This is a genomic window from Allorhizobium borbori, assembly GCF_014196535.1.
Taxonomy (GTDB): Bacteria; Pseudomonadota; Alphaproteobacteria; order Rhizobiales; family Rhizobiaceae; genus Ectorhizobium; species Ectorhizobium borbori.
This window is the reverse complement of the sequence record NZ_JACIDU010000012.1, coordinates 115,344-164,845: the sequence shown is the minus strand read 5'-3', so window position 1 is coordinate 164,845 and position 49,502 is coordinate 115,344. Positions and strand designations below refer to the sequence as shown.

Annotated in this window: 44 protein-coding genes (1 of these 44 only partly in view); 19 read left to right on the top strand and 25 right to left on the bottom strand. The window is 61.2% G+C overall.

Annotated features, from left to right (window positions below):
• The first annotated feature begins 328 nt into the window (after positions 1-328).
• Positions 329-1,624, top strand: coding sequence for an O-acetylhomoserine aminocarboxypropyltransferase/cysteine synthase family protein (locus GGQ66_RS15415; RefSeq protein WP_183793627.1), 1,296 nt, complete (start codon positions 329-331; stop codon positions 1,622-1,624).
• A gap of 56 nt (positions 1,625-1,680) precedes the next feature.
• Here the strand turns inward: GGQ66_RS15415 and mgrA are convergent, their stop codons facing one another.
• The 5 genes from mgrA to ssuD form a co-directional block, all read right to left on the bottom strand.
• The gene (gene mgrA / locus GGQ66_RS15410; protein ID WP_183793614.1) at positions 1,681-2,724 is read right to left on the bottom strand and encodes an L-glyceraldehyde 3-phosphate reductase; all 1,044 of its coding nucleotides are present in this window, start codon (positions 2,722-2,724) and stop codon (positions 1,681-1,683) included.
• A 72-nt stretch (positions 2,725-2,796) separates the two neighbouring features.
• Positions 2,797-4,059, bottom strand: a complete 1,263-nt coding sequence (locus GGQ66_RS15405) for an SfnB family sulfur acquisition oxidoreductase (RefSeq protein WP_183793613.1) — start codon at positions 4,057-4,059, stop codon at positions 2,797-2,799.
• 10 nt (positions 4,060-4,069) lie between these two features.
• Positions 4,070-5,338 carry an SfnB family sulfur acquisition oxidoreductase gene (locus tag GGQ66_RS15400; RefSeq protein ID WP_183793612.1) on the bottom strand — a complete coding sequence of 423 codons (1,269 nt, stop codon included), beginning with the start codon at positions 5,336-5,338 and terminating at the stop codon, positions 4,070-4,072.
• A 181-nt stretch (positions 5,339-5,519) separates the two neighbouring features.
• Positions 5,520-6,950, bottom strand: a complete 1,431-nt coding sequence (locus GGQ66_RS15395; protein WP_183793611.1) for an FAD/NAD(P)-binding protein — start codon at positions 6,948-6,950, stop codon at positions 5,520-5,522.
• Positions 6,951-7,028: 78 nt separating this feature from the next.
• Positions 7,029-8,198 carry an FMNH2-dependent alkanesulfonate monooxygenase gene (ssuD, locus tag GGQ66_RS15390; protein WP_183793610.1) on the bottom strand — a complete coding sequence of 390 codons (1,170 nt, stop codon included), beginning with the start codon at positions 8,196-8,198 and terminating at the stop codon, positions 7,029-7,031.
• A 387-nt stretch (positions 8,199-8,585) separates the two neighbouring features.
• Between ssuD and GGQ66_RS15385 the strand changes: the two genes are divergently transcribed.
• Both GGQ66_RS15385 and GGQ66_RS15380 read left to right on the top strand, forming a co-directional pair.
• Positions 8,586-9,191 carry an RBBP9/YdeN family alpha/beta hydrolase gene (locus tag GGQ66_RS15385; protein ID WP_183793609.1) on the top strand — a complete coding sequence of 202 codons (606 nt, stop codon included), beginning with the start codon at positions 8,586-8,588 and terminating at the stop codon, positions 9,189-9,191.
• Between the two features lie 64 nt (positions 9,192-9,255).
• On the top strand, positions 9,256-10,425 hold the full coding sequence (locus GGQ66_RS15380; RefSeq protein WP_370686360.1) for a trans-sulfuration enzyme family protein: 1,170 nt from the start codon (positions 9,256-9,258) through the stop codon (positions 10,423-10,425).
• A gap of 90 nt (positions 10,426-10,515) precedes the next feature.
• On the opposite strand, the gene GGQ66_RS15375 is transcribed toward GGQ66_RS15380, so the two are convergent.
• The 12 genes from GGQ66_RS15375 to GGQ66_RS15320 all read right to left on the bottom strand — a co-directional run bounded on the left by GGQ66_RS15375 (position 10,516) and on the right by GGQ66_RS15320 (position 23,379).
• On the bottom strand, positions 10,516-11,172 hold the full coding sequence (locus GGQ66_RS15375; RefSeq protein ID WP_183793608.1) for a peroxiredoxin: 657 nt from the start codon (positions 11,170-11,172) through the stop codon (positions 10,516-10,518).
• 238 nt (positions 11,173-11,410) lie between these two features.
• Positions 11,411-12,469: an isopenicillin N synthase family dioxygenase gene (locus GGQ66_RS15370; RefSeq protein ID WP_183793607.1), complete on the bottom strand. Its 1,059-nt coding sequence runs from the start codon at positions 12,467-12,469 to the stop codon at positions 11,411-11,413.
• Between the two features lie 81 nt (positions 12,470-12,550).
• The gene (locus GGQ66_RS15365) at positions 12,551-13,243 is read right to left on the bottom strand and encodes a methionine ABC transporter permease (protein ID WP_183793606.1); all 693 of its coding nucleotides are present in this window, start codon (positions 13,241-13,243) and stop codon (positions 12,551-12,553) included.
• Positions 13,209-14,342, bottom strand: coding sequence for a methionine ABC transporter ATP-binding protein (locus GGQ66_RS15360; RefSeq protein ID WP_183793605.1), 1,134 nt, complete (start codon positions 14,340-14,342; stop codon positions 13,209-13,211). Before GGQ66_RS15360 ends, GGQ66_RS15365 begins: the two co-directional genes overlap by 35 nt.
• A 1-nt stretch (position 14,343) precedes the next feature.
• A complete protein-coding gene (locus GGQ66_RS15355; RefSeq protein ID WP_183793604.1) occupies positions 14,344-15,141 on the bottom strand; it encodes a MetQ/NlpA family ABC transporter substrate-binding protein in 798 nt (265 codons plus the stop codon).
• Between the two features lie 25 nt (positions 15,142-15,166).
• Positions 15,167-16,564 carry an FAD-binding oxidoreductase gene (locus GGQ66_RS15350; protein ID WP_183793603.1) on the bottom strand — a complete coding sequence of 466 codons (1,398 nt, stop codon included), beginning with the start codon at positions 16,562-16,564 and terminating at the stop codon, positions 15,167-15,169.
• Positions 16,561-17,736, bottom strand: a complete 1,176-nt coding sequence (locus tag GGQ66_RS15345) for an aminotransferase (RefSeq protein WP_183793602.1) — start codon at positions 17,734-17,736, stop codon at positions 16,561-16,563. Before GGQ66_RS15345 ends, GGQ66_RS15350 begins: the two co-directional genes overlap by 4 nt.
• Positions 17,737-17,886: 150 nt before the next feature.
• Entirely contained in the window at positions 17,887-18,966 is a 1,080-nt protein-coding gene (locus GGQ66_RS15340) for an amino acid ABC transporter permease (protein ID WP_183793601.1), read from the bottom strand.
• Positions 18,963-20,147 carry an amino acid ABC transporter permease gene (locus tag GGQ66_RS15335; RefSeq protein WP_183793600.1) on the bottom strand — a complete coding sequence of 395 codons (1,185 nt, stop codon included), beginning with the start codon at positions 20,145-20,147 and terminating at the stop codon, positions 18,963-18,965. Before GGQ66_RS15335 ends, GGQ66_RS15340 begins: the two co-directional genes overlap by 4 nt.
• A gap of 16 nt (positions 20,148-20,163) precedes the next feature.
• Entirely contained in the window at positions 20,164-21,195 is a 1,032-nt protein-coding gene (locus tag GGQ66_RS15330; RefSeq protein ID WP_183793599.1) for an amino acid ABC transporter substrate-binding protein, read from the bottom strand.
• A 205-nt stretch (positions 21,196-21,400) separates the two neighbouring features.
• Positions 21,401-21,904, bottom strand: a complete 504-nt coding sequence (locus tag GGQ66_RS15325) for a hypothetical protein (protein WP_183793598.1) — start codon at positions 21,902-21,904, stop codon at positions 21,401-21,403.
• A gap of 239 nt (positions 21,905-22,143) precedes the next feature.
• The gene (locus GGQ66_RS15320; RefSeq protein WP_183793597.1) at positions 22,144-23,379 is read right to left on the bottom strand and encodes a flavin-containing monooxygenase; all 1,236 of its coding nucleotides are present in this window, start codon (positions 23,377-23,379) and stop codon (positions 22,144-22,146) included.
• 262 nt (positions 23,380-23,641) lie between these two features.
• On the opposite strand from GGQ66_RS15320, the gene GGQ66_RS23385 reads away from it, so the two are divergent.
• The 12 genes from GGQ66_RS23385 (at position 23,642) to GGQ66_RS23380 (ending at position 37,165) form a co-directional block, all read left to right on the top strand.
• Positions 23,642-25,750, top strand: a complete 2,109-nt coding sequence (locus GGQ66_RS23385) for an oxidoreductase (RefSeq protein ID WP_370686359.1) — start codon at positions 23,642-23,644, stop codon at positions 25,748-25,750.
• Between the two features lie 35 nt (positions 25,751-25,785).
• Complete coding sequence (locus tag GGQ66_RS15310) at positions 25,786-26,154, top strand: cupin domain-containing protein (RefSeq protein WP_183793596.1); 369 nt, start codon at positions 25,786-25,788, stop codon at positions 26,152-26,154.
• A 12-nt stretch (positions 26,155-26,166) separates the two neighbouring features.
• Positions 26,167-27,318 carry an acetylornithine deacetylase gene (gene argE, locus GGQ66_RS15305; protein ID WP_183793595.1) on the top strand — a complete coding sequence of 384 codons (1,152 nt, stop codon included), beginning with the start codon at positions 26,167-26,169 and terminating at the stop codon, positions 27,316-27,318.
• A gap of 144 nt (positions 27,319-27,462) precedes the next feature.
• Positions 27,463-28,986, top strand: coding sequence for a 4-hydroxyphenylacetate 3-hydroxylase family protein (locus GGQ66_RS15300; protein ID WP_183793594.1), 1,524 nt, complete (start codon positions 27,463-27,465; stop codon positions 28,984-28,986).
• A 13-nt stretch (positions 28,987-28,999) separates the two neighbouring features.
• Complete coding sequence (locus GGQ66_RS15295) at positions 29,000-29,416, top strand: RidA family protein (RefSeq protein WP_183793593.1); 417 nt, start codon at positions 29,000-29,002, stop codon at positions 29,414-29,416.
• Between the two features lie 7 nt (positions 29,417-29,423).
• Positions 29,424-30,098 carry a DUF1028 domain-containing protein gene (locus tag GGQ66_RS15290; protein ID WP_183793592.1) on the top strand — a complete coding sequence of 225 codons (675 nt, stop codon included), beginning with the start codon at positions 29,424-29,426 and terminating at the stop codon, positions 30,096-30,098.
• Positions 30,099-30,119: 21 nt separating this feature from the next.
• A complete protein-coding gene (locus GGQ66_RS15285; protein WP_183793591.1) occupies positions 30,120-31,610 on the top strand; it encodes an aldehyde dehydrogenase in 1,491 nt (496 codons plus the stop codon).
• Between the two features lie 72 nt (positions 31,611-31,682).
• Positions 31,683-32,627, top strand: coding sequence for a LysR family transcriptional regulator (locus GGQ66_RS15280; RefSeq protein WP_183793590.1), 945 nt, complete (start codon positions 31,683-31,685; stop codon positions 32,625-32,627).
• 207 nt (positions 32,628-32,834) lie between these two features.
• Positions 32,835-33,824 carry an ABC transporter substrate-binding protein gene (locus GGQ66_RS15275; RefSeq protein WP_183793589.1) on the top strand — a complete coding sequence of 330 codons (990 nt, stop codon included), beginning with the start codon at positions 32,835-32,837 and terminating at the stop codon, positions 33,822-33,824.
• Positions 33,825-33,930: 106 nt separating this feature from the next.
• Complete coding sequence (locus GGQ66_RS15270) at positions 33,931-34,731, top strand: ABC transporter permease (RefSeq protein ID WP_183793588.1); 801 nt, start codon at positions 33,931-33,933, stop codon at positions 34,729-34,731.
• A 13-nt stretch (positions 34,732-34,744) separates the two neighbouring features.
• Positions 34,745-35,545, top strand: coding sequence for an ABC transporter ATP-binding protein (locus GGQ66_RS15265; RefSeq protein WP_183793587.1), 801 nt, complete (start codon positions 34,745-34,747; stop codon positions 35,543-35,545).
• Positions 35,546-35,554: 9 nt separating this feature from the next.
• The gene (locus GGQ66_RS23380) at positions 35,555-37,165 is read left to right on the top strand and encodes a GMC family oxidoreductase (RefSeq protein ID WP_183793586.1); all 1,611 of its coding nucleotides are present in this window, start codon (positions 35,555-35,557) and stop codon (positions 37,163-37,165) included.
• 132 nt (positions 37,166-37,297) lie between these two features.
• Here GGQ66_RS23380 and GGQ66_RS15255 read toward each other — a convergent pair whose 3' ends face one another.
• The 7 genes from GGQ66_RS15255 to GGQ66_RS15225 all read right to left on the bottom strand — a co-directional run bounded on the left by GGQ66_RS15255 (position 37,298) and on the right by GGQ66_RS15225 (position 45,014).
• Complete coding sequence (locus tag GGQ66_RS15255) at positions 37,298-38,137, bottom strand: alpha/beta fold hydrolase (RefSeq protein WP_370686362.1); 840 nt, start codon at positions 38,135-38,137, stop codon at positions 37,298-37,300.
• A 308-nt stretch (positions 38,138-38,445) separates the two neighbouring features.
• Positions 38,446-40,044, bottom strand: a complete 1,599-nt coding sequence (locus GGQ66_RS15250; RefSeq protein WP_183793584.1) for an MFS transporter — start codon at positions 40,042-40,044, stop codon at positions 38,446-38,448.
• Positions 40,041-40,481, bottom strand: coding sequence for a DoxX family protein (locus GGQ66_RS15245; protein WP_183793583.1), 441 nt, complete (start codon positions 40,479-40,481; stop codon positions 40,041-40,043). The genes GGQ66_RS15250 and GGQ66_RS15245 overlap by 4 nt, the downstream gene beginning before the upstream one ends.
• A 163-nt stretch (positions 40,482-40,644) precedes the next feature.
• The gene (locus GGQ66_RS15240; protein WP_183793582.1) at positions 40,645-42,522 is read right to left on the bottom strand and encodes an amidohydrolase; all 1,878 of its coding nucleotides are present in this window, start codon (positions 42,520-42,522) and stop codon (positions 40,645-40,647) included.
• A gap of 85 nt (positions 42,523-42,607) precedes the next feature.
• On the bottom strand, positions 42,608-42,889 hold the full coding sequence (locus GGQ66_RS15235) for a XapX domain-containing protein (RefSeq protein WP_183793581.1): 282 nt from the start codon (positions 42,887-42,889) through the stop codon (positions 42,608-42,610).
• Between the two features lie 66 nt (positions 42,890-42,955).
• Positions 42,956-43,645: a hydrolase gene (locus GGQ66_RS15230; protein WP_183793580.1), complete on the bottom strand. Its 690-nt coding sequence runs from the start codon at positions 43,643-43,645 to the stop codon at positions 42,956-42,958.
• 457 nt (positions 43,646-44,102) lie between these two features.
• A complete protein-coding gene (locus tag GGQ66_RS15225; protein WP_210287281.1) occupies positions 44,103-45,014 on the bottom strand; it encodes a helix-turn-helix domain-containing protein in 912 nt (303 codons plus the stop codon).
• A 252-nt stretch (positions 45,015-45,266) separates the two neighbouring features.
• Here GGQ66_RS15225 and GGQ66_RS15220 point away from each other — a divergent pair, with 252 nt between their 5' ends.
• Positions 45,267-45,737: a hypothetical protein gene (locus GGQ66_RS15220; RefSeq protein ID WP_183793579.1), complete on the top strand. Its 471-nt coding sequence runs from the start codon at positions 45,267-45,269 to the stop codon at positions 45,735-45,737.
• Between the two features lie 73 nt (positions 45,738-45,810).
• On the opposite strand, the gene GGQ66_RS15215 is transcribed toward GGQ66_RS15220, so the two are convergent.
• Positions 45,811-46,743, bottom strand: coding sequence for a VOC family protein (locus GGQ66_RS15215; protein ID WP_183793578.1), 933 nt, complete (start codon positions 46,741-46,743; stop codon positions 45,811-45,813).
• A 138-nt stretch (positions 46,744-46,881) separates the two neighbouring features.
• Between GGQ66_RS15215 and GGQ66_RS15210 the strand changes: the two genes are divergently transcribed.
• The 3 genes from GGQ66_RS15210 to GGQ66_RS15200 all read left to right on the top strand — a co-directional run.
• On the top strand, positions 46,882-47,781 hold the full coding sequence (locus tag GGQ66_RS15210; RefSeq protein ID WP_183793577.1) for a LysR family transcriptional regulator: 900 nt from the start codon (positions 46,882-46,884) through the stop codon (positions 47,779-47,781).
• A 260-nt stretch (positions 47,782-48,041) separates the two neighbouring features.
• Positions 48,042-49,271 carry an FIST N-terminal domain-containing protein gene (locus tag GGQ66_RS15205; RefSeq protein WP_210287280.1) on the top strand — a complete coding sequence of 410 codons (1,230 nt, stop codon included), beginning with the start codon at positions 48,042-48,044 and terminating at the stop codon, positions 49,269-49,271.
• Positions 49,268-49,502, top strand: partial view of a GGDEF domain-containing protein gene (locus tag GGQ66_RS15200; protein ID WP_183793576.1) — the 5' end (the start) only. 935 nt of this gene lie beyond the right edge of the window; the window shows 235 of its 1,170 coding nt (coding positions 1-235); its start codon is at positions 49,268-49,270; its stop codon lies off the right edge, out of view. Before GGQ66_RS15205 ends, GGQ66_RS15200 begins: the two co-directional genes overlap by 4 nt.

Below are 49,502 nucleotides of genomic sequence, written 5' to 3'. Positions count from 1 at the left end.
GCCAGCCGAGGCAGAAGAACGATACTATGCCATGCTGGACGAGCCGGCCATGGCCGCATAACTTAAACCAAACGGTCTCCGGTAAATCCGGCGCGCTTCAGTCGACTGGCGGAGGCGCTGTGCACCAATACGCATTTCTTCGACATCCGGTGGTACGCGCCGGAAATCTCCTGGGCTGCGGTCGCATTGCTGGCCGTTGCACTCATACTCGGCGCCCAGCGCACGCGCGCGCCGCAAACAAAATAGACAATGGAGACACCCCATGACCCTTCAGCAATCGTCCGAAGCCATCGTTGAAAACGCTGCGCCGCAAGTGGCGGGCACTACCATCTTCAAGAGCCTTCACCCGGAAACGCAGGCGCTCCACGGCGGTTCTTTTCGTTTTGATCCGGCAACCGGCGCGGTTGCCGTGCCGATCTACCAGACCACCTCTTTCCAGCTTCCGGGTACGGAGGGCGCTGACAAGCTGTTTGCGCTGGAAGCGGCCGGCCATCTCTACACCCGCGTTTCCAACCCGACGCAGGACGCCTTCGAACAGCGCCTGGCCGAACTGGAAGGCGGTGTTGGTGCGCTCGCCGTTGCATCCGGCCAGGCTGCATCTGCCTTCGCGATCCTCAATCTCGCCCGCGCTGGCGACAATATCGTTTCCGCAGCGGGTCTTTATGGCGGCACCTGGGCGCTTTTTGCCGCCACGCTGAAGAACTTCGGTATCGAGACCCGGTTTGTCGATGCATCCGATCCGGAAGCCTTCGCCCGTGCCACGGATGACCGAACCCGCGCCTACTACGCGGAATCGCTACCCAACCCGAAGCTGGAAGTGTTCCCCTTCGGCGAAGTCGCTGCTATCGGCCGCCGTTTCGGTATTCCGCTGATCGTGGACAATACGGCGGCACCGCTCATCATCCGCCCGCTCGAACACGGCGCAGCCATCGTCGTCTATTCCGCCACCAAGTATATCGGCGGCCATGGCACGTCCATTGGCGGTGCGATCATTGATGGCGGTAACTTTCCCTGGCGTGAACTGACCGCACGTCAACCGGCCCTCAACGAGCCGGATCCGAGCTATCAGGGCAAGACCTGGATCGAGAAGGCCGATGCCATCGCCTTCCATCCCTACATACTACGGGCGCGCGCTGTTCTGCTGCGTGACATCGGCGCGGCCATCAGCCCGCAAAATGCCTTCAACCTCATTCAAGGTCTGGAGACGCTGCCGCTGCGTCTGCGCCAGCACAATGAGAACGCCGCCAAGGTCGCGGATTTCCTGAAGAACCACCCGAAGGTTTCGAACGTCATTTTTCCGAAGTTCCAGCAGGGTGTAGCCGGTGAGCGGGCGGCCAAGTATTTCAAGCCTGGCACGTTCGGCGCGCTGGTGGGGTTTGAGCTCAAGGGCGGGCGCGAGGCTGGCCGGCGGTTCATCGACGCGCTTCAGCTCTTCTACCATCTCGCCAATATCGGCGATGCGCGCTCGCTGGCGATCCATCCATCAACGACGACGCATTCCCAGCTTTCCGCCGATGACCAGCTCGCCACCGGCGTGACGCCCGGCTATGTGCGTCTCTCCATCGGCATCGAGCATCCGGACGACATCATCGCCGATCTCGAGCAGGCGATTGACGCAGCCTGAGACCGGTTATCCGGATGAAAAAAAGGCCGGGCGATTGACCGCCCGGCCTCCATGCTTCAGACCACGCGCTCGTGGGACGGCTTTTCCCAGAGGTTGATGCCGCCCTCCACCGCATAACGGTCGATTTCGGCCAGTTCCTCCGGCGTGAAGGCGAGGTTTTTCAGCGCGCCGACATTGTCTTCGACCTGCTTGGGCGAGCTGGCGCCGATGAGGGCCGAGGTCACGCGCGGGTCGCGCAGCACCCAGGCGATGGCAAGCTGGGCGAGCGACTGGCCGCGGCGCTGGGCAATCTCGTTCAGAGCGCGGGCGCGGGCGATGTTTTGTTCCTTGAGGTGCTCGGGCCGCAGCGCCCCGCCGCCCGGACGGTTGACGCGGGCATCTTCGGGCACGCCGTTCAGATACTTGTTGGTGAGAAGGCCTTGCGCCAGCGGCGTGAAGGCGATGACGCCTGCGCCCACTTCGTCGCTTGCCGCCAGAAGGTCCTTTTCCACCCAGCGGTTGAAGAGGTTATAGGCCGGCTGGTTGATGAGGAGCGGCACCTTGCGCTCTTCGAGCAGCCCGGCGATTTCGCGCGTCTTGTTGCCCGAATAGGAGGAGATGCCGACATAGAGCGCCTTGCCCTGACGAACGGCGGACGCAAGCGCATCGGCGGTTTCTTCCAGCGGCGTTTCGGCGTCGAAACGGTGTGAATAGAAGATATCGACGTAATCGATGCCAAGACGCTTCAGGCTCTGGTCGAGGCTCGACAGCAGCGCCTTGCGCGAACCGCCGCCCCTTCCATACGGACCGGGCCACATATCCCAGCCGGCCTTGGAGGAGATGATGAGTTCATCGCGATAACCTGCGAAATCCTGCTTCAGGATCTGGCCGAAATTGGTTTCGGCAGAACCGGGCGGCGGGCCGTAATTATTGGCGAGATCGAAATGCGTGATGCCGAGATCGAAGGCCTTGAAGAGGATCGAGCGCTGCTGGTCGAGCGTGGCCGAGTCGCCGAAATTATGCCAGAGGCCGAAAGAGATGGCCGGCAGTTTCAGGCCGCTGCGGCCGACGCGGCGGAAAACCGCGTCATCATAGCGAGTGGAGGCGGGGATATAACTCATTGTGGGTCTCCTCATGGAAAATGCCGGGTGCGGAAAAACCGCATCCGGCAGGTCGTCTTTTGGGCAACTGTATCAGAGCGCGCCGTGTCGTGGCGGTAAAAGTCCGTTCAGATAATAATTTCCGATGTGGTGGTATTTCCAGCGAACCGGATCGTGCAGAGCGTGCGTCTTGGCGTTGCGCCAGAAGCGGTCGAGGCCATAGGATTCCAGTGTGGAGCGGGCGCCGCCGAGTTCGATCAGCTTGTTGGCCGCAAGCTGTGCGACCTCCGTGCCATAGGCCTTTGCCTCCGCCACCGCGATGGACGCCGCCGCGACCGTGCGGTCGTCAGGGCTTTCAGTTGCAATGTCCAAAAGGCGCCCGGCGCGCGCCAGCAGGGCTTCCGCCGCGTTGACGCGGATCGAAACCTCGCCCACCGCGTGAATGGTGTGCGGGTCCTCATAGCCGTGTTCGATGGTCAGTTCGAAGAATGGCCGGGAATAGGTTCGAACATAGGTGACGGCTTCGTTGAGCGCGCCACGCGCGTTACCCACCTGCACGGCGGCGTGGATGATCTGCGCAAACGGGCCCATGGCTGTCGGGCGCTCGAACACGACATCATGATCGACGGTCTGGAAGGGTGTGATCGCGACATTGTCGAAGGTTACCGTGCCGCTGCCGGTGGTGCGCTGGCCGAAGGACGACCAGTCGTCCACCAGCGAGACGCCCGGCGTTGCCCGGTCAATGAAGACGATGTGCACCCGGCCCGTCTCGTCCTTTGCGACGACGACGAGGATATGGGCAAACAGCGAGCCGGTGGCATAAAACTTCTGTCCGTTGAGCAAGAGCTCGCCATCCACGTTGCGGAAGGCGGTCTTGTAGTCCACCGGCGTTTTCGTGCCGATTTCTGTGAAGGCATTGCCCAACCGGTCGCCATCCAGAATTCGCGCGAAATAATGCTTCTTCTGCTCTTCCGTACCGGCGAGACGCAACGCCTCGACCATGTAGAAATGGTTCTGCGGGATCTGGCCAAGGCTGGAATCGGCAGCGGCGATGATCGCCGTTACCTCAGCCAGTGTTGCGCCGGAAACGCCGGCGCCGCCATATTCTTTCGGAATGGTGATGGCCCACAGGCCCGATTGCGAGAAACGCTCGATCTCGGCGATCGGCAGCCGCCGTTCACGGTCGCGTTCGGCAGCGCCGGCGGCGAATTCGCGCGCCAGAGCCTTCGCCACCGCGATGGCTTCGGCGTCATCGGCAATACGGTCGGCCTTGGTCTGGCGCGGCGGGATGTGGGGTGCCGGGCGACCGGCGACAAGCGCGGCCTCCCGGTGCAGTTTGCGATCGGTCTCACTCATCGCCGCGGCCTCAGTTCCAGGCGTGACGCGGCGGATGGATGCCGTTCAGGTAGTAATTTCCGACATGGTAGAATTTCCACCGCACCGGATCATGCAACGTGTGAACGCGGGCATTGCGCCAATGGCGATCAAGGCCGTGTTCGGCGAGCGTAGAGCGCGTTCCGGCCAGTTCAAACAGCTTGTTGGTGGCCAGAATGGCAATCTCGGTGGTCAGAACCTTGGATTCGCCGGTCTTGATCGTGGCTTCCGAAACATTTTCGAGCGTCTGGTCAGCACGGGCCTTGTCGATGGCGCGACCGGCAATTTCCAGCAACGCTTCGGCTGCATGAAGGCGGATTTCCAGGTCGCCGATGGCGGCAATGGTGAAGAGGTCTTCGCCGGCGGTTTCCTTGCCGCTGTCGATCCACGGGCGGCTCCTGGTCTTGATGAAGGTGATTGTATCCTCGATGGCACTGCGGGCGATGCCGAGGTCGATGGCCGACTGAATGATCTGCGAGACAGGGCCGCCAATCGTCGGGCGGTCGAAGCTTTCAATCTTCACGGCGCGAACCTTCGGCACCCGTACGCCTTCAAGCTTCACCGAGCCGGAGGCGGTTGTGCGCTGGCCGAAGCTGGACCAGTTGTTGGTCACGGTCAGGCCGGGCGTGTCGCGTTCGGCGAAGACGAGATAGCCGTGGCCTTCCTCAGACACCGCGACGATCGGCACCACATGGGAAAGCAGCGCGCCGGTGGTGTAGAATTTCTCGCCGTCAACGATGGCGTCATCGCCTTCGAAACGCACCTTGGTTTCAAAGACGGCGACGTTCTTGCTCTTGCCTTCGGAGAAGGCGTTGCCATAGCGCAGGCCCTGCAGCGCCCAGCCGAAGAACAGTTTCTTCTGTTCTTCGGTGCCATCAAGCTCAACGGTGCCGACGATGGCGAGGTGGTTCTGGGTGATCTGGGCGATGGCCGGATCGGCGGCGGCAATGATCTCGATCATCTTGGCGAGCGTTGCATAGGACACGTCCGGGCCGCCATAGGCCTTGGGAACATTAATGCTCCACAGGCCGCTCTGGGAATATTCATCAAGTTCGGCAAGCGGCAAAAGGCCCTCACGGTCATGAAGCGCAGCCCCCTCGCGAAACTTCGCGGCCAGGCGTTCGGCGATCTCGATAGCCTCGGCGTCGCTGCTGATGACATGGGCGGGCGTCGACGGGCGCGGACGCGGCGGAATGGGATCGGTCGAATTGACCCGCGGATGGACGGAATAGTCGATCTTGGTTTCGGGAAGCGTGCCCATGATATCCTCGTTTGCGATGGTGGTGCGTTGAAGGAGAGGAATCGAGGTCCCGACTGTCGTCTCGGTCCCTCGTTCGGGCGATCCCTGTGCTGGGTCGACCCGGACTGAGCATCGCAAAAGTGCGCATTAAGTGTAGATATTATATTGTTTTTGTAGACTAAAATGAAGAACGATTTTTCAGTTACAGGGCGCGCTGTTTGCGGCAGCTGAACTGCTTGGTTTCGATGAGATTAGCGGCCTTTTCTGCAATGAAAAGCGCGCGTTCGCTAACCTGCGGCAGGCCCATCAATTCGCCGAACGTGCCACGTGCCAAGGGCCCGGCAATCAGCAGCGTATCATCCGCCCCGCCCGTGACAGCCAGGGCGCGGGACTGGCGGTCACACAGAAGGCCGAGCCCCGTGGGGCAAAGGGCAAGGCGACCCTTGGCGGCAAGGCTTGCCAGGAGGGGCTGCGATTGCAGGATACCGCCATGGGCCGGGCCGGTCGTTACGATCACCGTGTCGAAGTCCTGCGAGCCAGGCTCGGTGCTGCCACGTTCCTTCAGGATCACACGGATTGCATCACCGACGGCTTCGGCCCCGTGCAGGGAGGCGGCTTTCACCGTGAGACTGCCATCGGCAATGGCGTCGTCCAGCGCCTTTTCCACCTGCGGTGCGATGCGGAAGCGATGGACATCCCAGAAGGGGCGAATATGGCGGGCAATGCGCCGCCGCTCCGACACCGGCAGGCTCTTCCAGATTTCCTGTCCCTGGGCACGCACGGCATCAAGCACCGGATGCCAGGTGAGGCCGGCTGCATTGGCTTCGCGCACCGCCTGACGAATCCGGTTCAGAAGGTGAGAAGCACGCTGCGAGGGTGTGGTCGTGAGGTCCAGCGCGACGCTTTGTTCGATGGAGGGATGCCCGCGCGAGCGTAAGCCGCGCCGGGAAATCGACAGGATCGAACCGCGATGGCCGCGTTCCTTCAGGGAGGCGATCACATCCGCTGCCGTCAGGCCGTTTCCAACGACCAGAACGCGCGCCTGCGGCGACACTTTCGTGAGGGCATTGGGCCTGGTGGCATCGGCCACCAGGCCAGGATGGTTTTCGATGGCTCGCAGCGACGCGGGTAGGGAAGGTGCGGGATGGCTGACGGCCAGCACGACGCCGTGCGCCTGCACCTGACGGCCATCGCCGGTGCGGATTGTCCATAGCCCATCGACCTGATTGGCTTCAACAGCGGTCGAGCGCCAATGTTCCACCGCCCCGGAAGCCACGAACGGCGCAAGCCGCGCGGCGATGTAGAGGCCGAAGGCCTGCCGGCGAGGAAAGGGCACGCCCTCGGCGGTAAACGCCTGCGGATCGGCTTTCAGCTCCTCCGTTTGCTCGAGCCAACGGCTGAAATCCTCCGGGTCGTCGGGATGGATCGACATGCGCGCGGCGGGCACGTTGATGCGGTGAACAGGATCGGCGGTATCATAAGCAAGGCCGGCGCCTAGCCGTTCGCGCGGTTCGAATACAATGATCCGGGCCTTATCGGGAGAAAAGCGCTCCGCCAGATGCAGCGCGACAGCGGCACCGGTGAAGCCACCACCGATGATGGCGATGGTCGCAAGTGGGGTCTGGTCTGCCATGGGGGCCTCGATACCAAGCGCGGGAATGAAACGGCCGGCGCGCGGCGGCGCCGGCCGGGGCAACATTCTGGCTGAGGTTCAGGAGCCTGAAGCGAGGCGAACATTGCCGCCGTGGCCACCGCCGCCGAACACCTGCTTCTGGCCGAAGGAGGCGCGGATCTGGTTGCGCGGGCCGGCAAGGCCGATTTCCGGGAAGAGAAGTTCCGAAACCCGGTAGGCTTCTTCCAGATGCGGGTAGCCCGAGGCGATGACGGTATCGATGCCGAGATCCTGATATTCCTTGAGGCGGGCGGCGACGGTCTTCGGCGAGCCGACGAGTGCCGTGCCGGCGCCTGAGCGCACGAGGCCGATACCGGCCCAGAGATTGGGCGAAACTTCCAGCTTGTCGCGGCGGCCGTTATGCAACGCCGTCATGCGGGCTTGACCGACGGAATCCGACTGGTTGCGGAAGATTTGTTGCGCAGCGTCGATGGCTTCGTCGGAGAGGCGCGAGATCAGGCGGTCCGCGGCTTCCCAAGCTTCCTCATCCGTTTCGCGCACGATGAAGTGCAGGCGAATGCCGAAGGTCACATCCCGGCCCTTGGCGGCAGAGGCGGCGCGCACCTTGGCGATCTTTTCGGCCACCTGCGCCGGCGGTTCGCCCCAGGTGAGGTATTTGTCGACCAGTCCGACCGAGAAATCGATCCCGGCATCGGAGGAGCCGCCGAAGTAGATCGGCGGGCGCGGCGTCTGCACCGGCGGCAACACGAGCGACGCATTGTACGCCTGAATATATTTGCCATCGAGGTGGCTGTGGCCGGTTTGGATCAGCTCGTTGAACACCTTGAAGAATTCTTCGGCGTGGTCGTAGCGTTCGTCATGCGGCAGGAAGATGCCGTCGCCGGCCAGCTCCTGCTGGCTGCCGCCGACCACGATGTTGAGCAGAAGGCGGCCATGGGAAACACGATCGAGCGTCGCCGCAAGGCGTGCATAATAGGCAGGTGAAGCCGTGCCGGGACGGATGGCGACAAGGAACTTCAGCTTCTCGGTATAGGCGGCCAGATTGGCGGCCAGCACGAAGGATTCCTCGCAGGCTGCCCCGGTCGGGATCAGCACACCGGAATAGCCGAGCCGGTCCGCCGCCTGAGCGATTTCCTTGAAATAGATCGGGTCCGCCGGACGGTTCAACTCGTCCGTGCCAAGATAGGATCCGTCGCCTGAGGACGGAATGAACCACAGGAAATCAAGCGGCTTGCCGGTAGCAGTCATGCGAATATCCTTTAAGTGAAGCAGAACCCGGCCGGATGAAGAAGGCTGCCTCCATCACGGAAAGCATGTCGCCGGCGTCCTCGCCTGTTTTCTTTGACTGCCCCAATGATACCGGATCGGGCCGGGCAACTAAGGAATGGCATTCCAATTTGGCGGCATCTCCGGAAGTTTCTGCGCGCTGTTTCCGAATTCGCAGCAAAGGCGTTTAACGCACTCCTGCCAGCCGCTCCTGATCGCCCCATGACCGGCAGGCGATTATTTCGCATTCGCGGGCATTTGGAGTTGGGCTTTTCAGGCTCGCGCCCGTTCGGGCAATGCGATTAGTCGATCCTCGCGCCTGATTGATGCAGAATCAGGGCCATGTTGAAAGCGCAACAAGGAAGCGGCATGTGTACCACCTTGATCGTTCCCGGCCTCAATGGTTCGGCGGAAGGCCACTGGCAGCGACACTGGCTGCGCGACAGGCCGGATGCGAGGCTGGTCGATCAGGACAACTGGAACTGCCCGGTTCTGACGGACTGGCAGGCGCGGCTCGTAGCGGCGCTGGAAGCGGCGGATGAGCCGGTCTTCGTGGTCGCCCACAGTCTCGGCTGCGTGCTTACCGCCAGCCTTGCCGGCCACCCGGCCGCGCGCAAGGTAAACGCGGCCCTTCTCGTCGCACCCGCCGATCTCGAAAAGGTGGAAAAGCTGCACCCGTGCGTCGTGTCCTTCGGCCAGACGCCGCTCGACTCGTTACCCTTCCCCAGCCTCATGATCGGCAGCCTTAATGATCCCTATATGGAGGTCGCGGATCTGCAACGCCATGCGGAAGCTTGGGGCAGTGACCTTGTCAATCTTGGCGCGGTCGGTCACATCAACATCGCCAGCGGTTTCGGTCGCTGGGTGGAAGGCTACGCCTTTCTTGAACGCTTGAAACAAGCATCGAAATTCCCGGATCGTCCTCATTGGCAGGACTCTCCGGCCAATGCAGCGAGCCTGCGTCTTGATCTGTGATCCGGGCGGGGTCGCCTGACCATGGAGAGGACTTATCGTAACCAGGACAGATCCCGCAACACTGGTGCTTCACGCGGGTGAAAAGGGCCGGGGCGAAGGCGCGCCGGTTTCCACAGTGCCCGTTCTTTCGACCAGCTTTCACACGACGCCCGGCGCCATCGGCTTTTCCGCCAACGATCTCCAGCAGGATGCCCCGCATTTCTACACTCGCTGGAGCAATCCGACGCTGGAGGTTTTGGAAACGCGCCTGGCCGCGCTGGACGGCGGTGAGGCGGCGCTTTCCTTTGCCAGCGGCATGGCGGCAATTGCGGCGCTCTTTCTCGACCGGCTGTCTGCTGGCGATCATCTCGTTCTCGCCAATGTCTGCTACGCCGGTGTTGCCGAACTCGCGCATGATATTCTGCCGGCCAAGGGCATTTCCGTCACGACTGTCGATGCGTCCGATCCCGCGGCGGTTGAGGCTGCCCTTCGCCCGGAAACGAAACTCGTCCACATCGAAACGCCGTCCAATCCCATCCTGCGCGTTGCCGATGTCGAAGCAATCGCCCGGATTGCCCATGCGGTGGGTGCGGAACTTTCGGTGGATGCGACCATCGCCACGCCCCTCGGTCTGCGACCGCTGGCGCTCGGTGCCGATTATGTCGTGCACTCGCTGACCAAATATATCTGCGGTCATGGCGACGCGCTGGGTGGCGCGGTGATCGGCAAGGCGGATGATATTGCCCGTTTGCGGCGCGGCGCCCTCATCCATTTCGGCGGCGCGCTCTCGCCTTTCTCAGCCTTCCTCATTCTGCGGGGGCTGGAAACCCTCGATGCGCGCATGCGCGTCCATGAGGCCAATGCGCGCCGGCTTTCGACCTGGCTGGAGGCGCATCCGAAGGTGTCCCGCGTGTTATGGCCCGGCCTTGCCTCGCATCCGCAACACGCTCTCGCCGCCCGGCAGATGACGAATTTTTCCGGCCTGGTGTCGTTCAGCCTCAAGGAGGGCAGTCCGGCGGCGGCGGCACCGCTGGCAGAAGAGCTGAAGGTGATTTCCTATGCGGTTTCCCTCGGCAAGACCAAGAGCCTGATCTTTTACATTCCAAGCGATGACATCGTGCGCTCGTCCTTCCATCTGGAGGGCAGGGCGGCGGCGGATTACCGGGCTGTGGCAGGCGAAGGCGTCTTCCGCTTTTCCGTCGGCATCGAGGCCGCAGATGACCTGATCGCCGATCTCGACACGGCTCTTTCCTGAAATCAAGACGCTCGCCCCGGGGAGGATCGGGGCAGGCGTGTCAACCGGCCCGGCGGGAGGAGGTGCCGGAACGGAGAGAGGGCGAAAGGCTCAGGCCGCGTCGTCCTTTTTGACGCCATCCTCGAGCTTGACGAGGCGCAGATAGGGCTTCAGCGTCTTGAAGCCCTGCGGGAAGCGGGCCTTGGCATCCTCATCGGAAACGGCGGGTACGATGATGACTTCATCACCCTTCTTCCAGTTCACCGGCGTCGAGACCTTTTCCCTGTCGGTCAGTTGCAGGCTGTCGATGACGCGCAGGATCTCATCGAAATTGCGCCCCGCGCTCGGCGGATAGGTCAGCGTCAGGCGGATTTTCTTGTTGGGGTCCACGATGAAGACCGAGCGCACGGTGACGGCGGCATCGGCATTCGGGTGGATCATGCCGTAAAGCGTGGCGACCGACTTGTCGGCATCGGCCAGCAGCGGGAAGTTCAGCGCCTGACCCTGCGTTTCCGCGATATCGGCGGACCATTTTTCATGGGCGTCCAGAGGATCGACCGACAGGCCGAGAACCTTGACATTGCGCTTTTCCCATTCGGGCTTCAGGCGGGCGACTTCACCGAGTTCGGTGGTGCAGACCGGCGTGAAATTCTTGGGATGGCTGAACAGGACTCCCCAGGCGCCGCCAAGCCATTCGTGAAAATGGATCGGGCCTTCGGTCGAGTCCTGCGTGAAATCGGGGGCAATCTGACCAAGCTGCGGTGACATGGTTCTTCCTCTTCAGGTTCCTGGCACCGGGCGTTCTCGATTTTGGAAAGCGATCCTTCCTTCGTCCGGATTAGGGCTATTGGACACCCGGATGCGCCTTGGCGCGAGGGCGAGGATTTCAAATTATGGAGCTTCGGCGGACGGATTTTGCGAAGTTCCGGCCTCTCCCGGATGACGTTGCGCCATGAAAAAAGGCCCCCTCCGGCGGTGCAGGAAGGGGCCTTCGATGCGGGTCGGATCAATAGGCCTCGGCGATGGCCTCGCCGGCAAGCTGCTCGGGCGTCAGCAGGTCGGCATGGTGGGCGCGCGCGACATCGGGATGCGAGCGCAGGCGGCTCTTCAGGTGGTTCTGGCCGACTTCGCGGAAGATCGGGTTCAGCGCATCGACCGTGATGCCGCGTTCCTTGATCTTGAGTTCCTCCGGCAGATCGATGACCGGAATGGTCGCGTCGTAACGCGAACCGAGGAAGAAGGCGACGGAGAAACGCTCGACACCGGCAGGCGGTGCGATCACGTCATGCACATCAGCGCGTACGAAGCCGTTGGTGGCCAGTTCCAGCAACTCGCCGGTGTTGATGACGAAGGTGCCGGGAACCGGTGGGGCGTCAATCCATACGCCGTCTTCCGTCTGCACACGCAGACCCTCTACGGTGTCCTGAAGCAGAACGGTGACAAAGCCGCCATCCTTGTGGGCGCCCACACCCTGGTCGGTCTGGGCCACTTCCCGGCCGGGATAGCGGATGATCTTGAGAAGCTGCGAGGGCTGCGGCTCATAGATCTGCGCGAAGGCATCCTCCGGCTGGCCGAGCGCCACTGCGATCGCCTTCAGAACATCGATGCCGATGCGGGTGACTTCCGCCTGATAGGCGAGCAGAAGCGGCTTCAATTCCGGCACGGCTTCCGGCCACTGGTTGGGGCCGAGCAGGCGCTTCCAGGCGGGCGTTTCCGGCGTGATTTCGACAGCTGTGCCCTCGGTGTTGATGTCGATCTGTTCGCGCCAGTCCTGCTGGCCGCGAGTGCGCTCATAGCCGGCGCGGTTATAGCCGCGGAAGTGCGGCGACTTCACCATCTCGATCTTCAGCTTTTCTTCCAGCGGAAGAGCAAAGAAGCGCTTCGACGTGGCCAGAACGTCGGCGATCAGCTTGGGATCGACGCCGTGGCCGGTGAGGTAGAAGAAGCCGTGGTCGAAGAGGATGCGGCGCAGGTCGGCGATGAAGGCCGCGCGCTCCGCGGGATCCGCATGGAAGCGACCGATATCGACAAAGGGCAGGGTGGCTATCTTTTCCTGAATGGTCATGGGCTCTCTCCTTGGGGCGGCGCCGCGCAGCCGGCGGGCCGTCATATCGTCGTTGGCCACCGGGACTGCCGGTGGCGGGGATCAGCGGGACCGCCGGCTGCGGGCGATCCGGTGATTGACAAGTCTTGCCGCGAGATCGCCGGTCATCTGCACCGATTGTACGATGGCGACGAGAACGATGACGACCGCGATCATCACTTCCGGCATGAAGCGCTGGTAACCGAAGCGGATGCCGAGATCACCAAGCCCGCCGCCGCCAACCGTGCCCGCCATGGCCGAATAACCGATGAGGCTGACCAGCGTGACCGTCTGGCCGGCGACGATGCCGGGCAGCGCCTCCGGCAGAAGCACCTTGAAGATGATCTGCAACGGGCTCGCCCCCATGCTTTCGGCGGCTTCGATCAGGCTCTGGTCCACCTCGCGCATCGCCGCTTCCGCCAGACGGGCGTAGAGTGGTGTGATGGCGACGGTAAGCGGCACGATCGCCGCCGCCGTACCAACCGTCGTCCCAGCGAGTAGCCGGGTGAAGGGAATGATCGCGACCATCAGGATGATGAAAGGTGTGGAGCGGATGAGGTTCACGACTGTGCCCAGCACCTTGTTGAACACTGGCCGTTCCAGAAACTGGCCGGGCGCGGTGACGACCAGTAGAATGCCAAGGGGCAGGCCGATCAACGTCGACAGAACCGCCGAGGCGGCGACCATCGTCACCGTCTGCTGGAGCGAGGCGAGCAGCAGATTAACGAGTGCCGGGGGCAGCAGATCGGACAGCATGGCCGATGACCTCTCCGTGAAGACCGAGGGATTGCAGATAGGACAGGACGGCGGGCAGCCGGGGCTCGCCGCCCTGGGCGATGAGCGTCATGATGCCGAGCGGTTTGCCGCCGATGTAATCGATGCGCCCATGCAGGATATTGGGGCGAATGCCGAAGCGCTCGACCAGCGTCGCGACGACCGGATCATGGGCCGAAGCACCGGTAAACGTGATGCGCAGCACCGGATCGGTGGCGTCTGATGCATCGGCCTGCAGGCGGGCGGCGACCTCTTCCGGCAGATCGTGGGCAACGATGCTGGAGAGGAACGAGCGGGCGACGGTCGATTGCGGAAAGGCGAAGACGCCGAAGGTCGGCCCTGTTTCAGCAATGCGACCGCCTTCCAGAACCGTGACGTGATCGGCAATCTGGCGAACCACGTCCATTTCATGGGTAATCAGAACGATGCTGATGCCGGTGCGGCGATTGATGTCGGCGAGCAGCGTCAGGATCTGTTCCGTCGTTTCCGGGTCGAGCGCGGAGGTCGCCTCGTCGGAGAGCAGAACGGAAGGTTCGAGCGCCAGCGCCCGTGCGATGCCGACGCGCTGTTTCTGGCCGCCGGACAGCTCCACGGGGTAGCTGTCGGCCTTGCCGCCAAGGCCGACGAGTTTCAGCAGCTCCGGCACCTTGCGGTGGATGAGATCCTTCGGGACGCCGGCGATTTCGAGCGGCAGGGCTACGTTACCGGCAGCCGTGCGGGACGACAGGAGACTGAAATGCTGGAAGATCATCGCGATGTCGCGCCGCGCTGCACGCAGCGTTGGTCCGCGAAGGCCGGTGATTTCGCGGCCGCCGACGAAAATGCGACCGGAGGTCGGGCTGACCAGCCCGTTCAGGCACCGCACCAGCGTGCTTTTTCCCGCACCCGAACGGCCGATGATGCCGTGGATCGAGCCCTTTTCGACGCTGAGGGAAACGTCATCGAGAACAGGGCCTGCCTTCGGATCGTAGACCTTTGTCAGGGACCGGACTTCGATGACCGGCGAGCGCTGTTCCGGGGAGGGCGCTTCGGTCCTCCGGGTCGGGCTGTCGTCGGTTGCGGTGCGTGCCAGAACGTTCATCTTACCAGCCTGCGATCACGTTGCCGGCGAAGGTCTTCTCGATCGCGGCCTTCACTTCCGGCGACTTGTAGGAGTCGACAAGCGTCTTCACCCAGGGCGCATCCTTGTTCTTTTCGGCCACTGCGATCAGGCAGAAATATTCCGAAAGCTGGTCTTCGATCAGGATGCCATCCTTCTTCGGATTCAGGCCGGCCGACAAGGCGAAATGCGAGGTGATGACCGAGAAATCGACATCTTCCAGCGAGCGCGGAAGCTGGGCGGTTTCCATCGGGATCAGCTTGATCTTCTTGGGGTTTTCGATGATGTCGAGTTCGGTCGCCTTGTAGGTGATGCCGGGCGTCAGCTTGATGAGGCCGCCGGCTTCCAGAAGCTTGAGCGCGCGGCCGCCGTTCGACGGGTCGTTCGGGATCGTCACCTGTGCACCTTCCGGCAGGTCGGCCAGCGACTTGTACTTCTTCGAATAGCCGGCCATGGGCAGCAGCACCGTCTTGCCGCCGACGGCCACGAGTTTCAGGCCACGATCCCTGTTCTGCTGGTCGAGATAGGGCGTATGCTGGAAGCCGTTGGCGTCGAGATCGCCGTCATTGGTGGCGGGGTCGATCAGAGAGCCGTCGGAAAACTCCACAAGCTTGATGTCGAGGCCCTTTGCCTTGGCGACCGGCACGAGCGCTTCCGCGATCTGCGCGTGTGGGCCGGCGGTGACGCCGAACTTGATCGTTTCCGCGAGCGCCGCCGTCTGGCTGACGACGAGCAAGGCGAGCGCGGAAACCGCACCGGCGATGAATTTGGCATGACGCATGGGTAGTCTGTTCCTTTCTGGGGTGTCAGTGCGCCGGTTCAGGGTCGGGAACGACCTTGCCGGGATTGAGAATGCCAAGCGGATCAAGCGCCACCTTGAGGCTTCGCATGAGGGCGACGGCTTCGGCGCCGTGTTCGGCTTCAAGATACTTGCGTTTGCCGAGCCCGATGCCATGTTCGCCGCTGGCGGTGCCGCCTGCGGCGATGGCCCGCTCGACGATGCGGCCGGAAACTTCGGCAACCTGTTCAGCTTCTTCGGGCAGATATTTGAAAACACAATGGAAATTTCCATCGCCGACATGGCCGACAATGTAAGCGGTGAGGCCGGAGCGATCGACGTCCGCGCGGGTTTCGAGAATGACATCGGCAAGGGCTGAAATGGGCACGCAGACATCGCTCGGCCATGACGTGGAGCCGGGCCGCTCGCCCCGCGCCCAGGATAGTACGTCGCGGCGGGTCTCCCACAGACGTACCGTACCTTCACCGGGTCCGGGCCATTGCAGCGGCGTGCCGCCATGCTCGGAAACGATGGCGGCAATGGTGTCCGACAGTGCGGCGATTTCGCTTTGGGTGCCGTGGAATTCGAAGAACAGGGTTGGCAGGGCCGGAAGCTGCCATGTGCCACGCCGGTTGATGACGCCGACGAGTGGCTGGTCGAGAAGTTCGACGCGTCCGATGGCAAGGCCGGCACGCTTGATATCGATGACGGCATTGACCGCACCGGCAAGCGTCGCAAAGCCCGCATGGGCGGAGATGGCATCGGGGATCGGATGCAGCCGGATTGCGATTTCGGTGACGATGCCGAGCGTGCCTTCCGCGCCGACAAAGAGCCGGGTCAGGTCATAACCGGAGGAGGATTTGCGGGCGAGTGAGCCGGTTTTGACAATGTTGCCATCCGCCGTCACGACGGTGAGGCCGAGAACATTTTCGCGCATCACGCCATAGCGAACCGCATTGGTGCCGGAGGCACCGGTAGAGGTCATGCCGCCGATGGAGGCGTTTGCGCCGGGATCAACCGGAAAGAACAGACCGGTATCGCGCAGCACGCGGTTAAGATCGAGCCGACGCACGCCGGCGCCGACGCGGGCGATCATGTCATCGGCGCGAACTTCGATGATCTGGTCCAACCGGGCGGTATCAAGTGAAATGCCGCCTTGAATCGGAATGGCGCCGCCTTCCAGCCCCGAACCCGCCCCGAAGGCGGTGATCGGCACGCGATAGCGTGCAGCGATCTTGACGATTTCGGCGACCTCTGCGGTCGTTTCCGGTGAAACGACGATCTGCGGCCGATGGCGATCATGGTGGCTTTCGTCACCGGCATGCAGGTCGAGCACAGAGAGGCCGGTCGAGGCGCGTGCGCCGAGCAATGTCTTCAGTTCGGCGATGGCGAGTTCGGTTGTCTCAGTGGATAGGCGAGCGTTCACGATGCAGCCCTCCAGCCTTCGCCGTCGCGCCAGTGGCGCAAGCGGTCGATGGCTTCCAACAGTGTTTCGGCTTTTTTAGCGAAGCAGAAGCGAACATGGCTTTTGATATCGCAGGCGCCATAGAAGGAGGAGATCGGCACCGGCGTCACGCCCGCCTCAAGTGTCAGGCGGCGGCTGAAGGCGAGATCGTCGCCGCCCGCGTCGAGGTCGCTGATATCAGCCACGGCGAAATAGGTGGCGGACACATCGGCAATCTGAAAGCCGGCCTGACGCAGGCCGCCGACCAGCAGGTCGCGGCGCTCGGCAAGAGCCGCGCGCAGGCCGGTGAAATAGCTGTCGGGCAGGTTCAGCCCGGCGGCGACCGCCACCTGCAACGCCGGCGGCGTGGTGAAGGTGATATATTGATGGGCGCGGGCAATCGGCTGCAAAAGCTTTGCGTCCGCGGTGACATAGCCCACCTTCCAGCCGGTGACGGAAAAGCTCTTGCCGGCTGAGCCAATGCGCACGACGCGGTCGCGAATGCCTTCGACCGCAAAGAGCGAGTGGAAGGGGCGGCTGTCGAAGACGAGGTGTTCATAGACCTCGTCGGCGACAATGATGAGATCGTGCCTGACGGCGATCTCCGCCAGGAAGGCGAGTTCCGAGGGGTCGAAGATCTTGCCGATCGGGTTCATCGGTGTATTGACGACAATCAGCTTCGTTTTCGGCGTGATCGCGTCGAGCAGCCTGTCGCGCGGCAGTTCCCATTCCGGCGGCGCAAGGCGCACCGGCACCACCACGCCGCCCGCCCGGCGAATGACCGTGGCATAGGCGTCGTAAACGGGTTCGAAGACAATTACTTCATCGTCCTGATCGAGCAGTGCCAGGAACGTGTCGGAAAGCGCTTCGGTCGCCCCGGAGGTGACAAGCACCTCGCGCTCCCAGTCAATGTCGAGGTTGAGGAAGCGCTTGGCGTTATCGGCCACTGCCTTGCGAAGAACCGGCAGGCCGAGCATCGGCGGATATTGATGCAGTCCGTCACGAAGCGCCCGGACGGCAGCCTCGATCAGCGCTTCCGGTTCGAATCCTTCAGGGAAACCCTGACCGAGATTTATCGCGCCCGTTTCCGCGGAAAGCCGGGACATGGACTCGAAAATGGAAGTGCCGGTTCCGGCAAAGACAGGGTTGATCATGGTGCGCCACGCGAATGCTTCAGACGCAACAATGAATAAAATCTACCTATTAAATCGACAAAGTAATTTATATCGTTTCGCAGGTATTTTCGGAAACGGTATTTCAAATGACTCTATTTGGAGAGGGGCTTCCGACCCGGCCATGTCAACTCACCGGCGCATGCCCTCGGCAAGACGCTGTTCAAGCCACCGGCTGTAGCGCGACGCACCAAAGCAGATGGCGAAGTAGACCGTCGCCACGACGAGATAGGCTTCGTTGTAAAAGCCGAGCCAGACAGGGTCGGCCGCCGAGGCGCGGGCGGCGTTGAGCAGATCGAAAATGCCGATGACGGCCAGTAGCGAGGTTGCGAGCAGGAAGCCGATGGCGAGATTGACCATGCCGGGAATGACGATCCTCAAGGCCTGCGGCAATACAATTAGCTGCTGTACCCGCCAGTAGCTGAGGCCAAGCGCCGTTGCAGCTTCAGCCTGTCCGCGCGGAATGGCCTGCAGACCGGCGCGGATGACCTCGGCGATATAGGCGGACCAAAACAGGGTGATCATGATCATGGCCCGCAACATCTTGTCGACCGACAGGCTTTCGGGTAGCGCCATCGGCACGATCAGCATGGCGATGTAGAGAATGCCCACCATCGGTGTGCCGCGCATCGCCTCGATATAGGCGATCGAGAAGGTTCTAAGACCACCGAGCCGTGAGCGACGTCCAAGCGCCAGAAGCACGGCGATTGGGGTGGCGGCGGCGAAACAGACCGCCCAGACAAACAGCGTGACCGGCAATCCGCCCCACTGGTTGGACGGAATGGGTGTTGCCGTGAAAGCACCTTCCAGCAGAAGCCAGCAGAATGCCACCGAAGCCGGCCATGCCGCCAGAAGCTTCCAACCCCAGAAGCGGGGAACGGCGCTCGCGACAAGAAGTGCGGCGAGGGCGACGATCACCAGCAGCGGCCGCCATTGCAGCTCGGGCGGGTAAAAGGCGAAGAGGATGAAGCGAAGCTTGGCGCCGACAAAGGCCCAGCAGGCGCCGTCGCGCGCGCAGGCGTCGGACGTGCCGGTAAATGTCGCGTCCAGCACTGCCCAGCGGATAAGCGGCAGCACGATCTGCCCCAGCAGAAACGCGATGACGATGGTGACGATGGTATTGTACCGCGTTCCGAACAGGCCTTGCCAAAGCCGGGATGAAAGACGTCCGGCGCGCCCGCGCAGGCTCCGAGGACGGGATGAAGTGTTCATCGCGACATCCCTCGCATCGCCATGCGGCTGTTATAGGTGTTCATCAGCGCGGAGAGGGAGATGTTGATGGTGAGAAATGTGCCGATGAGGATCATCAGCGCCTCCATCGATTGCCCGGTCGTGTTGGCCGTGGTGTTGATGATGCTGACGAGATCGGGAAAACCGATGGCCACGGCAAGGCTCGAATCCTTGGTCAGGTCGAGATAGCTTGAGGTCGTCAGGGGCGTGATGACGCGCAACGCCTGGGGCAGCACAATCAGCCGGATGATATGGCCATTGTGAAGACCAAGGGCGCGTGCCGCCTCCCACTGGCCGGCGCCGACCGACTGGATGCCCGCCCGCACTATCTCGGCAATCAGCGCGGCAAACTTCACGACGAGGCCCGTCAGCAGTGCGGCGAATTCCGGCGAAAGGTTCAGGCCGCCGCGAATGTTGAAGCCGGACAGGGCGGGTAATTCCACCACCGGGCGCGCGCCTGAGATCGCGACAGCGACAATCGTGGTTACAAGCGTTGCCACCACGATCACCGTCGCCGTTCGCCGATTGAGGGGCCTGATGCGCTGTGCGATGATGAGAAGGGCCGCGATAGCGGCCGCCCCCGCCACAAGGCTACCGGCGAGACCGAGCGCCCCGCCTTCCAGCCATAGCGATGGCAGGTAGACGCCGCGATTGGTGAGAAAGACCGATCCGAGCAAGAGCGTCGCCTGTCGGGGGGCGGGGAGTGCCTTGGCTAGCGAGATCCAGAAGAAAAGCTGTAGTAAAAGCGGAGTGTTGCGAATGACCTCGACATAGCAGCGGATCAACTTCGACAGCAGCAGGTTGGAAGACAGTCCGGCCACGCCAATGGCGACGCCGAAGACCGTCGCCAGCCCGCAGCCGAGCAGCGACACTTTCAGGGTGTTGAGAAGCCCGGCGAAGATGGCGCGCAGATAGCTGTCCCCGGCCTGGAACGGGATGACACTTTCGCCGATTTCGAAATTGGCCGAACTGTAGAGAAAGGTAAAGCCGGGCATAATGCCGATCCTCGCCATGGTGTCCACGACGTTATGGATGAGTAGCACGGTCAAGAGAGCGAATATGGCCAGAAAGGCGAGCTGGCCCTTCGGCCAGCCGCCCCACCATATCCGAATTTTACGGAGGGTGCCGGGCCGCACAGGGCCCGGTGTCGTGTCGGGGGACATGGTTGCGTTCGTCATTTCAACGGAACGGTGGCGAATAGAGCAGGCCGCCTGCGGTCCAAAGGTTGTTGTAGCCGCGATCCCAGCCCAGCGGCTTCAGGTTACGGTCGAAGATCTCACCGTAATTGCCGACCGTCTTGATGACATTGTAGGCCCACTTGGGATCGAGGCCGAGGGCTTCGCCGAACGACTTGTCAACGCCGAGGAAGCGTTGGATGGCCGGATCTTCCGATTTCAGGAATTCATCGACATTCTTCGAGGTGATGCCCCATTCCTCGGCCTGGATCGTGGCATTGACCGTCCAGTTGACGATTTCCAGCCAGCGATCATCGCCACCGGCAATGGCGGGGGCAAGCGGCTCCTTGGAGAGGCGTTCCGGCAGAAGCACGTAATCATCCGGCTTCTTGAGCTGCGTGCGCTTGCCCACAAGATCCGAGCTGTCCTGCGTGATGGCATCGACGCGGCCGGATTCGAGCGCTGCGATGAACTGCCCGGTATCCTCGATCGTAACGGCCTTGAAGGTTTTGCCGGTCTTGCGGAAGAAGTCGGCGACGTTCAGTTCGCCGGTCGTGCCGCTCTGGGCACCGATGGTCGCGCCATCGAGATCGGCTGCTTTCGTCACGCCGAGATCCTTGCGGACCAGAATGCCCTGACCGTCATAGAACACCGTCGGGCCGAAGTGGAAGCCGAGTTTGAAGGCGCGGGTGGCTGTGACCGTCACACCCGAAAGCAGGACGTCGAATTCACCGCTCTGGAGCGCGGGAAGGCGCTGCTGCGGCGAGGAACTGGTGAACTCGACCTTATCGGGCGAGCCGAAGACCGTGATCGACAGGGCGCGGCCGAAATCGATGAAGAAACCCTGCCATTTACCGTTGCTGTCTGGCGCGAAGAAGCCGGGCGTTGTGCCGACACCGACCTTGATCGTGCCGCGCTGGCTGATCTTGTCAAGCGTTGGACCGGCATGGGCGAGACCGGACAACATGGTTGTCGCCACGAAGCCCGCGGCTGCAGCCGACTGAATCGTCCACCGGAAGGTCTTGTTCTTTATCATATTGCAACGCCTTTCTTTATCAAGTTCGCGCCTCCCGCCGGGAGTGTCTCTGCCGCTTCAGGAGTTGTCTTGAAGTTATCTACAAAAATAGTGTATTAAAGAAACCGCCGACTAAAATTGCTCAAAAGAAGAGCAAATTGCTTCCTTCGTGAGCGTGCGGTTTCGTCACCGACCGGGCCGGTGCAGCTTATCGGGGCTTAATTTTCTACTGAAAATGTCGAAAATGAACCGCAATGTCTGTGGCAGACGCTTGCGTCACAATGAAGTTGCGCTTCATCAAGCTGAACAGGTGTGTGGCCAGCGTTGCAGAGTGCCTCAGCCATCGAACGAGGCGGTCGCCGAAGTCGAGGCCCGCGCCGAGGCGTTGAAATTGGCGCTGCGTGCTTTCTGGTGGTGTTTCGGTCGTCACGATGAATAAGGGTGACGCCCGCAGCGGTGCGACAGTGACATCGGCAACCGCGCGTTCTGTCGAGCCGCTACGCATGCTGGTTCTGCTCACAAGACCTTCAACACCTGGCCGGTGGTCGAGCAGCTCGGCCATTTCAGCGTCAATATTCCGGGCGCGGTGGATGAGGATGTCGCCAACTGTTTCGTGGGTCGCGGCGGTCTCAAGGGCATTGATCGCTACCACGGTGAGGAATGGACGACGTTGGACACCGGTGCCCCAGTTCCGGCGGATGCGTTGGCGGTCGTGCCGTTGCAGTGACATCGAAAACGGCGTGTCGCTCGGCTATTGGGACGATCGCTACGTCTCGATCTGACGGCGCGCGCATCGTTTGATGCATGAAGGCTGGCACCTGGTGCGCGGCGCTGCCCAGCGTAGTCAATTGCGGTCCCCGGCCATTGTCGCCGGCGGCGCCCAACAGAAAACCTTGCAGCCGCTTTTCCTTGGAAGGCGCCTGCAAGGCTAGTTTTGCTTTTACACCGGGCGATGCCGCTCCGATCCATTCAGAGCCTGTTGTTGCGGGCGGCAATCTGCTCCGCGAGATAGGCCGCATCGTGCCAGACACCCCAGATGAAGGGTGAGGCGCGGCGCGAGAGCCAGGCGAGGCCGAGGAAGTAGAGGCCGGGCACCTCCGCAACACCCTTTTTGTGCTTGGGCAGACCCTTGGCGTCGAACGCATCAATCTTCATCCAGCCGAAGTCCAGCGCATAGCCGGTTGCCCAGACGATGGAGGTAACGCCAGCCTTAGCGAGATCGAGTTCGCGCAGCGGGTTCGTCACGCAGATTGGGTCGGGCAGCATGGCGCGGGCTTCCGGTTCCTCCGGCCAGTCCAGCCCTTCCCGCGCGATGTAGGCGTCGGCGGCATCCATCATTGCCAGAAGGTTGGCGTCACCCAGCGCTATGTTGCGGGCGAGATCGTCTGCAAACCGCATGACGCCGTTTTCAAAGGCTTCGGCCCGACCGACGAGCGTAATGCCATCGGCGGCAAGGGCGCGGAAGTCGACGGTGTGGCCGCCGCGGGCGCCGCTGACGGCAATGGTGACGTGTTCCATGCCGGGCTGGATGGCTTCGGCGTTCCACATGCCGAGTGCGCCAAGCCACCAGACGAAATCCTTGCCGCGATAGCGGCGCGGCGGGCGATCATGCGGGCCGACCGCGAGGTAGACGGTCTTGCCGGCGCGGCGCAACTCATCGGCGATCTGCACGCCCGAGGAACCGGCGCCGATGACGAGAACAGCACCTTCCGGCAGTTGTGCGGGGTTGCGATAGCTTGCGGAATGGATCTGGGTGATGCCGGCTTCGGCTGGCACGACCGTCGGAATGATCGGGCGCTGAAAGGGGCCGGTGGCGGCAACAACGTTGCGCGCTTCGATGACACCCTCTGAGGTCTCGGCCCGGAAGCCGGAGCCATCCGGCTTGTGGTGAAGCGCCGTCACTTCCACACCGCAATGGATAGGCGCCTTGATCTGTTCGCAATAGGCCGTGAGGTAATCAACGATGCCGCCCGCAGTCACAAAGCCGTCCGGATCAATGTTCGGGAAAGTCATGTTCGGAAATCGATCATGCCAGGCCGGTCCATTCGCCACCAGCGAATCCCAGCGTTCCGAACGCCAGCGCTCGGCAATCCGGTTACGCTCGACAATGAGATGTGGCACGCCCTGCGCGCTCAGATGCTCGCTCATGGCAATGCCAGCCTGACCGCCACCGATGATTAATGTGTCGACTTCATTCACGGACATGCTCGGCTTCCTCTTTGGAATTCGTGGACATTCAGCCTCTTTGGCCAAGGTCTGTTCTCGAACCTAGTGGAAAGCCTGCATCGGCAAAATAATGATTTAAATCGCCATTGCTTAGGTTTTTCATAAGTAGTGATGATGCGAGGGCACCGCCGGAAGGGCTCCCGTCTGTTTCGGATTTGCTGAAGCAGTCTCTCCAAAAAGACTCGTTTTCCAAAAGCTATGCATCTCGTATCGTGAGAATGGAAAACGCAGGGAGGCATCCGTGAGTGATTGGGTGGAATGGGGCACGCCGCAGAAGCGGCCGAGCCAATACGACGTTCTTTTCGAGCCGGTGAAAATCGGTCCCGTTACGGCGCGCAACCGCTTTTATCAGGTGCCCCATTGCAATGGCATGGGGTATCGCGATCCGACTGCGCTTGCACACATGCGCGGCGTGAAGGCGGAAGGCGGCTGGGGTGTGGTCTGCACCGAGCAGGTGGAGTTTCACTACACCTCGGAAATCACACCGTTCATCGAACTGCGCCTGTGGGATGACCGCGATATTCCTGCGCTTTCGCGCATGGTGGACAAGATCCATGAGGGCGGGTCGCTGGCCGGGATCGAGTTGGCCTATAACGGCATGAACGGCCCGAACCTTTATACCCGCGAAGTGCCGATGGGCCCGGCGCATCTGCCGGTCGCCACCTTCACCTATGATCCGGTGCAGGCGCGACGCATGGATATGCAGGACATCCGCAACATCCGCAAATGGCATCTCGAGGCGGTGAGGCGGGCCAAGCGCGCCGGCTTTGACCTCATTTATGTCTATGCCGCCCATGCGCTCGGCTTTCTGCATCACTTCCTGTCGCGGCGTTACAACACCCGCACGGATGAATATGGCGGTCCGATCGAGAACCGCATCCGTCTGCTGCGTGAAATCACCGAAGATACCAAGGCGGCGGTGGGTGATACCTGCGCCGTGCCGATCCGCATTTCCACCGACGAGCTTCTGGGCGAGGGGGGGCTCTACAAGGAGGAGGTAGAGGACATGATCGGCATCATGGCCGATCTGCCCGATCTTTGGGACGTGACGCTCGCCGGTTGGGAAAATGATAGCCGTACCTCGCGCTTCGCGGAAGAGGGGGCGCAAGAACCGTTCATCATGGGCGTCAAGCGGTTGACTTCCAAGCCGGTGGTCGGCGTCGGGCGCTACACCTCGGTGGACCGCATGGTCAGCCTCGTCAACAAGGGCGTTCTCGATCTCATTGGCGCTGCAAGGCCGTCGATTGCCGATCCCTTTCTGCCGAAGAAGATCGAGGAAGGCCGGTTCGACGATATACGCGAATGCATCGGCTGCAACATCTGTGTTTCCGGCGATTTCACCATGTCACCGGTGCGCTGCACCCAGAACCCGACCATGGCCGAGGAGTGGCGCAAGGGCTGGCATCCGGAAAAGGTCCGCAAGGCGCGCTCCGAAAAGCCCGTTTTGATCGTCGGCGGCGGTCCGGCTGGGCTGGAGGCGGCGCAGACACTCGGCAAGCGCGGTTATCCGGTTCTTTTGGCCGAAGCCGGAACGGAGCTGGGTGGCCGCGCCCTGCAGGAAGCGAAGTTGCCCGGTCTTTCGGCCTGGGTGCGCGTTGCGGATTACCGCAAGCTGCAACTCAACCAACTCGCCAATGTCGAAACCTATTTCGATAGCCGGCTGACGGCGGATGACGTGCTGGCTTTCGGTGTACCGCGCATCGCCATTGCCACCGGCGCGACCTGGCGCAAGGATGGCGTGGGCCATCTCCACACCCAGCCGATTGCGATTGCCGAAGGCGCCGAGGTGCTCTGTCCGTCCGATCTGATGGCGGGCGTGTTGCCCAAGGGCAAGCGCGTGCTCGTGTGGGATGATGATCATTACTACATGGGCGGTGTGATGGCCGAGCTTCTGGCGGAGAAGGGCTATGAGACGCTCTATCTCACGCCGGCGTCCGAAGCCTCGACCTGGACGCGCAACACGATGGAGCAGCACTTCATCCAGAAGCGGTTGATCGAAAAGGGTGTTTCGATCCGCAATTTCACCGCTGTCGATGCAATCGCGGCGGGTGAAGCGACTATATCCTGCATGTTCACCGGCCGGCAGGAAAGGCTGGAGGCTGACGCGGTGGTGCTTGTCACCGCCCGTCTGCCGAACGAGGCGCTGTTCCTCGACCTCAAGGCCCGCGCGGCGGAATGGGCCGACGCCGGCATCGAAAGCATCACCGCCATCGGCGATGCGTTGGCGCCTGCGACCATTGCCCATGCCACTTACGCCGGCCGTCGCTATGCCGAGGAACTGGATGGCGAGCCGCTGGCCGATGGCGCACTGCCGTTCAAGCGCGAAATCACCGAACTTCTCCCGCTCTGACGACCTGTTTCAAAGACTTATTCAAAGGAATGATCATGCTTTCTTTCAAACTCGACATGCCGCGCGAAACTCTCGACGATTGGGGTTCCCCGGAAGACATCGGCGCCGCAACCGTTGAAGGCCCCATCAAATGCGCCGGCAAGCTGCTTTACGGCACGTTCGAAAGCGCCGTTTCGGGCGGGCTCTACAGTGCCACGAAGGGCAAGTATCGCGTGACCTATCCCTTTCACGAGCATGCGACACTGCTTGATGGCGAACTGGCCATTACCGACGAGGCGACCGGCGAAACGGTTCTTTACGGTCCCGGCGAAAGCTGGATCATTGCCAAGGGGGCGACCGTGCTGTGGGACATCCGCTCGGATGCAATCCGCAAGAGCTATCTTGCGACGACGGTTGATCTGTGATCGCCTGATCGCATGACAAACGCCTATGACATCCTCGAACGGCTGATCGCCTTTCCCTCTGTCAGCCGCGATGGCAACATCGATCTGATCCGCTATGTTGACGCCGTTCTTGCCGAAGCTGGTATCGAAAGCCGGCTCTACCCCTCGGAGAGCGGTGATCGTGCGTCGCTCTTTGCCACCGTCGGCCCGCTGGGGGCAGGCGGGGTCGTTCTCTCCGGCCACACGGATGTGGTGCCGGTGGATGGGCAGGCATGGACGAGCGATCCCTTCCGGTTGATCGAGCGGGACGGGTTGCTTTATGGTCGCGGCACGACGGATATGAAGGGCTTCGTGGCCTGCGCCATCGAGGCCATGCTGCTGGCGAGGGGGCAGGCGCTTTCCAAGCCGTTGCATCTCGCCCTTTCCTATGATGAGGAAATCGGCTGTGTTGGCGTTCGCCCCATGCTGGCCGAACTTGCCAAGGATGGATTGCGGCCCGAATGGGTGCTGATCGGCGAGCCGACAGCGATGCAGGTTGCCTCCGGCCACAAGGGCAAGCTTGCCGCCCGCGCGACATGCTGTGGGGTTGCCGCCCACTCGGCGCTGGCGCCGACCGGCCTCAACGCCATTCATCTCGCAGCCGACTTTCTGTCGGAAATCCGTGCGCTTCAGGCGGAGCTTGCTGAAACCGGCGCGCGTGACCTCGACTACGATATTCCCTACTCCACCGTTCATGCCGGTGTGATTGCGGGCGGAACGGCGCTCAACATCGTGCCGGAAAGCTGCGCGCTGGATTTCGAGATCCGGAATGTGGCGGAAGACGATCCGAAGCGGCTCATGGAGCGGCTGTTCGACAAGGCCGAGGCGATTTCCAACGTGGCGAGGCAGCGCTTTGCAGGTACCGGCATCACCATCGATGTGGTCAATGATTATCCGGGGCTCGGCGCTTCCGGTAACGGCGAGGTCGTGGCCCGGGGGCTTTCCCTTGCCGGCGCTGGCCGGGCGGTGAAGGTCGCTTTCGGTACGGAAGGCGGGTTGTTTTCGCGGGCGCTGGAGACGCCGGTTCTGGTTTGCGGGCCGGGCAGCATGGAGCAGGGGCACAAGGCCGATGAGTTCGTGTCCCGCGCGCAGATGGAAGCCTGCCGCACAATGCTGGGCCGGCTTGCGGGAACGCTTACCATGTGAGGATGGCTGATCCTTCTGTTTCGGATAAACCTAAGCAGAATTTCCGAAAGAAATAATTTCCGAAACCTGTTGCCCCTGCCACAGTGGCACGACTGCATGAAGGGTCGGATGTGCCGACCTTTCCGCGCGGCGGGAGAGACAGATATGATCCGGACAGGCGCCGAGTATCTCGAATCCATAAGGGATGGCCGCGAGGTCTACATCGGCGGCGAGCGGGTGAAGGATATCGCCTCGCACCCGATGTTCAAGCCACTCGTCGACATCCGCGCCCGCATCCATGACATGCAACACGATCCGGCCAAGCGCCACATCATGGCCTATCGTGAGGATGGCGAGTGGAGCGCGATCGGCAACAAGCTGCCGCATACTCAAAGCGACTGGTGGGACAAGCGCCGCGCCACGGATACGCTGCTGGAAGACATCGGCGGCATCGTCACGCGCGTCGGGGACGAGACGGTCGGCGAGATGTGGTCGCTGTTCGACGGTCAGGATGTGCTGAACGAGGTCGATCCGCAATTCTCCGCCAATATCCGCAACCACATTTCCCGCGTACTGAAAGCCGACCCTTTCCACGTTTCGGCCAATACGGATCCGAAGGGTGATCGCTCCCGCCCGCCGCAGGATCAGGACCCCGACATGCTTCTGCATGTCGTCAGGGAGACCGATACCGGCATTGTCGTGCGCGGCGCGAAGTACGAGACGGCGGCAGCCTATGCGAATCAGGCCTTCACCAAGCCGACCATTGCCAACTGGGGCGATGCGGCCTATTCCGATTATGCCGTCGGCTTCATCTGCGATCTCGGCTCGCCGGGCCTGAAGTTCATCTGCCGCACCGGCTTTGCCGGACGCGCGCCGTCCGAAGACTATCCGCTCTCCAACCGGTTCGATGAAATCGATACGCTGGTGATCTTCGATGACGTGTTGATCCCGTGGGAGAACGTTCTCTTTTACAGGCACACGCGCGCGGCAATGTTCATCCGCGCCACTCTGCACCGCTATTCCGCCTTCGCCTTCGTTCAGCGCAACCTGAAATTTGCCGATATGCTGATCGGCGCAGCGCTCTTCAATGCCCGCCAGACCGGCCTCGACAAGCAACAGGCGGTTCAGGAAAAGCTGGCGCAGCTTGCCGTCTACCGCGAAGGTATCAATGCCCATCTGACGGCGGCCATCGCGCTGGCCGAGCGATCGCCGGGCGGGCTTCTGATGCCGAACCAGTCACTGCTCTATTCCGGCCGGGTTCTGGCCTGCTCGCAGCTTCACGAGGTGATGCACATCGCCCGTGAACTGTGCGGTGGCCAGATCTGCGTGACGCCCGACAAGGCCGCTTTCGACGCGGAGGCAACACGGCCATGGCTTTCCAAGTTCTACACCGTCAATGAGGACTGGGTGGCCGAAGATCGCCGCAAGCTTCTTGCTTTCGCCCGCGACATGCTGAATTCCGATTATGCCGGCCACCGGCTAACCTTCCAGCTTTTCGCCCAGTCGCCGCCTTTCGCGCATCTGGCCGCCGTCTACCGCAATTTCGACTGGGACGGTCCGCTCGAACTGGTGCAGAAGGCTGCCGGGCTTTCCGAAAAGGTGCTCGGCGAACGTACCCGCACCCCCGGAGACAGTGCTGTCAGCCAGTGGTTCGATACCAACACTTCCCTGAAAACGGCAGCCGAATAGGAGACGCATTCCCATGCCCGTTCACAAGCGTATTCGCATGTTCAACACCAAGGACACCTATCCCGAGCAGAAACTCGACAACGATCTCTGCCAGGCCGTCGTCGCCAAGGGAACGATGGTCTTCGTGCGTGGGCAGATCGGCCAGAACCTCGATACCTCTGAGAATGTCGGCGTTGGTGACGTAACCGCGCAGGCCGAACAGGCCATGACGAACATCAAGATGCTGCTGGAAGAGTCCGGTTCCGAACTCGCCCACATCACCAAGATCGTCATCTACATCGTTGATCCGCGCTACCGCGAGCAGGTTTACCGCGTCGTTGGCAAGTGGCTGAAGGGCGTTTTCCCGGTTTCGACCGGCATCGTGGTTTCGGCGCTGGCCCGGCCGGAATGGCTGGTCGAAATCGACGTTACCGCCGTCATTCCGGAGTAAACACCCGATGACCTTTTCGATTTCCGCGCGCTGCGAAAAGACCGGAATGCTGGGGATTGCCATCTCCTCGTCGTCGCCGGCGGTCGCGGCGCGATGCGCCCATGCCCGCGCTGGCGTCGGTGTGGTGGCGACCCAGAACATCACCGATCCCTCGCTCGGTCCGAAGGGGCTCGATCTTCTGGCCAGCGGCCTTTCGGCGGAAGCGGCCCTTGTCCGCCTTCTGGAAGGCTACGAGACGGCGCCGTGGCGGCAGGTGGTCATTCTCGATGCCGAGGGCCACGCCGCCATCCACTCGGGTGAACATACGCTGGGTGTGAATGCGACAGCGAAGGGCGCAAATTGTGCAGCGGCCGGCAATCTTCTGGCGAACACGGCTGTTCCCGCCGCTATCGTTGCGGCCTTCGAACGGGCCGAAGGCCATCTCGGCGACCGGCTTTTGGCGGCGATGCAGGCCGGTCTTGTTGCGGGCGGAGAAGCCGGCCCGGTGCATTCGGCGGGGCTTTATCTCGTGCGCGATGTGACCTGGCCTGTGGCCGATCTCAGGGTAGACTGGGCCGAGAGCAACCCGCTCGACGCGCTTGGTACGCTCTGGAACCTCTACAAGCCCCAGCTAGAGGATTACGTAACCCGCGCAATAGACCCGACCGCTGCGCCGAGTTATGGCGTGCCGGGCGATCTCTGATCTTGTGAAGGAAGACTGACCATGGTGGAACGGACGAAGCATGACTGGGTGAAGGATGCTGCGGGCCTGCGCCTGCGCGACAAGGCCTTCATTGATGGCAAGCCGGTCGACGCCCTTTCAGGGGAGACTTTTGACAGCATCAATCCGGCCACGGGTGCGTTGCTTGCCAAGGTCGCGGCCTGCGGCGAAGCCGATGTGGATCGTGCCGTGCGTTCCGCCCGTGCCGCCTTCGAGGACGGACGCTGGTCGGGCCGTTCACCGGCGGAACGCAAGGCCGTCTTGCTGCGCCTTGCCGATCTCATTCGCGAAAACAGCGTGGAACTGGCCCTGCTCGACAGCCTCGACATGGGCAAGCTGGTCACGGATGCCGCGACCATCGACGTTCCCGGCTCTGCCGCCATTTTCCAATGGTATGCGGAAGCGATCGACAAGGTTTATGACGAGGTGGCGCCCACCGGTGCCGGCAATCTGGCGCTGGTGCGACGCGAGGCGCTTGGTGTTGTCGGTGCGGTGGTGCCGTGGAATTTTCCGCTCGACATGGCGACATGGAAATGTGCGCCCGCCCTTGCCATGGGCAATTCCGTGGTGCTGAAGCCTGCCGAACAGTCGCCGCTTTCCGCGCTGCGTCTTGCCGAACTGGCTGTTGAAGCTGGCCTTCCCGACGGCGTTCTCAACGTCGTTCCGGGCCTTGGCGAGATCACGGGTCGGGCGCTCGGCCTTCATCCCGATGTCGATTGCATCACCTTCACCGGCTCGACGCAGGTCGGGAAATATTTCCTTGGCTATTCCGCGCAGTCGAACATGAAGCAGGTCTGGCTGGAATGCGGCGGCAAGAGCCCAAACCTGATTTTTGCCGATTGCGAGGATCTGGACGCCGCCGCCGATATGGCCGCCTTCGGCATCTTTTTCAATCAGGGAGAAATTTGCTCGGCCAATTCCAGGCTGCTGGTGGAGAAATCCATTGCCGAAACCTTCCTGGAGAAGATGGCGGAACGGGCGGCGCGCTATGTGCCGGGAAATCCGCTCGATCCCGCCTCGACCATGGGTGCGATTGTCGATGAGGCGCAGACGGGACGCATCCTGTCCTTCATCGATCACGCCAAGGCCACGAGCCGGCTGGTGACGGGTGGTGAGCGGGTCAGCATCGATGGCAAGGGTTGCTTCGTTCAGCCGACGATTTTTGCCGATGTGGCGGCTGATGACCGCCTGTCGCGTGAAGAGGTTTTCGGTCCAGTTCTCGCCGTTACCACCTTCGATACGGAAGCGGAGGCGATCGGGCTGGCCAATGATACGATCTATGGGCTTGCCGCTTCCGTCTGGACCTCGAACCTGTCGCGTGCCCATCGGGTCTCCGACAAGCTCAAGGCCGGCACGGTGTCGGTGAACACGGTCGATGCGCTTTCGCCGATGACACCGTTCGGTGGTTTCAAGCAATCGGGGATAGGGCGTGACCTTTCGCTTCACGCGTTCGACAAGTTCAGCGGATTGAAGACCACCTGGATCAAATACTAGACCAGAGGTCATTCCATCCGATCCAGGAACGGTTTAGGTTCTGGAAAACTGAACCAGTGAACCGGGCGATCCATGCGCTTTACGCTGAGACAACTCGAATATTTCATTGCTGCCGGGGAAACCGGCAGCATCACGCAGGCCTCCGAGCGGATCAATATTTCCCAACCGTCGATTTCGACGGCAATCTCGCAGCTTGAGCAGGAACTGGATGTTCAGCTCTTCGTGCGCCACCACGCCCAGGGTCTTTCGCTGACGCCGGCGGGCCGGGCGATGCTGCTGGAAGCCAAGCGACTGATCGAACAGGCGGAGTCGCTGTACGGCGTTGCCTCTGAGGCGAGCGACGAAGTCCGAGGCCAACTCAACGTCGGTTGCCTGACGACACTGGCCCCGATGATCCTGCCGGAACTGGCGTTGTCTTTCACCGCCGGCTTTCCCAAGGCGACGATCCGCCCGCATGCCGATCATCAGGAACTTCTCCTGTCCGGTCTGCGCCGGGCGATGATCGACATTGCCATCACCTATGACCTGCAAATCCCCGATGACGTGGCATTTACGCCGCTGGTGGACCTGCCGGTGCATGCGCTTGTCGGCGAGGGGCATCCGCTGGCAAGGCATTCGGCGGTCACCTTGCAGGAACTGGTGCAGGAGCCGATGATCTTTCTCGACCTGCCGTTATCGAGCGAATATTTCCTTGCGCTGTTCCTCAAGGAAGGGCTCCAGCCCAACATTGCCTTCCGGATATCGCATCCCGATGTCATTCGCACCATGGTGGCCAATGGCTACGGTTACACGCTTGCCAATGTCACGCCACGTTCGGATACAGCGCTTGACGGGCGCAAGGTTGTGCGCGTTCGCCTCTCCGGCGAACACCGGCCGATGACGATCGGCTTTGCGACATTGAAATCACTGCGGAAATCAAGGCTTATGAGCGCGTTCGAAAGCCATTCCCGCGCGTTTATTTCCGATGCTTACATACCCGGTATGGTAGCGCCGGCCATGAGCCAGAAGCGCCGGTGATTGCGCGCCTGCCTGCTTAGGTTATGCCTAAGCAGGTGCACTGAAAATGATTATTTTTCCGACGAATGAAGCGTGCTTTGCTCTTCTTGTCGCCACGCGAAAGCAGGTGGCTGGACGGGAAGGGAGCCGCCTTTGACGGCCATTCCCCAAGCGGAATCTCGAAAGGCGCGCGCCATGACGCCGCCCAGTCAAACAAAGGGGAACGCAATGAAGAATACTCTTTCCAAGCTTCGCAAGGCGGCGCTCGCAACCGGTGTCGCCATCGCCGTTGCCGCCGTCGGCACCGTGGCGCAGGCCGGCACGCTGCGTCTCGGCATGACGACCTGGGTGGGTTACGGCCCGCTCTTCCTCGCCCGCGACCTCGGTTACTTCAAGGAAGGCGGCCTCGACGTCAAGCTCGAGGTCATCGAGGAATCGGCGCTCTACATGGCCGCTGCTGCGGCCGGCGAACTTGATGGCAGCGCTTCGACCGTTGATGAAATCATGAAGTACCGTTCCAAGGACGTCTGCTTCAAATCCGTCTACGCGCTTGACGACAGCCATGGCGGCGACGGCGTTCTAACCCCCAAGGATGTCAAGAGCCTTGCCGATATCAAGGGCAAGGAAGTGGCGATGAACGAGGGCTCCGTCTCGCAGTTCTGGTTCAACATCCTCCTGAAACAGGCTGGTCTGACCGAGAAGGATGTCAAGATCACCAACATGACCGCCGACGACGCCGCTGCCGCCTTCATGGCTGACCGCATCCCGGTGGCCGTGACCTGGGAGCCGCATCTGACGCTGGCCAAGAAGGCCGACAAAGGCCATGTCCTGATCGACTCCTCCAAGACGCCGGGTCTCATCGTCGACGTTGTGGCGGTCAATTGCGACTTCATCCAGAAGAACCCGAAGGATATCGAAGCGCTGGTGAACGGTCTTTACAAGGCCAATGAATTCATCAAGTCCAATCCGGAAAAAGCCTATGAAATCATGGCGAAGGGCGTCGGCGGCTGGCTGTCGGACCCGAAGGAATTCGCTGCTTCGGCCGCCGGTGTGAATTTCTATGGCAAGGAACGCAATGCCGAATTCTTCAAGGGTGGCGATGAAGGCGAAGCCGGCAAACTGATCAAGCTGGGTAGCGAGATCTGGGGCGGCTTCGGTAAGCTCAAGATGGACATCAAGTACGACGACCTCGTCGATCCGTCCTTCCTCGCGAAGTAAGACCAAGCGCCGGAGGCGGGTACGCGCGTCTCCGGCATTTCTTCGGGTCCCGGCCCACCCCCGATTGCCGAAGCCTGTGCCGGAAGCAGCAGGCGTGGAGAAAACCGTGAGCGATCAGTCTCTCTTCAAGACCGTCACCACACCCTTTCGCACCATTCCGAAAAGCCTGGCGATTTCCGTCAGCATTCTCGTCTGGGTGCTCGTCGTCGCAGGCTGGTTTGCGTTGACCTATTCCGGCGCGGTGAAGGAGATGTTCCTGCCGAAGCCGGAAGCGGTCCTCATCACCATGGGCAAGATGGCGGCCGATGGTTCGCTGTGGGAACACATGCTCGCCAGCGTTCAGGTGGTTCTGATCGGCTTCATCGTGTCGTCCATCGTTGCCGTGCCCCTGGGGCTGATGATGGGTACCTACCGGATCGTTCAGGCTTTCCTTGACCCGCTCGTCAATTTCATCCGCTATTTGCCGGTTACGTCCTTCGTGCCGCTGTTCATCCTGTGGATCGGCATCGGCATCGAACAACGCGTCGCCGTCATCATTTTCGGCATCTTCTTCCAGCAACTGGTGATGATCGCCGATAGCGCCCGCAGCGTGCCGCGCGACCTCGTCAACGCCGCCTATACGCTCGGCACGCGCCGCATCGAGACCGTGTTCCATATCGTGCTGCCGGCGACGCTGCCGAATGTCATGGATGTGCTGCGCGTCACCATGGGCTGGGCCTGGACCTATCTCGTGGTTGCCGAACTCGTCGCCGCCCGCTCCGGTCTCGGTTACATCTCGCTCAAGGCCATGCGCGGCTTCCAGGTGGATGTCATCTTCATGGCCATCGCGCTCATCGGCATTCTTGGCCTCATCACCGATCAGATATTCCGCCTCGTTCGTCGCGTACTCGCGCCTTGGGCCCATTGAGGAATTTGCAGTCATGTCCGCCCTGAACCTCTCGAACGATCACAGAAGCTCCGACATCGCCATCGACAAGGTCGTATTGCGATATGGCAAGGGCGAAAGCGCGGTGCTGGCGCTGAACGGCATCTCCTTTCATGTCGAGCGCAACGAGTTCTGCGTCATCGTTGGCCCCTCGGGCTGCGGCAAGTCGAGCCTTCTCTATCTTATTGCGGGGTTGGAAGACCGCACGGACGGCACGATCCGGGTGGGTGACAAGACCGTTACCGAACCCGGCCCGGATCGCGGCATGGTGTTTCAGGGGTATACGCTGTTTCCCTGGCTGACCGTGGCGCAAAATGTCGAGTACGGCCCAAAGCGGAAGGGCTTTCCGGCAGCCGAGCGCAAGGATATCGTCGACCACTACCTTGCCGAGGTTGGTCTGTCGAAATTCGCCAACCACTATCCCTCCCAGCTTTCCGGCGGCATGAAGCAACGCGTGGCGATCGCCCGCGCACTTGCCAACGATCCGGAAGTGCTGCTGATGGACGAGCCCTTTGGCGCCCTGGACAGCCAGACCCGCCACAGCATGCAGAAACTGCTTCTGCGCGTGTGGGAAAACACCAAGAAGACGGTGCTGTTCGTGACCCACGACATTGATGAGGCGATCCTTTTGGCCGACCGGGTCGTGGTCATGTCCGGGCGGCCCGGCCAGATCAAGAAGGAAATCCGCGTCGATATTCCCCGCCCACGCACGATGGATATCGTGATGGAACCCTCATTTATCGCCATGAAGCGCGAGATTCTGGACCTTCTGAAGAACGATGATGACGACCATTGAGACGAGGACGTGACCGTGGAAAGCGCTGAATTCGACTACATCGTCATCGGTTCCGGCTCGGCCGGGTCTGTTCTGGCCAATCGGCTGAGCGCCAATCCGGCCCATCGTGTATGCCTGGTCGAGGCGGGCGGCAGTGATGAAAGCCTTCGTGTTCGCGTTCCGGCCGGCATCCTCTCACTCTATGGTAATCCGAAATACGATTACGGCTATATGGGTGTGCCGCAGCCGGAACTGAACAACCGCCGCATTCCCGTCAATCGTGGCAAGGCGCTTGGCGGCTCGAGCGTCATCAATTCCATGGTCTATATTCGCGGCGCCGCGCAGGATTATGACGAGTGGGCGGCGCTCGGCTGCGCCGGATGGTCCTATAGCGAGGTGCTGGAGACCTTCAAGTCGCTGGAACGCAATCTCATTGGGCAGGACCCCGCTTACCATGGTTTCGACGGCGAATTGCTGGTCGATAATCCCCGCGATCCGAACGGGGTCGCGAAAATGTGGGTGGAAGCGGGGCAGGCTGCCGGTCTGCCGGAAAACCGGGATTTCAACGCCGTGACCCAGTTCGGTCTTGGGGTCTATAATGTCACGCAGAACCGGGGCGAGCGTTTCTCCGCCTATACGGCATTTGTGCGCCCGGTGCTGCATCGCAAGAACCTCACGATCCTGACGGAAACCGAAGTGCTGGATCTCGTCCACGCCAATGGCCGTGTCGGCGGTGTAAACGTGCTGCGCGAAGGACAGATGCAGACCTTGACCTGCCGGGCGGAGGTGGTGTTGTCAGCCGGCGCCATCGGCTCGCCGCGCATCCTGCTTGCCTCGGGCATCGGGCCGGCGGAGGAGTTGAAGGCGGCAGCTGTGATGCCGGTGATCGACCTTCCGGGGGTTGGCAAGAACCTGCGCGATCATGTCGATGGCATGATTACCGTCCGGTCCAGCAGCACGAAGACGCTCGGTCTTTCCGTGCCGAACCTGCCGGCGGTGCTGGCCGCGCCGTTCCGCTATTTCGGTCAGCGCAAGGGCATGCTGACCACCAATTATGTCGAGGCGGGCGGCTTCGCCAAGACGAAATATGCCGGCGATATCGCCGATATCCAGTTCCATTTCGTGCCCGGTTATCGAAGCCATCGCGGCCGGTTGGTCGAATATGGTCATGGCTATGCTGTTCACACCTGCGTGCTACGCCCGAAAAGCATTGGCGAAGTAAGGCTGGTTCGCGACGGTACGCGCCGTCAGCTTGCCATCGATCACCGCTTCTTCACGGATGAGCAGGATGCGCTGACCCTGGTCGAAGGCATCAAGGTCGCGCGGTCAATCCTGGCATCGCCGGTTTTCGATGCCATTCGGGGCCCGGAAATCCTGCCGGGTCCGGATGTCAGAACGGACGCCGATATTCTTGCCTATCTGCGTGCCGAAGCCCTCACGGTCTATCACCCGGTCGGAACGGTGAAGATGGGGATCGATCCGATGGCGGTCGTTGATCCGACACATCTCAAAGTGCGCGGCTTCGAAAACCTGCGTGTCGCCGATGCTTCCATCATGCCGACGCTGATCGGCGGGAACACCAATGCACCATCGATGATGATTGGTGAAATGGCATCGAGGGCCATCCTCCGGCCGATCTGACGAAGTGACGGAACATCAGTGGTCGGTGGTGGTTATGGTTTGACGCTGTTGGCGCCAAACCTATTGAATAACGCTGTGCCGTAGCGATGAAGATGCGGCGGGGCAGACCCCGCCGCATCCGAAATTCAAGGATCAGCTCTTCACGAAAGCGAGAAGATCGGCGTTGAGAACGTCGGCATTGACGGTCAGCATGCCGTGCGAGAAGCCGGGATAAGTCTTCAATGTGCCGTTTTTCAGCAGCTTGATCGCCTTTAGCGCTGCATCCGCGATCGGAACGATCTGGTCGTCTTCACCGTGCAGAACGAGCGTCGGAACGGTGATCGCCTTGAGGTCCTCCGTCTGGTCGGTCTCGGAGAAAGCCTTGATACCGTCATAATGGGCCTTGGCGCCGCCCATCATGCCCTGACGCCACCAGTTCTGGATGACTCCTTCATGGACCGTCGCACCTTCGCGATTGAAGCCGTAGAACGGGCCGGCGGGGACATCGCGGAAGAACTGCGCCCGATTGGCGGCAAGCGCCGAACGGAAGCCGTCGAACACTTCCATGGGCAGTCCTTCCGGATTGGCGGCGGTCTTCAGCATCAGCGGCGGTACGGCGGAAACGAGAACGGCCTTGGCGACGCGGCCGGCTTTCTGGCCATGCTTGGCCACATAACGGGCGACTTCACCCCCGCCGGTGGAGTGGCCGATATGTACGGCATTCTTGAGGTCGAGATGCTCGGCGACGGCAAATGCGTCGGCGGCATAGTGGTCCATGTCATGCCCCTCGGAAACTTGGGCGGAGCGACCGTGGCCGCGACGGTCGTGGGCGACGACGCGGTAGCCCTTGGAGAGGAAGAACAGCATCTGCGCGTCCCAGTCATCGGACGACAGAGGCCAGCCATGGTGGAACACGATGGGCTGTGCGGTCTTCGGACCCCAGTCCTTGTAGAAAATCTGAACGCCGTCCTTGGTGGTTACAAAATTGCTCATGGTCTTGTCTCCTGAGGTTGTCTGCGGGGTGGATGCAGCATTGGCAGCGGGGAAAAGCGACGAAGGCATTGCGAAGGCGGCGACGCCGGCGGCGCCGGAAAGGAGTGCGCCGCGACGCGTGATGGAAAGGTTGTTCGATGTCATTTCAGACTCCCGGTCTCGTTTATTCTTACGTCGAGCGCTCTTGTGTTTGCGTCACGAGGGCATGATGACCTGAAAGATAATTGCAAACAATTTCTTCATTTGTTTCGATTTAATTGCCGTTTTTGCAATTATCTTCAGGTCAGGATGAGGTCATTGTTCCGACTTCACACGGCACCGGGCCGGTTGATGCTCAGAAAATGGCGGACGACCGGTTTCTCCGGGCCGGCATGGTAGGCAAGCACCTTACCCTGCAGGTCGGCGTCGGCATTGGAGACCCGCTTGTGCTGGCGCAGGTGCTCGGCCCAGGACTCCACCATGAACCACTCGACCATCTTCTCGGCATCGGCGGCATCTTCGGTCACGCCCCAGCCATAGGCGCCATCGCGACGCCGTTCCTGCGCAAGCGCGTGAATTGCGTGGAGAAAGGCCGTGCGGTGCTTCTTTTCGACATGGTATTCGATGAGGATGAGGACGGGGCCGCGATCGTGGGCAACCGGCTCAGCCACAAGCGGCTCTGGCCAATGGTTGGAAGGCACCATGTCGGCATCGCCGGCAGGCAGCTTCAGGCGGTGCATGACAAGGCCGGCAACAAGCAGACCACCCGCGCCGAGCAGCAAGGCCCCGGAAACGCCCGTTGCTTCGCCGACCGCACCCCAGCCTATGCTGCCCGCTGTCATCGCACCGTTGAAGACGGTGAGATAGACTGCAAGGCCACGACCGCGTACCCAGTTTGGCAGAACGGACTGGGCCGCACCGTTCAAAGTGGTCAGGGCTGTAATCCAGGCCGCACCGAGAAACAGCAGGACGACGACAGCCAGCCAACGTGGCGGCGCGAAGGAGAGCACGGCCATGACAACGGCTGTGACGATCACCGCGACCAGCACCAGACCGTCGGCATCGAGACGGGCCCGCAGCCGGGGCATGATGAGCGCGCCGCCCACCGCACCGACGCCGACGGCACCGAGCAGAATGCCATAGAAGCCGGCGTCACCGCCCAGCAATTGCCGGGCCACAAGCGGCAGCAGCGCCCAGACGGCACTGGCGAAGGCAAAGAAGATCGCGGCGCGCAACAGCACGACATGCAGCGGTCGGCTGGCGCGGGTATAGCGCAGCCCGGCGCGGAACGCCCCGAAGAAACCTTCGGCGAGGGTGTCGTTGGCGTTGCTGACGCGCGGCCACCAGAGGAGGGCAGCGATGACGATGATATAGCTTGCGACATCAGCGCCATAGGTCACACCGGCGCCGAAGGCGGCCAGCAGAAGCCCCCCGGCAGCCGGGCCGATGGAACGGGCCACATTGATGCCGAGCGAGTTGAGCGCGACCGCGCTTTTCACATCCTCGCGCTTGACGAGTTCCGGCACGATCGCCTGCCAGGTCGGCCCCATCAGCGCCGCGCCGATGCCGCCCATGAAGGTCAGGCCGATCAATGCGCTGATGGAGAGCATTCCCGTCTGGGCCAGAACCATCAGCGTGATGCTGACGGACGCCAGAAGCAACTGGATTGCGATCAGGAATTTGCGGCGGTCGAGAATGTCGGTCAAAACGCCTGCCGGAATGGCCAGAAGGAAGATCGGCAGCGTGCCGGCGGCCTGTACCATGGCGACGGCGGCGGGTGAAGCCGAGAGATCCGTCATCAGCCAGGAACTGGCGACGTCGCGCATGAAACTTCCGGTGTTGCCCAGAACCGTAGCGGCCCAGAGGACTGCGAAGACCGGTTGGGCGAGTGGTGCGAAGCTGCTCTTTGAGGTTTTCGACGCACTCATTGACCTGCTCCCCGCGTGAGGTCTGCTGCGGCAACAATAACAAACGCACCAGCGAGACCCAGGTGTTCAAAAAAGGCGTTGGTCGCCATCATGCGGTCCATGCCCGGCGCCATTTCCCAGAAGCGAAGGGCGATGAACGTCGCCAGCAGTGTGAAAGCCGCCAGTGCCAGTGCGCCGGCCCACCGCAGAAAGCCCGAAACGACGAGTGCCGATGCCGTCAATTCGAACAGGATGACAGCACCAGCAACGAGCGGTGCGGGCGTGAGGCCGAAATGCGTCATTTCGGCCTGGGCGCCGGCAAAATCGAAAAGCTTCGTAAGCGGCCCCTGAATATAGGCAGCGCACAGCGCCATAAGTGCCAGCCTGTGGCTCGCCGGCGCGGCAATCACGGCGCTCAACGCACCTTTGAAGCCTGCCTGTGAAGGATATGCGGACATCTCTGCTCCTTTAAGGGTTGCCGACCAACCTGGCGGCCTTGTTGTCGTCTGATGGAGCGATGATGGCCTGAACGAGTATTCGCAACAATTGCATCAATTATTGCGATTTAATTGCGGTAATTGAAATTATACTGCAATCGCTCTGTTCAGGTCGCTTCTCTTGTCACACAGCCCAGCACGAGCAACCCAGTGCCCCGAAAAAGCCCTTCAGATCGGCAATCGGCAGTTTCGAGGTCCATGCGCCGGCATGATCGTGGCCGTGGACATTGCAGTCATTGGCGCAACCGCAGGACATGAGGGAGGTTCGGCGCAGGGAATGACGACCTGCCCCATCGGGTTCGCCCCAACCTGCGTAGCCGCCGAACCGGCGGACCGGAGACCAGTCCGGCATGGCCGGTGGAATATCGTTTTCATCGAGGGTCCGGAAATCTCCCGCGCCGTAGACGATCTTGCCGCCGACCATGGTCAGTTCCGAGGTCAGGAAGGAAATCTCGTCTTCGGCACAGGCGAAGTAATCCTTGTCCGGAACGACGAGATCGGCGAACTGGCCCTTTTCGATGCGGCCTTTCTTGCCTTCCTCGTTCGAGAACCAGGTGACTTTTTCCGTCCACATGCGCAATGCCGTCTCGCGATCGAGGCAATTGGCGCGGGGATAAAGCTGCATGCCGCCTACCGTCTTGCCGGTCACCATCCATGATAGCGACACCCAAGGGTTATAGGAGGCGACGCGCGTCGCGTCGGTGCCGGCGGAAACATGGACGCCCTTGTCGAGCATACGGCGGAGCGGCGGGGTCGCTTCCGCGACGCCCTGGCCGTAGCGTTCCACGAAATATTCGCCCTGATAGGCCATGCGGTGCTGTGTGGCGATGCCGCCGCCCAGTGCGGCAATACGATCGATCGAGCGTTCGGAGATGGTTTCGGCGTGGTCGAAGAACCAGTTCAGCCCGTCGAGCGGAATATCCTTGTCGACCTTTTCGAAAACGTCGAGCGCGCGGGAAATCGTTTCGTCGTAGGTCGCGTGCAGACGCCAGGGCCAGCGGTTTTCGGCGAGAACCCGCACGACCTCTTCCAGTTCGCCTTCCATTTCCGGCGCCATTTCCGGGCGCGGCTGGCGGAAGTCCTCAAAATCGGCAGCGGAGAAGACTAGCATCTCGCCGGCGCCATTGTGACGGAAGTAGTCGTTGCCCTGCTTGTATTTCACCGATGCAGTCCAGTTGAGAAAGTCTTCCTTTTCCTGCTTTGGCTTCTGGGTGAAGAGGTTATAGGCCAGACGCACCGTCATCTGCCCTTCGTCCGAGAGCTTCTGGATGACTTCGTAATCGTCGGGATAGTTCTGGAAGCCGCCGCCCGCGTCGATGACCGATGTGACGCCCAGCCGGTTAAGTTCACGCATGAAATGGCGGGTCGAGTTGACCTGATAGTCGAAGGGCAATTTCGGTCCCTTGGCGAGCGTCGAATAGAGGATGCCGGCATTCGGCTTGGCCAGCAGTATGCCTGTGGGGTTGCCGTTGGCATCGCGGGTTATCTCGCCGCCGGGCGGGTTCGGCGTGTCCCTCGTGTAGCCGACAGCGCGCAGCGCCGCGCCGTTCAGAAGCGCCCGGTCATAAAGGTGAAGCAGGAAGACGGGCGTATCCGGTGCGACGGCATTGATTTCCTCGATTGTCGGAAGCCGCTTTTCGACAAACTGATGCTCGGTAAAGCCGCCAACGACGCGCACCCATTGCGGCGGCGGCGTGATGGCCACCTGACGCTTCAACATGTCCATCGCATCGGCCAGCGAGCGCACACCGTCCCAGCGCAGTTCCATGTTGAAGTTCAACCCGCCGCGAATGACGTGGGTATGATTGTCGATCAGACCGGGAAGAACTCGCCGGCCTTTCAGGTCGACAATCTTCGTGCCGGAACCGGCCAACGCCATGATCTCGGCATCGGTGCCGACCTCTTCAAACAGCCCGTCCTTGATGGCGACGGCGGTCGCATTCGGGTTGCCTCGATCCAGCGTGGTGAAGCGACCATTGTGAAGGATGAGATCGGGTTTCATGGCATCGGCTCCGGTTTTGACGGTATTTAGGGCGCAGGCTTTAAAAGGAAATCCGGGGCCGCCGGGTGAGGGCGGCCCGCGGGAATCAACCGTGATCGCCGGTGCGGTCGCGGCCGGAGGCGGCGACATTCGAGCCGCCCTTCGGCATCTCGCCGAACACGTGCGGCTTGACGTGATTGAACCACGAAACTGCCGCGGCCTCCCGGCTCCAGAGCGTCCTGGCAAGCGGAATGACCTGCTCGCCGAGAAGAATGCCGAGAAGCCCGACGAGGGCAACGACCGGCGGCGCAGGCGAGCGGACGTTGAGCAGACCGTAGACGACACCGACAAGCACGCCGGCGCCAAGGGACAGGAGATAGACTTTCACGGGCAATCCCTTTCTCTGTTTGAGGGGGACAACTCCGGCCAGACGCCGGAGTTGTCGTCATGGTGCTTACTTGGCCGGGTTCGGGCCGATACGCTTGCCATGGGTGACGCGCTCGGGGGCGCCGTGAACCATCGTGTAGGCGTAGTCGATGCCCATGCCGTAGGCGCCGGAATGTTCCTTGGCGAGCGAGGTGACGGCATCGTAGGTGTCGCGGTGGGCCCAGTCGCGCTGCCACTCCAGCAGAACCTGCTGCCAGGTCACCGGAATGATGCCGGCCTGCACCATGCGGTCCATGGCGTATTTGTGGGCGTCGGCGGAGGTGCCACCGGAAGCGTCGGCCACCATGTAGATCTCGAAATCCGAACGGTCATGCAGGGCAGAGAGTGCGAAGGTGGTGTTGCAGACTTCGGTCCACAGGCCGGAAACGACGATTTTCTTGCGACCTTCGGCAAAATTCCGGTCCAGCGCATCGCGAACGTTCTGGTCGTCCCAGGAATTCATCGAGGTACGCTCCAGGATGTCGTTTTCCGGGAAGACTGCGAGGAGTTCCGGGAAGGTGTGGCCGGAGAAGGAAAGGGTTTCGACCGTCGTGATCGTGGTCGGAATGTTGAAGATCTTGGCGGCCTTGGCCAGACCGACGACATTGTTCTTCAGGGTCTGGCGGTCGATGGACTGAACGCCCATCGCCATCTGCGGCTGCTGGTCGATAAAGATAAGCTGGCTGTTTGCGGGGGTCAGGACTTCAAGCTTGGACATTTCAGGCTCCTCTTTCGTTTGTTGAACCGCCGTTGCGGCTGGGTTTGACCGGGCAGCACCTACCCGTCGGGCGCCGGGGTCTCGGCGCTCGTTTCAGGAGGTCCTTGAGTGTCCGGAGCCTTTCTGGCTTTGTCGCTCCGTCTGCTCTCGTTCGTCTTGGCTGCTGAAAAGAAACCTAATGTGGTTCCGTAATTTCGAAAATTGTAATATTTGTTTTGAATGAATTGCTGTTTTTGAAATAATGAAGCGGTCTTTCCAGCATCCGGAGCGTCGTGGCCTTGGCTTCGGCGTTGATTGTTCGGTTGCGCGGAAAATCGCTCAAATGCCAGAACGGGTCTTGTCGGAAAGTCCGGTAATTTGAACGTAAGGTACGTCGAACCTGTCAAACGACAAAATGAACGTGCGTTGACGGTTTCCGCCCCCAAAGGGCGGCGGCGGATTCAACCATGAAATTCAGTCAGGCGTTTCGGCGCCAATTCCCTGGTGTGGTTCCCACAATGCTGGTGAAGACACGGGTAAAGTGGCTCTGATCGGAGAAGCCGCAGGCAATCGCGACTTCCGAAAGTGGAATATCCGACCGCTTCAGCAGTTCGCGTGCCCGTGCAACGCGCTCTTTTACAAGCCACTGGTAAGGCGTTACGCCCGTGGTCTCGCGAAAGGCCCGGATGAAATAACCACGGGAAAGATTGCAAGCCTGCGAAATATCCAGAATGGAAACCTGCCCGTCGAGGTTTTCGAGCAAGAGATTCTTGGCGAGAACCTCGTGGGAACGCGACAGTTTTCTCGATTGTACCGGAGGCGCTTGCGTCTTGCCGCCATAGCGCTGAACAAGATGGGTGCCTATTGCCGTCGCCAGCTGATCGACGAACAGCCTGCTTGCCTCTGCCGGACGCTCCAGCGCCGGAATCAGTGCGCGCACGAGGTTTGAGAGCACGGGGTCGACCGAGGCTGTTTCCGCCTGAAGCATCGTTACGCCGGAAAAATCTGTCTCCTCGGCAATTCTGGCAAGCGATGCCGGCGAAATCTCAAGCAGGAGCATGTCGAAGGCGCCGTTGAGGTCGGCCTTGTAGGGTTCGGCAAGATTGCGAATGTAAAGGGAATCCTCACCGAACACATGGTTCGTTACATGATGTTCATGGAAGATCCGACGCGAATGACCGGCAAGGGTCGATATGCCGATGGCAAAGCCGCGATCGCTGGCCGGCGTCGTGACCTGCTCGATCCTGTCGTCGCGCGTTCCCTTGCGGAAAAACGAGATGTCGGCCCCTGCAAGGAACTGATCCTTGTAGAGCTTGTCGAACGGGCATCCGAAACTGTCGGTTTTCTGCGCGAGAGGAGTTTTGGTCCCGCTGATGGATTTACGGAGCAAGGCGAGCCACTTTCTCTTTCAATCTTCAAGGGCAATCCGGCATACTGCCAATTTGATGCCATGGCGGCGAAATTGAGTCCATTCCTTTCTATAATGCGCTGCGTTATCGCCTATGATGACGCTTGCCGTTAAAATCGAAACCGCTGAAGCGAGACCCATGTGAGTAATGCATTCGCCGCAGGCGAAAAAATTGCTGATTGTTTTCGGACAGGCAATGCCCGGTCCCTGATAACGATACCGCTTCGCCGCGCCGTGCTGTCCATCACACATCTCTGGTGCAGTTACGATAATGACGATCCGCCGGTTATCCTGCCGCCCGATAACGCTTTCCTTGTTGTGCTCTATCTGTGCGATGCCGAGCATCGCGACATCTGGCCTGACCGCCCGCCCGGCGCGCTAAAGCTCTATCCGAAGGGATCCATCTGCCTGATCGATTTGCAGCAGGGCGCCGGCATCGCAATACAGGGCGGCTTCGAAGTTCTCGTCTTCCACATTCCCTATGAGCATTTGGCTGAGCTTGCGGACGAGGCGGGCGAGCCGCGTGTCGAAGACCTCACGGTCTGTCGCGGGATCGAGGACCGGACGGTTCGTGACATTGGTGCTGCCCTCATGCCGCTTTTCGACATGGCGGACGATGTGCGGGACAGGTTACTTGTCCACGTTGCATTGGCGTTCAACGCCCATATTGCCCAGCGTTACGGACGGCCCCGTTATCAACATTGAAACACCGCAGGTCGCATGACCGCGGCGTTTCAATTCTCGCTTTGCTGATCGGCGTGAGAGCCGGCCTGTTTCTTCAGGCCGCCAGCGGTTCCAGATTAGCCTCGATTTGAGAGCGGAAAGGCTCGTATTGCTGCGGCAGCTTCAGCGCTTCACCCAGATGCGCGGTGTCCTCGTCCCGATCGAAACCGGGCTCATTGGTGGCGACTTCGAACAGCACGCCACCGGGGGTGCGGAAGTAGATCGCCAGGAAGTAGTCCCGGTCGATGACCGGAGTGACCTGATAGCCGGTATCCATGAGCGCCTTGCGCACTTCGAGTTGCTTCTGGCGACTTTCGACGGCGAAGGCGATGTGGTGCACCGATCCGGCACCCTGTCGGGCAAACGGTGTCTTCGGCAGGGATACAAGGTCAATCGTATCGGCTCCGTTGCCACCGGGCATGATGAAGCGTGTCGTGTCTCCTTCCGTATCGGCCTTCTGGTAGCCCATGAAGCCGAGAAGTTCGCTCGTGGCCGCCGTGTCGTGGAGGTTGAAGCGCGCGCCGGTAAATCCACGGATTGCCACATCCTCGCCAATGCCGGACGCCGTCCAGGGTGAACGGGCGTCGTCAGCCGTCTCCACAAGGGCAAGGCTGTCACCGTCCGGGCCGGAGAAGCGCAGACGCGCCGCGCCGAAGGTGGTGTCGGTGCCGATGATGCCGGCACCCTTTGCCGTCAGGCGATCCTGCCAGTAAGTCAGCGCCCCTTGCGGAACGGCGAACTGGACCTCGCCAACTTCCCCGACGCCGGGGCGCCCGTTCATCATGTGCGAGAAGGGGAAGTAGGTCATGACCGTGCCGGGCGTGCCGTTCTGGTCACCGTAATAGAGGTGGTAGACATTCGGATCGTCGAAGTTCACGGTCTGCTTCACGCGGCGCAGGCCGAGAACATCGATGAAAAAGCGGTTGTTTTCGCGTGCGTCGGAAGCCATCGATGTAATGTGGTGCAGGCCCTTGATATCCTTGATCATCGTCGTTGCCTTTCTTCGTCGGCGTTGTCTGTGTTTCGGTGAGGAGAGATTTAGCCGGGTTGATTGGCGAAAAGAATTGCAATATTAATTTTGAATGAATTGCTTTTTTTGAAATAATAAGACGGGCGGCTGGAACTGATGAACGACTACAAGGCGCTGAAGACCTTTCTGCTAGCGGCGGAGAAACGCAACTTCGCACAGGTCGCCCGCGAACTGGGCATGACCGCAGCCGCAGTGACGCGTGCCATCGCCGCGCTGGAGGAAGATCTCGGGGTACAATTGTTCGTCCGCACCACCCGGCAGGTCTCGCTGACGACCGATGGCGCGATCTTCGCAGCGCAGGTGCAGCCGGCCATCGAGACGCTCGAGAATGCACGGCGCGACGTGCGCAACGCGCACAAGGCCGATGAGGGGCGCCTGCGGATCAGTTCGCCGACATGGCTCGGCAAGACGATCCTGCCGCCGATCCTTTCTGGTTTTCGCGAACTCTATCCGAAGATGTGCTTCGAGATTTCCCTGACGGATGGCCTCATCGACATTGTCGATGACGATTATGATCTCGCTATCCGCATTTCCTCGGCTCCTTCCGACAAGTTCACGATCTGGCGCAAGATCCGCGCCGTGCCCCGCATTCTCGTTGCGGCACCCGGTACGCGGTTTACCGAGATGCAGCACCCGAGCGAACTGTCCCCGGACGATTGTCTTGCCTATAGCAGCGAGAGCCGGCGTGAGAACTGGGTGCTTTCCGACGGCAGTTCCAGCCTTTCCATCAGCGCCGGTCGCGCGTTCAGCGCCAATAGCGGTGAGGTTCTGGCCGACATGGCGGCTGATGGTCTCGGCGTTACCATGCTGCCGGGGTTCAACATTGCCGGACATATCCGCAGCGGTCGTCTGGTTCATGTGCTGCCCGGCTGGGCACCGCCGGAACTCTGGCTGACGCTTTATTATCCACCCTATCAGGCGTTGCCGCCGCGCATCGCAGCCTTCTCGAAATATTTCGAGGAACAGGTAGCCTCACGGATGGTCATGCTCGACTGAACCGACCGCGTGCTGCAAACGCGCGAGAACCAATCGCCAGAACTCTCCCATAAGTTTACATCCTGCAAATTTAGCAGCCATTCCTTACCGGATATTAACGCCTTGGCGGTGATAATCGAGGAAAGGGAGCGTCGTGCTCGTTGCGCTGGCTCAGGTGGATCGTTCTGCTTGACAGATATTGCCTGTCCGGAAGCGGGCGAAAGCAGCGATAATTGATCTGTGGCGATGCCTTGAGAAGTCCGAACGCGGCATGACGCGGCGTGAACACGAAGATTGTTTGTAAACGCAAGCAGACCCAGGGTCTCGTGCACGCGATGAAATACGACGAAGAAACCGCACGCCGTTTGAGTTCAATTGAAGCGATCCAGCGTGCCCACACAACCGAAAAGGACGAGGTTCGGGCGATCGAGGAACTGCATCGCGCTCTTGATCTGGAGGGCGTGTCACTGCTCATGTTCTTTTGTTCGCCAACCTATGACCGCTCCCTGCTGGCAGAGGCCATGGGCTCGAAATTTTCCGGTGTCGAACTGGTCGGATGTACTACGGCCGGCGAAATAGGCCCGGATGGTTTCACAGAGGGTGGCATTTCGGCCATGACCTTTCCCGCCGCGCATTTTCGCTTTTCCAAGATGAGCATAACCGATCTGGCAGCATTCCGCATGTCCGAAGGGCAAGGTGCGGCGAAAGCCGCCTGGACGGCGCACGTAAACTCGATTCCCTCCGCCACGACGGAAAACTCTTTCGCAATGCTCCTGATCGACGGCATGTCGGTTCGTGAAGAGCAGGTGACCCGCGCGCTGCAAACGGGATTGGGCGAGGTGCCGCTGGTAGGTGGTTCCGCCGCTGATGGGATGGCGTTTGGTGAGACGTTCATCTTTCATGATGGAGGCTTTCACACCAACCACGCACTTTGCATTCTCGGCACGACGGACCTGCCATTCAGGGTTTTCAAGACCCAGCATTTCGAAGCGATGGACGAGCGCATGGTCGTGACCGAGGCCGACGGCAGCCGTCGGATCGTTCGTGAAATCAATGGCTTTCCGGCTGCGCAGGAATATGCCCGTGTGCTGAATACCAACGGTGCAAATCTCGACCCCGCGCATTTCGCCTCTTCACCGGTGGTGGTGATGATAGATGGTACGAACTACGTTCGCTCCATCCGGCAAGCCAATACCGACGGCAGTCTGACGTTTTTCTGCGCCATCGAAGAGGGGCTTGTGTTCCGCGTGGCGCGGGGAAACGGCCTGCTTGAGAACCTTTACACGACAATGGATGCATTAAAAGGCGGGCTTGGAGGCATCCAGGGCGCGCTCGTGTTCGACTGCATCCTGCGTCGGCTGGAACTCGCGCAATCGAATGATCGCGACGCGGTAGCGCGGCTACTGGTTGAAAACGGTGCCGTCGGTTTCAACACCTATGGCGAACAATATCACGGCGTCCACGTCAACCAGACGCTTGTCGGCATTGCTTTTGGCGAGGTGCGGGCATGAGCGGCGTTTCGGCTGGCGCTGCAGGCAATGAAATGGCTGAACCTTCGAACGAGGGCCTTGTGGCGGAGCTTGCCCGTCTGAACAAGATCCTGCGCGTGCTGATGGACCGGGCCGAACGGGGCGCGAGCATTCAGGGGTCGGATTTCAATATTTTCCAGACAACTGTCATGCTTGAAGAGCAGGTGAGGCTGAGGACCGCCGAACTTGAAGCGGCCCTGCGCGAAAACGAGA

Bases quoted from the DNA above. Each gene is read 5' to 3' on its own strand.
- mgrA (WP_183793614.1), bottom strand. From the start codon at position 2,724: ATGAGTTATATCCCCGCCTCCACTCGCTATGATGACGCGGTTTTCCGC.
- GGQ66_RS15295 (WP_183793593.1), top strand. From the start codon at position 29,000: ATGCCCGTTCACAAGCGTATTCGCATGTTCAACACCAAGGACACCTAT.
- ssuD (WP_183793610.1), bottom strand. From the start codon at position 8,198: ATGACTGCTACCGGCAAGCCGCTTGATTTCCTGTGGTTCATTCCGTCC.
- GGQ66_RS15280 (WP_183793590.1), top strand. From the start codon at position 31,683: ATGCGCTTTACGCTGAGACAACTCGAATATTTCATTGCTGCCGGGGAA.
- GGQ66_RS15265 (WP_183793587.1), top strand. From the start codon at position 34,745: ATGTCCGCCCTGAACCTCTCGAACGATCACAGAAGCTCCGACATCGCC.
- GGQ66_RS15395 (WP_183793611.1), bottom strand. From the start codon at position 6,950: ATGGCAGACCAGACCCCACTTGCGACCATCGCCATCATCGGTGGTGGC.
- GGQ66_RS15355 (WP_183793604.1), bottom strand. From the start codon at position 15,141: ATGCGTCATGCCAAATTCATCGCCGGTGCGGTTTCCGCGCTCGCCTTG.
- GGQ66_RS15370 (WP_183793607.1), bottom strand. From the start codon at position 12,469: ATGACCATTCAGGAAAAGATAGCCACCCTGCCCTTTGTCGATATCGGT.
- GGQ66_RS15275 (WP_183793589.1), top strand. From the start codon at position 32,835: ATGAAGAATACTCTTTCCAAGCTTCGCAAGGCGGCGCTCGCAACCGGT.
- GGQ66_RS15360 (WP_183793605.1), bottom strand. From the start codon at position 14,342: ATGAACGTTCTGGCACGCACCGCAACCGACGACAGCCCGACCCGGAGG.
- GGQ66_RS15310 (WP_183793596.1), top strand. From the start codon at position 25,786: ATGCTTTCTTTCAAACTCGACATGCCGCGCGAAACTCTCGACGATTGG.
- GGQ66_RS15405 (WP_183793613.1), bottom strand. From the start codon at position 4,059: ATGAGTGAGACCGATCGCAAACTGCACCGGGAGGCCGCGCTTGTCGCC.
- GGQ66_RS15375 (WP_183793608.1), bottom strand. From the start codon at position 11,172: ATGTCACCGCAGCTTGGTCAGATTGCCCCCGATTTCACGCAGGACTCG.
- GGQ66_RS15365 (WP_183793606.1), bottom strand. From the start codon at position 13,243: ATGCTGTCCGATCTGCTGCCCCCGGCACTCGTTAATCTGCTGCTCGCC.
- GGQ66_RS15210 (WP_183793577.1), top strand. From the start codon at position 46,882: ATGAACGACTACAAGGCGCTGAAGACCTTTCTGCTAGCGGCGGAGAAA.
- GGQ66_RS15255 (WP_370686362.1), bottom strand. From the start codon at position 38,137: ATGAGCAATTTTGTAACCACCAAGGACGGCGTTCAGATTTTCTACAAG.
- GGQ66_RS15250 (WP_183793584.1), bottom strand. From the start codon at position 40,044: ATGAGTGCGTCGAAAACCTCAAAGAGCAGCTTCGCACCACTCGCCCAA.
- GGQ66_RS15400 (WP_183793612.1), bottom strand. From the start codon at position 5,338: ATGGGCACGCTTCCCGAAACCAAGATCGACTATTCCGTCCATCCGCGG.
- GGQ66_RS15340 (WP_183793601.1), bottom strand. From the start codon at position 18,966: ATGAACACTTCATCCCGTCCTCGGAGCCTGCGCGGGCGCGCCGGACGT.
- argE (WP_183793595.1), top strand. From the start codon at position 26,167: ATGACAAACGCCTATGACATCCTCGAACGGCTGATCGCCTTTCCCTCT.
- GGQ66_RS15230 (WP_183793580.1), bottom strand. From the start codon at position 43,645: ATGTCCAAGCTTGAAGTCCTGACCCCCGCAAACAGCCAGCTTATCTTT.
- GGQ66_RS15335 (WP_183793600.1), bottom strand. From the start codon at position 20,147: ATGTCCCCCGACACGACACCGGGCCCTGTGCGGCCCGGCACCCTCCGT.
- GGQ66_RS15385 (WP_183793609.1), top strand. From the start codon at position 8,586: ATGTGTACCACCTTGATCGTTCCCGGCCTCAATGGTTCGGCGGAAGGC.
- GGQ66_RS15345 (WP_183793602.1), bottom strand. From the start codon at position 17,736: ATGATCAACCCTGTCTTTGCCGGAACCGGCACTTCCATTTTCGAGTCC.
- GGQ66_RS15300 (WP_183793594.1), top strand. From the start codon at position 27,463: ATGATCCGGACAGGCGCCGAGTATCTCGAATCCATAAGGGATGGCCGC.
- GGQ66_RS15215 (WP_183793578.1), bottom strand. From the start codon at position 46,743: ATGATCAAGGATATCAAGGGCCTGCACCACATTACATCGATGGCTTCC.
- GGQ66_RS15325 (WP_183793598.1), bottom strand. From the start codon at position 21,904: ATGTCACTGCAACGGCACGACCGCCAACGCATCCGCCGGAACTGGGGC.
- GGQ66_RS15320 (WP_183793597.1), bottom strand. From the start codon at position 23,379: ATGTCCGTGAATGAAGTCGACACATTAATCATCGGTGGCGGTCAGGCT.
- GGQ66_RS15245 (WP_183793583.1), bottom strand. From the start codon at position 40,481: ATGTCCGCATATCCTTCACAGGCAGGCTTCAAAGGTGCGTTGAGCGCC.
- GGQ66_RS15290 (WP_183793592.1), top strand. From the start codon at position 29,424: ATGACCTTTTCGATTTCCGCGCGCTGCGAAAAGACCGGAATGCTGGGG.
- GGQ66_RS15240 (WP_183793582.1), bottom strand. From the start codon at position 42,522: ATGAAACCCGATCTCATCCTTCACAATGGTCGCTTCACCACGCTGGAT.
- GGQ66_RS15330 (WP_183793599.1), bottom strand. From the start codon at position 21,195: ATGATAAAGAACAAGACCTTCCGGTGGACGATTCAGTCGGCTGCAGCC.
- GGQ66_RS15285 (WP_183793591.1), top strand. From the start codon at position 30,120: ATGGTGGAACGGACGAAGCATGACTGGGTGAAGGATGCTGCGGGCCTG.